Source organism: Leisingera sp. S232 (assembly GCF_049800895.1).
GTDB lineage: Bacteria > Pseudomonadota > Alphaproteobacteria > Rhodobacterales > Rhodobacteraceae > Leisingera.
In genome coordinates this window covers 1-46474 of record NZ_JBNAFX010000019.1, presented here as the reverse complement: position 1 = coordinate 46474, position 46474 = coordinate 1, and the positions used below count along the sequence as shown (strand labels likewise).

The following is a 46474-nucleotide window of genomic DNA, read 5'->3' as shown; positions in this document are numbered from 1 at the left end:
CCGCCGGGGCCTGTCCGCCACCGCGTTGGGGGTGGCCCCCCCCCCCGCCCCCCCGGCGCGCCGCGGGTCGCTTCGGGCAAAGCCCGAAGCGAAACACCTTAACTAGGCGGCTGTGGAAAATTCCTTGAAGACCAGCGGAACCGCCGGAGCTCCGGGCAGCCCTTCGTAAGTCACGCAGCCCCCGCCCTTGCCTGCCCGCGACTGGAACAGAAGACCAAAGTCCCTGACCAAGATCAGGGCGCCCGGTTTAAACTCCAAACCTTTGGAACGAAACCACAGGACCGCATTGACCGGGTTGCCCAGCACATTGGGATCCGGGCCTGAACCAGCTCTCCGTCCGCCGCATGCCGATATCCATTGCAGCGATGGTCTCTGCGCTGCAGGGCTGGCCCTTGGCAAGTGTCAGATCCGGGGGCAAAGATTGGGCGGTTGGCTGAGATATGAACCACGCCTTCTTTGGCGTGGCGGCGGTGGTGATGCTTTCAGCCGCGACCATCAGCACCCAATCGGTCTCCACCATCTGGAGTGTGCCCCAAGCCATATCCAGCAAGGCGCCATCTTCGAGCATCTTACTCCGGAACGGCAGACCTTGCACCGGCTCCACGGCGCCAAAGCGTTTATGCGCAGTGGCACGTTTGGCCTGAGAACAGTGCGTGTCCTCTGTGCTGCTGCCGGGTAACAGCGTTTGCGCCGGGATCAATCTATCCGCAGGTTCACCCGGTCAGAGCGTCCCATGCCATCGACAACCACCAGCGAGGAGAAGCCAGGGCCAGGGCTGGGCAGCGAGAACTCACGCCGCCGCTGGTCGATGAGAACCGGCAGGCCATTGGCCATCACCAGGAAGGGCGCAGTGCCTCCGCGCAGTTTCAGCGTCAGGGCGGCGCCTGCCAGCGCCAACCGGGCGCCGTCGGGCGGAAAGATCAGCTCTGGCGCGCCCGCAGTATCCGAGAAGGCCGCGTCGCGGGGGCGGAAGCGCTGCAAGGGCGGAGGCAATTCGGCGGAGCTAACGATGAGCGTGGCGGGCGGCGGCGGCGGCAACGGGTCCAGGGCGGGTTTCAGGCGGCCGAAGGCCTCAAACAGCACCGGTGCGGCCAGATCGCCGCCAAAGATGCCGGGCACCGGCGTGCCGTCGGCGCGGCCCATCCAGACCCCGATCACATGGCGCCCGTCCCAGCCGATAGCCCAGGCATCGCGGTGGCCGTAGGACGTGCCGGTTTTATAGGCAATGGTCCCCGCCCGCGCGCCAGAAGGCACCGGCAGTCCGCGCAGAACATCTGCGACCTGCCACGCGGCCTCGGCTGAGGTAAGGCGGCCGGCAGGCGCAGGCGCCTCCGCTTGTATCATGCGCAGTTCCGGCCCCTGCCCGCCCGCCGCCAGCCCAGCATAAAGCTGCACCATGTCCTGCAGATTGATACCAAGACCGCCGAGCGACAGCGCCAACCCCGGCGCGCCACCGGGCAGGTCCGGGCTGGCTCCGCTGGCACGCAGGGAGGCCATCACACGCGCCGGGCCAAGCTCCTGCGTCAGCTTCACCACCGGGATGTTGAGCGAAAGCTGCAGCGCCTCGCGCATTGTTATGTCGCCGCGGAATTCACCGTCGAAATTCTGCGGTGCGTAGCCTGCGAAGTTGACCGGACCGTCGTGGATCAGGGTTTCCGGATGTGCCAGCCCCTGATCAAAGGCAAGGCCATAAATCAGTGGCTTCAGGGTGGAACCAGGCGACCGGATGGCCTGGGTCATGTCGACAAAGCCGCGCCGTTCTGCATTGGAATACCCGGGGGAGCCGACCATTGCCAGCACCTCACCGGACTGGTGATCGGCGGCGATGAGCGCGGCGGAAAGATGCGGGCCGGTACGACGGGCGGCCCCGGCCAGAAGCTGCTGCATCCGGGATTGCACAGCGCCGTCAAGTGTCAGCTGCAGCTGGCGTTTGCCGGGGTGCTGTGCCGTGACCCGGTCCGCCAGATGTGGTGCAAGCCGCGGGAAGGCGGCCATGCGGTGCGGCAGCGGAGTGCGGCGGGCTGCCTCTGCCTGTTCTTCGCTCAGAAGGCCCTGACGTAGCATCCGGGCCAGCACACGGTTGCGGCTCTCATTGGCCGCCTGCGGGAAACGGTCGGGACGGCGGCGTTCGGGGGATTGCGGCAGGGCAACCAGCAAAGCGGCCTCTGCCGGGGTCAAGCGTCTCGGTTCCTTGCCGAACCAGCTGTAAGCGGCCGCGCGAATGCCCTCAGCCGCGCCACCATAGGGGGCGTGGGTCAGGTAGAGGGTGAGGATTTCCTCCTTGCTGAGGCGGCGTTCCAGCGCCAGTGCCACCCGCATCTGGCGCAGCTTGCCGGCCCAGCGGCCAGTGGTGCCGTCCTCCAACAGGCGCGCCACCTGCATGGTGAGAGTGGAGCCGCCGGACACCGCCCGACCATGCCACAGCGCCTGACCCACAGCGCGCAGGAGGGCGATGGGATCGACGCCGGCATGGGAGCGGAAACGTTTGTCCTCGTAGCGCAAGAGCATCTGCAGGAAGCGCGGATCGACGTCGGCGGGCTGGACGGCGAGGCGCCAGAGGCCGTTGCCCACAGGGTAGGCACGCAAGAGCTTACCATTGCGATCAAGGACTTCGGTGGAGGTTTCCGTGAGGGTGAGCGGGAGATCTGTGCGGTCGATCCAAACGTCGAAGGCGCGATAAATTGCGAATGTCACCGCAATCAGGACCGCTAGGGCCAAAGCGCTTCGTTTCCACTTCCTGCCTGGCCGATAGGCCGCGCAGCGCCCGACCCTCCCCATGGGAGGGCGCTTTGCACCCACCCAGGTTCGGGCGCTGCCCTTAGCTTTGGTCAGCCAGCGTTTCACCTGACTGCCACGCGCCCCGTGCTGGTGCGGGCGCGGTAGGCCGGACGGTACATGTCCTCAACCGAGGCTGCCGGATGGTGGAACACGCCGGGCGTCACCGCGCGGACCACATAGGCCAGCGTCACCTGCGAGGCATCGCGCATATTCACTGCTGCCAGAAAGCGGTCGCTGCGGAATTCCGCGTGTTCGGCCTCAGCCGGGTTCAGCCAGTCGAGATCGCGCAGGTCGCCCGACCGCAGGAGGTTGGGGTTGTCGATCTCAAACCCTGCAGGCAGCGGGTCGTTGACCATCAGCCGGGCGCCGGTCTTTTCATGTGGTTTCACCCGCAGGACCGCGACAAAACGTGCGCCCGCCTGCACAGACTGGACCTCCAGTGGCTGGCCTTCCAGCGTGAAGTAGCTGCGTTCAATGGTGTAACCAAAGCCGCCCGCGGCCGGCGGAACCTCGGGCACGCCAAGCGTGGTGAGGGTGATCTCAGCAGTCCGGCCATTGGCAGCGGTCAGGGCGATTTCCGGCATGTCCCGACCGTCAGCCGCCTGGACAAACGGCCCCTGGACGGGCTGGCCATTGACAAGCAGACCTGAGTCTTCCGGGTTCTGCGCCAGCGCATGAGCGGCCATCAGGGTCCAGGCGGACTCTTGGGTGGAGCGGGAGCCGGACACTTGCGAGAGCCGCGCCGACAGGCTGGTACGGTCCACGGCCTCGGACCCCGCTTCCGCTGCCAGCGCCAGAACGCCTGCGGTGTCACGCAGGCGGGTGCCAAAATCCGCGCGCCAGAGGCGGGCCTCGCCCTGCGTCTCAGAGGTGATCATCTGCGCGGCGCGGGCAAACATCCGGTCAGCGCGGCGCTGGTCGCCATAGGCCGCAAGGGCAGCGCCCAGCTGGGCAGCGGCAAGGGGGGTGGCAAAACCTTCGCCCTTGACGTCGGCATAATAGCGCAGGTCGCCCATCTGGGCGGCGCCTTCGCGCGCCAGCACCAGCAGGGCATAGGCGATCTCCTCGCCGCCGATGTCGAAATCAGGGGCATAGTTGATGCGGTTGCGCAGGTTGTCCATCGCCTGGGCAAAGGCCTGCTGCGGCACCTGATAGCCTTGCGCGCGGGCGCGGCTGAGGAAATCGCTGGCATAGGCATCCAGCCAGAACTCGCCGCTGTCCGCCCGCCAGAGACCGAAGGCACCCGAGGGGGCCTGCCGGGTCAACACCTTGCGGATTGCAGCATTGATACGGGCATCCACTGCCGGGCCGTTGCCCAGCCCTGCAGCTTGGGCGACACTGCTGAGATACAGGAGCGGCAGCGCCTTGGAGGTCACCTGTTCGGTGCAGCCGTAGGGGTATTGGTCCAGCTCTGCCAAGAGGCCCGGCACGTCGAATTTCGCCAGCGGGCCAGAGGAGATGGTGGCACGGGCAGTGCCGGGGAGCAGGCCGGTAAAGACGTCCTTGCTGAACAGGAAGGTGTCGCCGGCCGCCAAGGTGAAGCGGCGCGTCTGGGACGTCACCGGATCATTGGCGCGCACCGGCATCCGCAAGTTTTGCCGCAGCTCCTGCCCGTCGGGCGTGGTGAGGGTGAGGGTCAGCTCATGGTCGCCGACAGTTTGAGCTGTAAGAGGCAATTCCAGCACTGCCTTGCCCTGCTCCGCCAATGTGACGGAAGCAGGCAAGCTGCCCAGTGTCAGACCGCCTGCGGTGGCGGCCGTCAGCTGCATGTCTCCGGCAGAGCCGTCGGCATGCACGATTTCGATGCGGGCACGGCTTTGATCACCCGGCGCCAGGAAGCGTGGCAGGGTGGCAGTGACCACCACCGGGTCGCGCACCAGCATGTCGGCTTCGGCCTGGCCTACGGCCTGGCCCGACCAGGCAACGGCCATCAGCCGCACAGTGCCGTTGAAAGCGGGGAGCGTCATCGGGAATGCGGCCTCTCCGTTTGCGTCAACCTGCAAAGGGCCGGAAAACAGCGCCACAAGATCCTGAGTGGGCGGCGGCGATTGCATTTTCATGCCGCTGTCCGCATCACCGCCAGAGCGGATACGGCCCATGGCGCCATTGCCCGGATCGATCAGACGGCCGTAAACGTCGCGCAGCTCCATGCCCAGACGGCGCTGGCCATAGTAATGCGCGCTGGGGTCGGGGCTGGTGAAACCGGTGAGGTTGAGGATGCCGAGATCGACAGCAGCGACGGTGAGCCAGATTTCCTCACCCTGTGCGGCGCCATCCACGCGGATTTTGGCGGTTTGGGTGCCGCGCGGGCGGACCACTTCGGGAACATCAATCGCAACCTCAAGCTGCTGGCCGGACTGAGTGACGCTGGCATGGGCCAGCCCCAGTGCGCGCAGCGGGGTGCGGCCCCGGTCGCCTGCCACCGGCTGGATCACGGTTGCGGTCACATAGGCGCCGCTGCCCCAGCCCTGTGTCACGTCCAGTGGGATAACGGTTTCGCCGGCAGGAACCTCGACCGCCATGCGGTGGATCAGCTGGTTGGAGACCACAGAGACCAGCGCGGTGCCTGCGGCCTGCGGCACGATGCGCAGGCGGGCGGTTTCGCCGGGGCTGTATTTTTCGCGGTCCAGTGACAGCTCCAGCTTTGCCGGGGTTTCAGAGCTGCCTTCAGGCGCGTACCAGCCGGCGTAGAAGTCATAAGCCGCAGAGACATATGTGCCGTCAAGACGTTCCACCACCAGTTCATAGCGTCCCCAGTCGACAGGCTGCGACAGCGGCAAGGGATCGCTGCCCAACTGCGCCTCGCCGGTGGCGATGCGGGTGCGGCGGGTCACCGGCTCCCAGTTCCAGTTGCCGTAAAGCTGATACCACTGATAGCGGGTCTGGACGCGGTTCAGGGTCCATTTGACCCGCATCGGCATGGCTGCCAGATCCGGTGACAGGGCGATGAGTTCAAAGCCTGCTTCGGAGCCTTCTGCCGCGACCTCGTCAAACATGGGTTTGATGCCAAGGACCGGGCTTGCCGGGCGGACCGGCAGCTCCAGCGCGCGCTCAACCGGGCGGGCAGAGCCATCGGTGACGCGGGTGGTGAGGGTGGCCAGCAGCGGCTTGCCTTCTGCCGGAGCAGCGGCAGGCAGGCTGGCCGTAATGACAGCGCTGCCGTCTGCGCCGGTTTCCTGGCTGCCGAAATACTCGGTCTGGGCCGAAGACAGCTCATCATAACGGCCAAAGCGGAAGCCTGGCCACTGATCCAATATGCTGGCGGCAGTGAGGCGGATGCTGCCTTCCACCTTCAGGCCCGCGCCGGGCGCCCCGAACAGATAGTCGGCCTGCAGGCCGATCTGGGCGGCGGTGCCGGGCCGGAGACTGTCTGCATTGGCGACCTGCTGGGTAAAGTCGATGCGCTCGGGCAGAAAATCCTCCACAAGGATTTGGCGGCTGGCCAGCGCCGGGGCGCTAAGGTCGCTTTTGATCTCGATCCGCCAGGTCCCGCGCGGGGCGGCGGGGCCGGTGGGCAGCGCAAAGACATGACCGCCCTGGTGATCTGCAGCAGAGGTCTGGCGGGTGTATTCCACCCCGTCGGGGCGCAAAAGAATCGCCGTGAGCGGCAGGCCCTTGACCGCCTGCGCCTTGCTGTCCCGTGCCAGCGCAGTCACATGCATGGTTTCGCCAGCACGGAAAGCGCCACGGGTGGTGGCCAGGAACACATCCACCGGTCCCGGCGCAGGGCGGCCGGCAACGCCGCGGTCCGACAAGTCAAACGCGGCATCGTTCAGGGGCAGGAAGGTAAAGTCGCCCTCCCCCGCCTGCGCAGTGATCAGCGCCGGCGCCGCACCGCCGGAACCGCGGATGAGGCCGGAGGCAAAATGCACATACCCGCTGGCGTCGCTGGCTGCGGTTGCCAGCACCTCATTGGCAGAAGAGATCAGGCGGACCTCGGCACCTTCCTGCGGCTTGGCATCTGCCAGAGCCTGCACCTGCACATGCAGCCCGTCGCTGCCGGACATGGTGCTGAGACCAAGACCGGTCACGACGAACCACTGGGTGCTTCCGGCATTCTCATAAGGATCGGCGCCCGGCACCCGCGCAGTGAGGGCATAAAGACCCGGTTTCTGCCCCTTCAAAGCCTCATCCAGCGGTAGACGACTGGTCATTTCCTGATTGATTGCGGTGTCGACTTCGGCATTGCCAGTCCAGATTTCCTCGGCAATGTCAGCGGCGAAATGCTCATCCTCCCATTGGGAGAGCGGCTTGGCGAAGTAGCCCTCCTGCAGGGTGCGCAGCACGTTGCGGCTGCTGACCCGACGCAGGCGCAGATCCAGTTCGCGAAGGTTCACTGTCTCGACCGGCAATGCCGCCGCACCGCCTGCAGGCAGCACATAGGCGCGGCCCGGAAAGCGGACCTTGGGCGCGCGGTCACGCACATAGTGGGTCAGCTCCACATCCTTGATCAGCTGCTCGCCGCTGGCAGCAGGCAACCCCCGGCGCAGTGTCAGGCGGTAGCGCTTGCCGTGCTGCGCCCCGTCCAGACACAGCTGACGGCCCTGTGCCGTGACGGCCAGACCGGCCTCGGGCAGGCGCACATAGTTTTCGTAATCCGTACCGGCCTGTTCCAGATCCTCCGAGAACTCCGCGCAGATGCGCGGCGCGGCGCTGTTGCTCTCGACTGTGCTGGACGTGACGCGGAAGCCATGTTTTGCCACTGCATCCTCCAGCTGCGCGGCACGGGCGGCGTCAGGCGCGATGTCCTGCGCCAGTCGCAGCAATGGCAGCATCGCGCGGCCGCGGCCCAATGCCTGTTGCGCCTGTGCCGCTGCAGCCAGTGCCTCTGCCTGCTGCATCGGCGCCGCAGCCCGCAAGTAACCGTTGAGCGCCGCATGATGTGCCTGCGTGCGGTACCGGCGCTGCTGACTGCGGCTGCTGCTGTCCTTGGCGGCACGCCGCAAAAATCCAGAGAGTTCTGTCCAGTCCGCAGCCTCATCGGTCAGGACTGCTGCCTGGGCCATCCAACGCAGGGCACCAAAGGAATCGCCGCTCCGCTGCAGAGACCGGGCAGCGGCGCGGGCTTCGCCTGGGTCATTGGCAGTCAGGGGGTAGTCCAGCCCCAGGCTGCGGGCAAAGCCGGCAGCGCGGTCCAGGTCCTGCTCCGGCAGGAAATCCAGTTGCGCGGCACGGGCCACCGCCGCCGTTGCCAGCGCGGGGGCCACAGGCTGTTTCAATACGGACAAGGCGCCGGCATATGCGCTTGACTGTCCCAGCCCGGATTTAGGGAAACACGCATTGGCCCGCTGATTGAATACAAAGCCTGCGCACTCTGCCTGCGCTGAACAGGCCCGGGCGCAAGACTGAACATCGGTATCAAACAGCGGCTGCAGATCGGAGCCGTAGAAATCCGTGTCCGCATAAGAAAGATAGCGGAACTCAGGAACCGCGTGCTGCGCCCAGGCAGCTGGCAGAAACAACGAAAAAGCAAACAATTGCAGAAGAACAAAAGCGAATAGACGCGGCATGGCACCCTCCAATACTGAGGGCAGGCTGGCACGGGCTTAACGTCATAGCAAGATTCCTCCGCGTAACAACAAAGGGGAGCGGCGCAGCTGCCCCGCGCGCAGAAACTGCTGCGCGCCTATTTGTGTTTTGGTTTTGCGGAGTTTTGCAGGGATGAGCCTTGCTGACAAACTGGCGGAGGAACGGCGGGCACGGCTCGCCGCGGAACGGCTGCTTGAGCTGAAGCAGGCCGAATTGTCCGCTGCCAACCGCAAGCTGGGCCGCCACGCGCTGGCGCTGACCAAGCAGATCGGTCAGACACAGGCCGAGGTCGCCACTGTGCGCGACGAAAACGAAAAGGTGAAATCCGACCTTCACACCGCCAATGAGAAGATCGAAACCGCCGAACGGCGGCTGTGGCATTCGATCCAGGCGTTTCAGGACGGATTTGCCTTCTTTGACGCCGCAGGCCATCTGATCGGCGCCAACACCGCCTATCTGAACATTTTCGACGGGCTGGAGGAAGTGACCCCCGGCATCACATACGAACGCATTCTGGAGCTGCTGGCCGATGAGGGGCTGATCAACACCGGAGAGATGGGGCCGGACGCCTGGCGCGCAGTGATGAGTGAGCGCTGGATGTCGCCCGCCCCCTACCCGCTTGTGGTCCAGCTGTGGGACGAACGATATCTGCGGCTGATCGACCAGCGCGGCCACGGCGGCGATATGGTCTCGCTGGCGCTCGATATCACCTCAACCGTGCGCTATGAGCAGGAACTGCAGGACGCCCGTGCCCGGGCCGAGGCTGCGAACCGCGCCAAATCTGCCTTTCTGGCCAACATGAGCCACGAGATCCGCACGCCGATGAACGGAGTGGTGGGCATGGCCGAACTGCTGAATGACTCCGAATTGGATGATGAGCAGCGGCTTTATGCCAGCACCATCAAGAACTCTGGCGAGGCGCTCCTGGTCATCATTAATGATGTTCTGGACTACTCCAAAATCGAGGCCGACAAGCTGGAGCTGCATCCGCAGGAGTTTGACCTGGAACGCAGCCTGCATGAGGTGGTCATGCTGCTGCAACCCACCGCACGCGACAAAAACCTGGCGCTGCTGGTGGATTACGACCTGTTCCTGCCGACGGGCTTTGTTGGCGATCCCGGCCGGATCCGGCAGGTGCTGACCAACCTGACCGGCAATGCGGTGAAATTCACCAAAGAAGGCCATGTGACCCTGCGGGTGACCGGAATCACCTCCCAGGAAGACGGCCAATGCGCCGTGCATGTCACCATTGAGGACACCGGCATCGGCATTCCCGCCGAGAAGCTGGAGCATGTGTTCGGCGAATTCAATCAGGTTGAGGACGAGCGCAACCGCAAATTCGAGGGCACCGGCCTGGGGCTGGCGATCTCCAAGCGGCTGATCGAGATGATGGGCGGCGAAATCTGGGTCGACAGCGAAGAGGGCAAGGGGTCCTGTTTCGGGTTCCGCCTGCCGCTGCCGGTTGCAGGCGCCGCGGAACAGCCGCTGCAGAAGCTGCCCGAGGGCCTGCGCCATGTTCTGCTGGTCGACGATGTGCCGCTGAACTGCGAGATCCTGCAAAAGCATTTGACGATGCTGGGGCTTCAAGTCACCGCAGCCAGCACCGCAAGCGCTGCACTGGCCGCGATGCAAGAAGACATCAGCCTTGTGCTGAGCGGCCACAGCCTGCCGGGCCTGGACGGCTTGCAGCTGGCCCGCGATCTAAAGTCCGGCGGCTGGGGCAACGTGCCGGTGCTGCTCCTGAATTCCAACCCTCAGACGGTGATCGGCTCCGATGTCCGGCAGCTGGTCAGCGGCGTACTGCAAAGCCCGGCGCCGCGTGATGAACTGTTCAGACAGCTGGCCCGCCTTGGCAGTGAGGCGCCCACTTCCGTACCCGCACCGCCCGCGGCTCCCGACGAACCGCTCGCGGCAGTTCCTGCTGACCCTCCAGCGCCCGGCCCTGCAACGCCGGTGCTGCCCCCCGCCCCGGCAGCTTCGGGTCTGCGCCGGATGCGGGTTCTGGCCGCCGAAGACAACAAAACCAACCAGCTGGTGTTCAGCAAGATCGTGAAGACGCTGAATATCGAGCTGAAGTTCGCCGGCAACGGGCTGGAGGCCGTGGAAGCCTTCAAGAGTTTTCAGCCTGACCTGATCTTCATGGACATCTCAATGCCAATGATGGACGGCAAGGAAGCCACCGGAGAGATCCGTAGACTGGAGGAAGAAGCCGGTGGCCATGTGCAGATCGTAGCACTGACAGCCCACGCCATGGCCGGTGATGCCGACGGTATCCTGGCCGCAGGATTGGACCATTACCTGACCAAACCGCTGCGCAAGGCGCTGATCCACGAGCAGATCCGCACCTACGCGCCTGCCGACACTCAGCCAGTGGAACCAGACAGCCCGCCCGCTCAGGCCGCCGCCGGGGGCGGACCTTGAACCTTTTTTGCTCGCTATCGGGCATATGGCGGCGGCCTAAACTCAGGACCCGTTCATTCCGCACCGCCCCAGAGTTTTCTGCCCTGCCGCGCCCGGTCTGAAGTCTGCCCGCTTGCTGAAAGCACCTCTGCGGCGCAAGCGCAGCCACCCCCCCCCAAAGCAGTTGCGGCATACAGGCCGCCAGTCGGCCAAATCCGCTCCAGGCTCTCCCGCGCCCGCAGACCCCCCGGGGGCGCCGGCGCATCTTCGGGGCGGCCTGGGGCCGGGCAGCGCGAAACGCGCGCTGCCGGGCCCAACTGTGACGGTGCATTCCTTGGAATGCGGCGGAGCTGGCGGGAGCTCTCTGCCTTAGGCGTGGCGCAGAAAGACAGGTTTGTCCGGTTCCGACATTTGCGGCTGATAAGCATAGCCGCCGGTGTCAAAGTCCAAAAGACTTTGAGCGTCACTCAACCGGTTCTGGATGACAAACCGGGCCATCGCGCCGCGGGCGCGTTTGGCATAGAAACTCACCACTTTGGGGGTGCCGTTCTTGTCTTCCATAAAGACCGGGGTAATCACCTGCGGCTTCAGCGCCGCCAGATCGACCGCGCCGAAATATTCCTGACTGGCACAATTCACCAGAACCTCCGCCCCCACGGCCGCAGCCTGGGCATTCAGTGCTTCGGAAATCCGGCTGCCCCAGAACGCATAAAGGTTCTTGCCGCGTGCATTTTGCAGGCGTGACCCCATCTCCAACCGGTAGGGCTGCATTGCATCCAGCGGGCGCAGCACACCATAGAGGCCAGACAGGATGCGAAAGTGATCCTGCGCCCAGGCCATCTCCTCGGCGTCCAGCGAAGACGCTTCCAGCCCCTGATAGGTATCACCGGCAAAGGCGAGTGCGGCCGGGCGGGTGGCGTCAGTTTGGGGGTCGGCGGCAAAATCCTGAAAGCGGGCGTGGTTCAGCTTGGCCAAATCCTCGCTGATATGCATCAGCTTCATCAGATCCGCTACCGATTGGGTGCGGGCCACTTCTGCCAGCTCCACCGCGTCGTCGTGCAATTGCGGCCAGGTCATTTCCTGATCTCGCTCTGCCCAGTCCAGCTTCTTGGCCGGAGAGGTCACTACCAGCATGTTCTGCCCCCTTCTATTCTTGGCGCGACCCTAGCCCGCGCCGCGCAGGACGTCCAGAAACGCCTGGGCGAAACGTTTGGCGCGGCGCTCTCCTAACAGTCTTGTGATGCCCGCCGCGTCGCCTTCGCGCAGCTGCGCCACTTTGGCCAGTAGCGAGGCCGAGCAGGTGAGCGGCTTCAGGGTGCCGCAGTCCCCGCGCGCCAGCTGCGCCTGCACTTCCAACAGCGCGTCATAGACCGAGCCAGCCTCCCGGCCCGCCAGTTTGCGGCGCATGGGGTGGATTTGTTCCGACGCCCCGGTGATCACGCTCAGGAAATCGTCGCCATAGCGTTCCAGCTTCTTCGCCCCGACACCGTTGATACGGGCCATCTGGTCGAGGGTTTCCGGGCGCACCTCCGCCATCTCGATCAGGGTGCGGTCGGGGAAGATCACATAAGCCGGCACTTTCTGCGCCTCTGCCAGCGCCCGGCGCTTGGCCTTCAAGGCCGACAAAAGCGGCGCGTCCTCTTCCGAGACCAGCGCTTTTACCGCCGGGCGGCGTTCCGCCTTGCGGATGGTGTCCTTGCGCAAGCTGATCTGCTGTTCGCCGCGCAAGACAGGCTGCGCCGCTTCGGTAAAGCGCAGCGCGCCGTGGCGTTCCGGATCCGGGCGCAAGAGGTCGTGCCCCATCATCTGCCGGAACACCGCCTGCCATTCGCGCTTGCTGTATTCTTTGCCGCAGCCGAAAACCGACAATTGATCATGGCGGCGCGCCTGCACCCGGTCTGTCTCATTCCCCAGCAGAATATCGATCAGATGACCCGAGCCGAACCACTCCTCGGTCCGCAGCACTGCCGACAGCGCCTTCCTGACCGCGGTGGTGCCGTCAAACACATCCGCAGGCGTGTCACACAGATCGCAATTGCCGCAAGGTTCCGCCGCTTCGCCGAAATAGCCCAGCAGTTTCTGGCGGCGGCAATGCAGCGCCTCGGCCAGACCCAGCAGGGAATTCAAGCGTGCATGATCTGCCGAGCGGCGTTCCGGCGGCGCGAGGCCCTCGTCGATCTGGCTGCGGCGCAGGCGGATGTCGTCGGGGCCGAACAGGGTGAGGGTTTCCGCAGGTGCTCCGTCGCGGCCGGCGCGGCCGATTTCCTGATAATAGGCCTCAATCGACTTGGGCAGGTCCGCATGGGCGACCCAGCGGATGTCTGGCTTGTCTATCCCCATGCCAAAGGCGACCGTGGCCACCACGATCAGCCCGTCCTCGCGCGCGAAACGCGTCTCGACGATGCGGCGGTCCTCGGGGTCCATGCCGCCGTGATAGAAACAGGCGGCATGACCGTCCTCGCGCAGGGCGCCAGACAGGGCCTCCGTCTTGGCGCGGGTGCCGCAATAGACGATGCCGGATTGACCTTTGCGGGCCGCGGCGAACTCCAGGATCTGACGTCGCGGGCTGTCCTTGGCGCCAAAGGCGAGGTGAATGTTGGGCCGGTCAAAGCCGCGCAGGAAGCTGCGGGGGGCTTCGCCGTCGAACAATTTCTGGACGATTTCTTCCTGCGTTTCCTGATCCGCTGTGGCTGTGAAGGCCGCGAGCGGCACGTCCAAGGCGCGGCGCAGCTCTCCGATGCGCAGGTAGTCGGGGCGAAAATCGTGGCCCCATTGGCTGACGCAATGGGCCTCATCCACGGCAATCAGGCTGACGCCGATGCGGCGCAGCATGCCCATGGCGGCACCAGAGGCAAGCCGCTCAGGCGCCATATAGAGGAGTTTCAGGCGGCCTGCCTCGATCGCTTCCCAGACCGCTTCGGTTTCTTCATCGGTATTGCCGGAAGTCAGAGCCCCTGCGTTAACGCCGGCCTCCTGCAAAGCGCGGACCTGATCGCGCATCAGCGCAATGAGGGGAGAGATTACCACGGTGATGCCATCGCGCAGCAGCGCAGGAAGCTGGAAGCACAGCGACTTGCCGCCGCCGGTGGGCATGATCGCCAGCACGTTCTCCCCGGCGGTCACGGCGTCGACGATTTCCTCCTGCCCGGGGCGGAAGGCGTCAAAACCGAAGATCTCGCGTAGAATAGGGGTCGCGCCGCTGAGGGCGGTCATATCCGTCATGGGAGCGGAGGGCCTCGTGGTCAGTGCTGCTCTTCTTTGGCAGGCACAATCCCACAGGAGGCATGGGGCGGCAAGGGGGAGCGCGACGCTTCTGGCTGGCTGTCCGCGTGCCAGAGAGGGCAGCATCCGCCGACAGACAGAAGCCGAGCGCCCGCCCATAAGGGCGGACGGGGGCTGCCCGGCATGACGCCGGGCGAACGATCAGTAGAACGCCGAGATGTTGTTCACCAGGATGATGCGCAGCGCATAGACGGCGATCAGCACCGCCAGTGGCGCCAGGTCGATACCGCCCAAATTCGGCATGATGCGGCGCACCGGGGCATAGATCGGTTCAAGAATCCGGTTCAACATGTACCAGATCTGCGCCACCAGCTGCTGGTGCAGGTTCAGCACCTGAAAATTGATCAGCCAGCTCATGATCACATGGGCAATGATGAAGAACCAGACAATGTCCAGGATCAGCATCAGGATTTGGAACAGCGAGACCATCTGTTATCTTTCCTCTTTCGAACAGCCACACAGGTAAGCAGACGCGGCGAAATGCGCAAGGCTTCCGCAAGGTTGCGGTTGACGTGCTGTAAACGGGTGGCATCACGGGCACATGCGAACAAGGAGCGCGCGCCGATGTACCCGATTGTCCGACTGATCAAGGATACTGTTCTGGCCAGCCGGATGCAGCGGCTGGAGATCACCGGCATGCATGTGTCCAGCCATATCTGCTGGCCCTGGGATCTGGACATGTGGATGGAGCTGAACAACGGCCGCACCATGACCCTGTATGATCTGGGGCGCACAATGCTGGCGCAGCGGGTGGGGCTGATCAAGGCGCTGCGACAGCAGCGCTGGGGGCTGACGGTGGCGGGATCCTCTGTGCGCTACCGCCGCCGTATCCGGGGATTTGAGAAATTCGAGATGCGCAGCCGCACGGCGGGCTGGGACGATAAATTCATCTATGTCGAGCAATCCATGTGGAAGAAGAACGGCGACTGCGCCAGCCATGTGATGCTGCGCACTGCGGTGACGGACAGAAACGGCATCGTGCCGCCTGCACAGGTGCTGGAGGCGCTGGGGTACAGCGGGGATATCTCGCCCGAGCTGCCTGGCTGGATTCAGGACTGGTGCCAAGCGGACAGCGGCCGGCCCTGGCCGCCGATGCAGGACGGGCTTGCCTAGGCCCCTGCCCGCCTGCCATACCTGAAGGCAACTATAACAAGAGGCCGGGTATGCAGCAGATATCCACGCGCAAGCGGATCTGGGGATGGTGGTTCTTTGACTGGGCCAGCCAGCCCTATCACACGCTGCTGGTCACCTTTGTCTTCAGCCCCTTCTTTGCGGCTGTTGCGGCGGATTACTTTCTGGGCCAGGGAATGGAGGGCGAGGCCGCCAAGGCCCAAGCCCAGACCATCTGGTCGCTGTGCCTGACGGTCACAGGCCTGATTATCGGCTTTGGCGCACCGTTCATGGGGGCGCTGGCTGATATCTCCGGACGGCGGCGCCCATGGATCATCCTGTTCTCCCTGATGTACGTGCTGGGCGCAGGCGGGCTATGGTTCATGGATCCTGCAGGCAGCAACCTGTGGTGGATGCTGATCAGCTTTGGCCTGGGTTTCATCGGCGCGGAATACGCGCTGATCTTCGTCAACGCGCAGCTTCCGTCGCTGACGGGGAAGGATGACGCAGGCGAGATCTCCGGCTCGGGCTTTGCCTTCGGTTACCTTGGCGGTGTGATAGCCTTGTTCATCATGCTTCTGCTGTTTGTGGAGCAGGCCAGCGGCAAAACGCTCGTCGGCCTCAGCCCGCTGTTCGGCCTGGATGCAGAGGCACGTGAAGGCACCCGCGCCGTCGGCCCCTTCACCGCGCTGTGGTTCGCTGTTTTCATGATCCCCTATTTCTTATGGGTGCGCGAAGGGCGGTCCACCGGCCAGCGCGGCACCGTGGCGCAAGCGGTGGCTCTGGTCGTTCAATCGGTGAAAAACCTGCGCAACCGGGTAAGCCTGGCAAGTTACCTGGGATCGTCCATGCTGTACCGGGACGCGCTGAATGGGCTTTACGGATTTGGCGGCGTCTATGCCAAGCTGGTTCTAGGCTGGGAGATCACCCTGATCGGCATCTTCGGCATTGTGGCCGCCCTGGCAGCCACCCTGTTCTGCTGGCTTGGAGGCAAGGCAGACCGCAGGCATGGGCCGAAACCAGTGATCATCATCTCTATCTTGGTGCTGAGCTTTGTCTGCCTGACCATTGTCAGCATGACCCGCGAACAAATCTACGGCATTCCTCTTTCAGCAGGCTCGACACTGCCGGACGCCGTGTTCTTTGGCTGCGGCGTGCTGATCGGCGGCTTCGGCGGCATCCTGCAATCCACAAGCCGTACACTGATGGTGCGCCACACCGACCCTGCCAAAGCAACCGAGAGCTTTGGGCTGTATGGGCTTTCGGGCCGCGCCACCGCGTTTCTGGCGCCGATGCTGATCGGCGTTGCAACAACTGTCACCGGCAGCGCCCGGCTGGGGATCACCCCGGTCATCGGCCTGTTTCTGATCGGATTGGTACTGTTATTCTGGGTTCAAGGAGAAGGAGATCAGGGTTGAGACTGTTACTTGCCATCTGTCTGGCGGTTGCGGGACTGGCTGTCCCGGCAAGCGCGCAAACCCCCGCCAAGGCGCTGTTCGGAGCCAAACCCAGCGCCTCGCAGCAGAAACCGGCACCGTTCGGCTCCTATGCCAAGGGCTGCGTGGCCGGCGCAGAACAGTTGCCGGAGACCGGCCCCACCTGGCAGGCGATGCGGCTCAGCCGCAACCGCAACTGGGGCCATCCTGCGGCAATCGATTTCGTCAAGGACCTAAGCCGCGTGGCCGCGAAACAGCGCGGCTGGAAAGGGCTTTACATCGGGGATATCAGCCAGCCACGCGGCGGGCCGATGCTGTCGGGCCACCGCAGCCATCAGATCGGCCTGGACATCGACATCTGGATGCGCCCGCCCGACCGGCTGAACCTCAGCCGCAGCGCACGCGAAAACATCTCTTCGATCTCCATGCGCCGGGCCAAAGGCGCCTATGTGAACAGCAGCTGGACCAAGGCGCACCACGAAATCCTGAAAGCCGCGGCGCAGGACAAGCGGGTGGCACGGATCTTCGTCTTTCCCGGCGCCAAGGTGCAGATGTGCAACGACGAGAAGGGCAGCCGTAAGTGGCTGCGCAAGATCCGGCCCTGGTGGGGCCATCACTATCATTTCCATGTGCGGCTCAGCTGCCCGCGCGGCGCCCGCGGCTGTGTTGATCAGGACCCGCCGCCGCGCGGTGACGGCTGCGCCGATGCCCAGCGCTGGGTCAACGACATTCTGAACCCGCCGCCGCCAAAACCGGTTGACCCGAACGCGCCAAAGCCTAAACCACGGCGGGACTACACCCTTTCGGACCTGCCCAAGCAATGCGCCGCTGTTCTGCAATCAAACTGATCCTGGCAGCCGCCGCAGCCGCCGGCCTGGCGGCAGCGGGCTATGCGGCCAGCCGTCCGCAGCCGGCGCAAGACAAGGCGCAGTATCTGGGCAGTTACACCTGGACCGTGAAACAGCCCTGGTTCGGCGGCTTTTCGGCGCTGAAGATCACCGATGGCGGCCGCGCCATGGTGGTGCTCAGCGACAGGGCCACTTTGGTCACCACCAGCATCCAGCGCAATCAAGGCCGGATTTCCGGGGTGACTGCGCATACTGCGCATGGGTTGCGCGCCTCAACCGGCAAGACATTGACCGGGTTTGCAAGCGACAGCGAGGGCCTGGCCATCGCCCCGGATGGCAGCCGCTACATCTCCTTTGAAGGCTCTGCGCGGGTGGCCCGTTACCACCGACCTGACGGCCGCGCCAAAGTGCTGCCGCGGCCCAAGGCGTTCCGCAAGCTGCCCCGCAACAAGTCGCTGGAGACCCTGGCGATCGACGCCCGCAGCCGGCTCTACACACTGCCCGAGCGTGCCTATGACAAAGACGGGCAAATCCCGGTCTGGCGCTGGAATGGACGGCGCTGGTCCCGCCCCTTCAGCCTGCCGCCACGCGGTGGCTTTCTGCCGGTGGACGCGGATTTCGGCCCCTCCGGGCGGTTCTACCTGCTGGAACGCGACCTGACCCTGCTCGGCTTTCGCACCCGGCTGCGCCGCTGGGACATCACCCCTGACGGTCCCGCAAATGAAACCATCTTGCTGCAAACCGGGCCAGGCACCCATGACAATCTGGAAGGGTTGTCGGTCTGGACCGACGATAGCGGCGGCCTGCGCGCCACCATGGTGTCGGATGACAATTTCCTGTCGCTGCAACGCACGGAACTGGTCGAATACGCCCTGCCCCGCTGACATCCGCACCCGCGCCGCGCAGCGGCGCCATGCCCAACCGCAAGGGCGCCTTCTGCGAAGGCACCCGGCGCGGGCGGGAGCCTCCCGCCCTCAGGGCCAGCCCCGGATCCTTGCCAGGTGGCCAATGCCGGGATAAAGAGGCCGATCAATCCTGCTGCGGGCCTGCCCCTCGCAGCCCCGCAAAAACGGATCCCGCGCATGACCCGCACGAATATTCCCGGCATTCTTGCCATGGCCGCCGTCGTTGTTGCCTCCAACGTCCTGGTTCAGTTCCTGTTCGGAAACTGGCTGACCTGGGGCGCCTTCACCTATCCGGTGGCCTTCCTCGTCACCGATGTGATGAACCGCGTCTACGGCGCAGGTGCCGCACGCAAGGTGGTGGCAGCCGGTTTCACAACCGGCGTGGTCTGCTCGCTCATCGGCACCCAAATCATGCTCGAGGGCGATGGCTTCACCTATCCTGCAGTGACGCTGCGCATCGCACTCGGCTCTGGCCTGGCGTTCCTGACCGCACAGATGCTGGATGTCGCCATTTTCTCAGCCCTGCGCGACGGTGCGTGGTGGCGGGCGCCGCTGGCTTCGACCCTGATCGGCTCCTCGGTGGATACCGCGATCTTCTTTACCGTCGCCTTTTCCCTCTCACTGACCTGGATCGAACCGGCAAATGATGTGTCTTGGGCAGGGGATATGCTGCCGCTGATCGGACAGGGCCCTGTGATGCCTTACTGGGTCTCGCTGGCATTTGCCGATTGGCTGGTGAAACTGGCGCTTGCATTGCTTGCGCTTGTGCCCTTCCGCATCATCGTGCGTAAGCTCTCCGTAAAGACCACATGATTTTGTTTTGACATTAACCGAATCTGTGGCAGGCTGAGTTCACACGAAACATTCAGAAAGGAGGTGCCCATTGTCTAGAGAAGCTATGGAGAGCAGTGCCGGAACAGTTCAGAAGATGTGCGGCCGAGGCAGCCCTTGGCGCGTATAGATCACTGAATTGGTGCTGACCTAACCGGTGCACCTCCTATCATCTCGAAGGGCTGTTCCCCGCGTGTGGAACAGCCCTTTCGATTTTAAGACGGCCTTCCTTAATCCGCTGCATCCATGATCCGCATCAACGAACAAATTACCCTGCAGGACTGGGAAATAACCGAAAGCTTCATCCGCGCTTCGGGTCCAGGCGGGCAGAATGTGAACAAGGTGGCGACCGCCGTTGAACTGCGGTTCGAGGCCGCCCGCTCGCCAGCCTTGACGCCTGCGGTCAAATCGCGGCTGAAACGGCTGGCAGGACGGCGCTGGACCAAAGAAGGCGCCATCATCCTGCAATGCGACGAAACCCGCTCGCAGCAAAGAAACCGCGAGATTGTGCACGAACGGCTGGCGGAGCTTGTGCGCAAGGCGCTGGTGGCCCCCAAACGGCGCATTGCCACCAAACCCACCCGAGGCTCGGTCAGGCGGCGGCTCGACGCCAAGAAACAGCGCGGCGACCTGAAAGCGACGCGCGGTAAGATCGACCCTGATTGAACTGGGATTGCGCAGTGCTTCTGCCCGGCCCATGCTGACACCAAACAGGACGGGAGGGAAATCATGCGGCTGGACGGAAAGACCGCCATTGTGACCGGCGGCGCCTCAGGCTTTGGCGCAGGCATCACGCGCAAGTTCCTGGCAGAAGGCGCCCGAGTGATGATTGCCGATATCAACGGCGCCGTGGCAGAGGCGATGGCAGCAGAGCTGGGCAGCAAGGCGATTGCGCAGACCGTCGATGTATCGGATGGCACTTCGGTCAACGCAATGGCAGAGGCGGCGCTGGCCGCATTCGGCCAGCTGGATATCCTTGTGAACAACGCAGGCGTCACCCATCTGCCCAGTCCTCTGGAGGAGATCAGCGAGGCGGATTTCGATCGCGTGCTGGGGGTGAACGTCAAATCCGTCTACCTGACCGCCCGCGCCCTGGTGCCCCACATGAAAGCAAACAGGGCGGGCGCGATCCTCAATGTCGCCTCCACCGCAGGCGTCTCGCCACGCCCCAACCTCAACTGGTACAATGCCTCCAAGGGCTGGATGATCACCGCCACCAAGACCATGGCGGTGGAACTGGCGCCACACGGCGTGCGGGTCAATGCGATCAACCCGGTCGCCGGGGAAACGCCGCTGCTGAAAACCTTTATGGGCGAGGACACCCCGGAAGTGCGCGCCAAGTTCCTGTCGACCATCCCGATCGGCCGGTTTTCCACGCCAGAGGACATGGGCAATGTTGCCTGTTTCCTGTGTTCGGACGAGGCCAGCATGGTCACTGGCGTTGCCATGGAAGTGGACGGAGGCCGCTGCATATGAGACCCGTGAACCTGGCAGAGAAACTGGCGATGTTTGACAGCCATTGGGATCCGCATGTGGTGGCGGAATACAATGGAAACGACGTGATGGTGGTGAAGTTTCAGGGAGAATTTCCCTTTCACAGCCACCCGGACACCGATGATTTCTTTCTGGTGCTCGAAGGGGAGATGGTGATGGATATCGCAGGAGAGCCGCCCCGGCTCGTGCGTGCCGGTGAATTATTCGTGGTCCCCAAAGGCGTCAGCCACCGCCCCCGCGCCGAACAGGAATGCAAGGTACTGCTGATTGAACCGAAGGGTGAGCCGAACACAGGAGACGCAGCAACCGCCGCACCAAAGCCGCGGATCTGACCCCGCCTTTTCATCTTTCTTCAAATACTCCCGCCGGAGGCCGCGCGCGCCAGCGCGCATCAAACAGGAAAAGGATTGCTTCCCATGCATCCCGGCCCCAGAAACCTGATCACCGATGTGCCGGGCATTCTTGTCGGCAATGCGCAGGATGCAGTGCTGAAATCCGGCACCACGGTGCTGACCGCGAACAAACCCTTTACCGCTTCGGTGCATGTGATGGGCGGCGCGCCCGGCACCCGGGAGACCGATCTGCTGGCGCCGGACAAATCGGCGGCAAAGATTGATGCCCTTGTCCTGTCCGGCGGCTCTGCTTTCGGGCTGGATGCCTGCTCCGGGGTGATGGACGGGCTGCATGACGCGGGCCGCGGCTTTCCGGTCGGCCCGGTGCGGGTGCCGCTGGTGCCCGGCGCAATCCTGTTTGACCTGCTGAACGGCGGAGACAAGGGCTGGGCAAAGAACCCATACCGCGCCCTTGGCCGCGTGGCGTTCGAGGCGGCAGGCCCGGATTTTGCGTTGGGCACTGAAGGCGCCGGCACCGGCGCCACTACCGCCATGCTGAAAGGCGGGTTGGGATCTGCCTCGCTGGTGCTGGAAAATGGCGCCACCGTGGGTGCCCTGGTTGCGGCCAATCCGCTGGGCGCCGTTACCACCCCGGGTGAGCGGCATTTCTGGGCCGCGCCGTTTGAAATTGGCGATGAGTTCGGCGCGATCGGACCGGATGGGGCTGCCGGGCTGGGCCGCAACCTGCAAAGCCGCAAGATCGCCGCGATTCAAAAACTGGGCGGCGCATCGCTGCCACCGGAACGGGCCAACACCACCATTGCCATCGTGGCCACCGATGCGGCACTCAGCAAGGCACAATGCCAACGGATAGCAATTGCCGGACATGATGGCATCGGCCGCGCCATTGTTCCGGCCCATACCCCCGGAGACGGAGATCTGGTTTTTGCCGCCAGCAGCGGCAGCCGCCAGCTGGACACCCCTGAACAGGAATTGGCGCAGATCGGACATGCAGCGTCGCTGTGCCTGACCCGCGCCATTGCCCGCGCCATCTATCACGCCCGGCCGGAACCCGGCGATCTGTTGCCCTGTTGGCGCCCCCGCTGACGCGCTGCGGCTTCCTGCCAGAACTTTGACGCGCGTCAAACTGCCGGTTGACACCAGATGCTATTGAACCATGAGTTACACCTGCCAACTCAATACTGGAGCAAGCAATATGAAACGTCTTGTGACCGCCGCCTTTGTCGGCCTCCTCGCAGCCCCCGCCTTTGCCGAAGGCGATCCGGCCAAGGGCGAGAAAGGGTTCAACAAGTGCAAATCCTGCCACACCGTCACCTCGGATACCGGCGATGTTATCGTCAAGGGCGGCAGGACCGGCCCGAACCTGTGGGGCCTTGCCGGCCGTGCAGCAGGCGCAGTCGACGGCTTCAAATACAGCGCTGATCTGCTTGCCGCCGGCGAAGCGGGGCTGGTTTGGAACGAAGAGAGTTTCATCGCCTTTGCCGCCGACCCCAAGAAGTTCCTGCAGGCGGAAACCGGAAACTCCAAGGCGAAGTCGAAAATGTCTTTCCGCCTGAAAAAAGGCGGCGAGGATATCTATGCCTTCCTGGCCAGCCACGGTCCAGCCCCGGCTGAAGAACCGGCAGCCGAGGAAGCAGCGGCGGAAGCAACTGAAGCCGCATCTGAGTAACAGCGCGCCATTTGCAGGACCCACAGCAAGACCGCGGCATTTTCGCCGCGGCTTTTCGCGTAATTGCTTTCCCGCACATCAGAGGCTAGCGGTGGTTGCCAAAGGTTTCCAATTGCGGCATGCCGCAGCATTCACGACCGTCACGGATACAGTATGAGCCATCTGATTCCCGCCTGGGTGAACGGCAATTTGACACCGGTTGACAAGCTTGCCGCACATGAACGCGGATTGAAGCACAAGGCGGTCTCCGTCTTTGTGGTGAAAGGCGTGGAAATCCTGATGCAGCGGCGCGCGATGGGAAAATACCACACCCCGGGCCTCTGGGCGAACACCTGCTGCACCCATCCGATGTGGGATGAGCAGCCTTCGGCCTGCGCGGTGCGGCGGATGAACGAAGAGCTGGGCCTGACTGGCCTCTACCCCGAATTCCGGCATCACCTGGAATACCGTGCCGACGTCGGCAACGGGCTGATTGAGCATGAGGCGGTGGATGTGTTTCTGGCCCATGCGCATCGCGCACCCAATATAACTCCGAACCCGGACGAGGTGATGGAGACCCGCTGGGTCGACTACCATGACCTGCTGGCCGAAGTGCAGCGCCATCCAGAACGGTTCACCCCCTGGCTCAAGATCTATCTGCACAATTACGCCGATGTCATTTTTGGCCCTGACCTGATCATCGCCGGCAGAAGCTGAGCCCGGCAACCGTCCGGCTTTGCGGTTGTTCCGGCAAGGCCGCTGTGGTTTTCTGTCCGGGAAAATAAGAGGCGTACTTACCATGACGATCCTCATTGCAGGCGGCGGCATTGCCGGCCTGACGCTGGGCCTGACCCTGCAGCAGATCGGCCTGCGCTTTCAGATCTATGAAGCGGCTCGGGATCTGAAACCGATGGGTGTGGGCATCAACCTGCAGCCAAATGCGGTGCGGGAGCTGTTCGACCTGGGACTGGAGACGGAGCTGAATGCCCTTGGTGTACGCACAGGCCAGCTTGGGTTTTACAGCAAGCTGGGCAAGACGATCTGGGAAGAACCCCGCGGCATGGATGCGGGCTATGCCTGGCCACAGTACTCGATCCACCGCGGTGAACTGCAGATGATGCTGTACCGTGTATTGGCAAAGCGGGCAGGCGCGGATTGCATCGTGACCGGCGCACGTGCTGCCGGATATGAAAACACGAAGTGCGGTGCTGCGCTGCTGCTTGCGGACGGGCGGCGGATCGAAGGGTCACTGGCGGTGGCAGCAGATGGCATTCACTCTGCTTTGCGTGCACAGATGGTGCCGACAGAAGGTGCACCGATCTGGAACGGTCGCATTCTGTGGCGGGCCACTACGCGTGCGCCCGCCTTCAAAGGCGGCGCAGCAATGGCGATGATCGGCCATGATCACCTGCGGCTGGTGGCCTACCCGATCTCAATGCCGGATGCCGATGGCCGCGTCATCATGAACTGGATTGCAGAAAAGAGCTTTGACCCTTCCGCGCCCTGGCGCAAGGAAGACTGGAACCGGCCTGCGGACATCCGTGAATTCCTGCCAGATTTCCAGGGCTGGCGGTTTGACTGGATCGACGTGCCCGCTCTGATCCACGGGGCCGAGTCGGTCTTTGAATACCCGATGGTGGACCGCGACCCGCTGGCGCGCTGGACTGATGGCAACGTCACGCTGATGGGCGACGCTGCGCATCCGACCTATCCCGTGGGTTCCAACGGTGCCAGCCAGGCCATCGTGGATGCGCGGGTGATCGGTGCGCAACTGCTGCAGCACGGTATCAACGCCGCCGCGCTCAAAGCATACGAGGCAGAAGTGCGCCCGATCGCAACGGCTGTAGGTCTTGCCAACCGTGCAGGCGGCGGGCCGGACGGGGTGCTGCAACAGGTCGAAGACCTTTGCGGCGGCGACTTTCAGAACATCCATGAGGTGATCCCGCAGGCAAAGCTGGCTGCGCATGCCGCAAGGTACAAATCACTTGCAGGTTTCTCCATCAAGGACCTGAATGCCCGCCCCGCAACCATCCCGGCAGGCGCAACCATAGCCTAGGGCGCGCGCGGCCAGCTGCGGGTCAAGGGCGGCGCAGCCGCCGTGCCGCAGGCACGGTTCACCCTTGAGGCGCGGATGTCCGCCCCCACACTGGAATAGGCGCGTTTAAGGGCAAACCTGCACTTAAACCGCCTCTCAGCAAAGACAAACGCCGCGCAAAGCGCGGCGCTACGCCCAACTGTGATGCCCATTCCATGAATGGGCAGGAGCAGGCGGGAGTACCACCTTGCCCCTCAGACCGCCAGATCAGACTCCGATCACTGCCTGCACCGCCCGCTGCCAGCGCCCATAGGCTGCGTCTCGCGCCTCTGGCTGCATCAGCGGGGTGAACTGACGGTCCAGCTTCCAGGTTGCTGCAAACCCCGCCTGATCAGGATAGATCCCGGCCCGCATTCCCGCCAGCCAGGCAGCGCCCAGCGCGGTGGTCTCCTGCATCACAGGACGGTCGACGGCGGCGCCCAGAAGGTCCGACAGGCTCTGCATGGTCCAGTCACTGGCGCTCATGCCGCCATCCACGCGCAAGGTCACATGGGTGTCTCCGCCCCAATCGGCACGCATCGCCTCCCACAGATCGCGGGTCTGATAGGCGACGCTTTGCAGCGCGGCACGGGCGAACTCGGCAGGACCTGAGTTGCGGGTCAGACCAAACACTGCACCCTGGCATTCCGGCTTCCAGTAAGGCGCACCAAGCCCGGTAAAGGCGGGCACCAGGATGACATCCTGACCGGGATCGGCGCCAAGGGCCAGTTCACCTGTTTGCGATGCCTGTTCGATGATCCCCAGCCCGTCGCGCAGCCATTGCACCGCAGCGCCTGCGATGAAAATCGAGCCTTCAAGCGCGTAGGTCGGCCGACCATCGAGCTGATAGGCGATGGTGGTCAGCATCCGGTTTTTCGAAACGACGGGCGCATCGCCGGTGTTCAACAGCGCAAAGCACCCGGTCCCATAGGTGGATTTCATCATTCCCGGCTGGAAACAGGCCTGGCCGATGGTCGCCGCCTGCTGGTCGCCTGCAACGCCCAGGATCGCAATCGCACCACCCAAGATCGCCGGATCGGTGGTGCCGAAATCAGCCGCACTGTCCTTCACCTCTGGCAGCATCTGTTGCGGCACATCCAGCAGATCGCTGATGGTGCGGCTCCAGCGGCCCTTGCGGATGTCAAACATCAGCGTGCGCGCGGCATTGGTGGCGTCGGTCGCATGCGAGGCACCGCCGGTCAGGCGCCAGATCAGGAAGGTATCAACCGTGCCGAAAAGCAGCTCGCCCGCCTCCGCCTTATGGCGTGCGCCCTCTACGGTATCGAGAATCCATTTCACCTTGGTGCCCGAAAAATACGGATCAAGCAGCAGGCCGGTACGGTCCGTTACCTTCTCCTCATGGCCCGCTTTGCGCAAATCCTCGCAAATCGCGGCGGTGCGCCGGTCCTGCCAGACAATGGCGTTATGGACAGCTTTGCCCGTGGATTTGTCCCAAACCACTGTGGTTTCGCGCTGATTGGTAATGCCAATGCCTGCAATGTCCGAAGCAGCAATGCCCAGGCCGGCCATCACCGCGCGGCAAACAGCGACTGTGGTCTCCCAGATCTCCTCCGGGTCATGCTCCACCCAGCCTGCCTGCGGGTAATGCTGGGTGAACTCCTGCTGTGCAGTGCCCGCGACCTGCATACCTGCATCAAACAGGATTGCCCGGGTCGACGTGGTGCCCTGATCAATTGCCAGAATATAGGTCATCGGCTGCCCTCCAGTCTCCTCTGACCAGGGACAATAGACGTAAAACTGTTACCGCTGCCAGACCCTACTAATATTTTAGTTCCATAACTTCGATATTGTCGATCAGCCGGACGCCGTCCATCCAGGCCGCCGCCAGTAGCCGGGCCGGGCGGGAGAGCGTCGCCAGGGCCTCCAGTGTTTCTGCGCAACGCAGGTCGAAATACTCGACATCGGTGAAGCCTGCCTCTGCCAGCGCCTGCCGTGCAGCCGCTTCCAGCGGCGCCCAAGGCTCACCTGCTGTTGCCTTGGCTGCGGCGTCACGCATCGCAGCGTTCAGCGCCGCCGCTTTGGTCAGAGCCTCTTTTGGCAGCAGCAGATTGCGCGAGGACATCGCCAATCCCGAAGCTTCCCGCACAGTCTCACAGCCGACCACTTCAATCGGGATATCCAGATCGCGCGCCATGCGGGTCACCACCATCAGCTGCTGATAATCCTTCTGGCCAAAGAACGCCTTATCCGCGCTGGTCTGCAGGAACAGCTTGGCGACCACTGTCGCCACACCATCGAAATGGCCGGGGCGGAAAGGGCCCTCCATTACCGCGGTGATGCTGCCGCCGACCGAGACATTGGTGGCATAGCCGTCCGGGTAAATCTGATCGGGGTCCGGGCAATAGATCAGATCGACACCAAGAGGGGCGAGCTTTGCAGCATCCTCGTGTTCGGTGCGCGGGTAGTTTTCCAGATCTTCCGGTTTGTTGAACTGCTTGGGGTTCACAAAGATCGTCACGATTACCCGGTCGCAGGTTTCGCGGGCCGTCTTGGCCAGCGACAGATGGCCCGCGTGCAGCGCGCCCATGGTCGGAACCAATCCGATGGTCTCGCCATTGCGGCGCCATTCGGCTGTCTTGGCACGCAGGTCAGACAGGCGGCGCAGGATCGGGGCAGTCATGTCAGAAGTCATCCTTTGGAGGGCGCCTGATCGGCAAAAACATGTTCTGCCGCGGGGAAGCTGCGCGCCCGCACCTCAGCGGCGTATTCGGCGATGCCGGCCTCTGCCAACGGGCCAAGGTCGGCATAGCGTTTGACGAATTTCGGTTTGAAGGCGGTGAAGAAGCCCAGCATGTCATCGACCACCAGGATTTGCCCGTCGCAGCCCGCGCTGGCGCCGATGCCGATGGTCGGGATTGCCACCTCGGCAGTGATCCGGTCAGCCAATTTCTGCGGCACTTTTTCCAGCACCACCGAGAACGCCCCGGCATCGGCCACGGCGCGGGCATCGGCCATCACGGCATCAGCCTGCGTATCGCGACCCTGCACCTTGTAGCCGCCCAATGTGTTGATCGACTGCGGTGTCAGGCCGATATGCGCCATCACCGGAATACCGCGCTTGACCAGGAAGCGGATGGTCTCGGCCATTTCAACCCCGCCTTCCAGCTTGACTGCGGCGCAGCCAGTCTCGGCCATCAGGCGGGCGGCATTACGAAACGCCTGCTGCGGGCTTTCCTCGTAGCTGCCGAACGGCATGTCGATGACCAGCATTGCCTTTTCCAGCCCGCGCGCAACTGCCTGGCCGTGCAGGATCATCATCTCCATCGTCACGCCCAGAGTGGAGGTCAGCCCGTGCAGAACCATGCCGACGCTGTCGCCGACCAGCACGAAGTCGCAATGTTCGTCCATCAGCCGCGCCATCGGCGTGGTATAGGCTGTCAGGCTCACCAAAGGGGTGCCGCCTTTGCGGGCCCGGATGTCTTCGGCGTTGGGCGCCTGTTTCTTGGCTGTTGCGCTCATGGCTTCCTGTCCGCAGTTCGAATGGCGCACGGATTACCAATTAACGCCGCGTGCTTCCAGTGCGCGAAATGTCCACGCCCCTTGATTACGCTGGGAAATGCTGGAAACTCGTTTCCAATAGGCGCCAGCAGAGGCTCTGGCGGCAATAATCAGGGAGATTTTCAATGGTTCTGAGATCACTTGTACTGGCAACGGCATCCGCAATGGCCCTAATGGCAGGCGGTGCCTCGGCCAAGGACAATGTCACCATCGGCCTGCAGCTGGAGCCGCCACATCTGGATCCGACCAGCGCCGCCGCGCAGGCCATCGACTCGGTGGTTTACAGCAATATCTTCGAAGGGCTGACCCGCTTCATGGGCGATGGCTCGGTGGTGCCGGGGCTGGCGGAAAGCTGGGAAATCTCCGGGGACGGCACCGTCTACACCTTCAAACTGCGCAAGGGCGTCACCTTTCATGATGGCAGCGCGATGGATGCAGAGGATGTGAAATTCTCTCTTGACCGGGCCCGCGCCGAGGACAGCACCAATGCGCAGAAGGCGCTGTTTGCAGGCATCACATCGGTTGAGGCCATGGACCCGCAGACGGTGAAGATTACGTTGGACGGGCCGAACGGCAGTCTGCTGTTCAATCTGGCCTGGGGCGATGCGGTGATTGTGGCGCCAGAAAGCATCGAACAGATCAAGACCAATCCCATCGGCACCGGTGCCTATAGCTTTCAGGAATGGGTGCAGGGCGACCGCATCACGCTCACCCGCAACCCTGACTACTGGGGCGATCAGCCCACGCTGGCCTCGGCCACGTTCAAATTCATCTCTGACCCGACTGCCGCCTTTGCCGCAATGATGGCAGAGGACATCGATGCCTTTGACAACTTCCCGGCGCCGGAGAACCTGCCGCAGTTCGACGCCGATCCCCGGTTCCAGGTACTGGTAGGGTCGACCGAAGGCGAAACGATCCTGTCCACCAACAACAAACAGGCACCGTTTGATGATGTGCGCGTACGCGAGGCCGTGGCCCATGCGATCGACCGCCAGGCGATCATTGACGGCGCCATGTTCGGCTATGGCACCCCGATCGGTACCCATTTCGCGCCGCACAGCCCGGCTTACAAGGATCTGACAGGTGGCTCCGCTTACGATCCAGAGAAAGCCAAGGCGCTGCTGGCTGAGGCAGGCTTGGCCGACGGTTTCGAGACCACGCTGCACCTGCCGCCTCCCTCATATGCGCGGCGCGGTGGCGAAATCATCGCAGCGCAGCTGGCCGAGGTCGGGATAAAGGCCGAGATCATCAATGTGGAATGGGCACAGTGGCTGGAGAGCGTGTTCCGGGGCAAAAGCTTTGGCCTGACCATCGTCAGCCATACCGAGCCGATGGACATCGGCATCTATGCCCGGCCCGACTATTACTTCCAGTATGACAGCAAGGCTTTCCAAGACCTGATGGCCAAGCTGAACACCACCACCGATCCGGACGGGCGCACCGCGATCCTGCAAGACGCGCAAGAGATGATCGCCGCGGACTATGTGAACGGCTACCTGTTCCAGCTGGCCAAACTGGGAGTCGCCAAGGCCGGGCTGCAGGGGCTGTGGGAAAACGCGCCAACGGCTGCCATAGACCTGAGCGCGCTTAGCTGGGCGGAGTAAGCCGCGGCACACTCCCGTTGGGCCAGGAGGTTCAGAAATGATCGGGCGCCTTCTGACCGGTTTCATCTGCCTTCTGGGCGTTGCCACACCGGGCAACGCCCAATTGGAAACCCGGATGGCCCAGGCGGCAGAGCTTTGGCAGCAGGCGGGCAACGCGCATAGCCGATCACCAGCCTGCGTTCGGCCCGTGGCGGACCTGTGGCGCTGGCCTGCGCCGTCGCCTTTATGGCCCTGTCGGGCGGCAGCTATGTAACCCTCCGCTTTGTCGGCCCCTCGCCCTCGAAAAACCGGGGAAGAGCGGCGCTAGCACCGTTCGCCGCTGGACCCAGCCCCTGCAGTTACTTAACGTGATTACAATGTTGCACTATGCCCTGAAACGTCTGTTGTCGCTGATCCTCAGCCTGGCTGCGGCCTCGCTGATGATTTTCCTTGTGGTGGAGGTGGCGCCGGGTGATCCGGCCTCCTTCATGCTGGGCGTCAATGCGCAGGCCGACACTGTCGCTGCCCTGAAGGCGGAGCTGGGCCTGGATCAAAGCAAACCTGCACGCTATCTGGCCTGGGTGGCCGGCATGCTGGGCGGCGATTTCGGCACGTCCTATACCTACCGCACGCCTGTGGCAGGAATGATCGCAGACCGGCTGTGGGTCTCGCTGCCATTGGCCTTGTATGCGCTGACGCTCTCGACCCTGATCGCCTTTCCGGCAGGCCTCTACGCCGCCGCCCGCCGCGGCAAGCCGGGCGACATGGCGGTAATCGGCGCCACCCAGCTGGGTGTTGCGGTGCCGAATTTCTGGTTTGCGATGATGCTGGTGGTGATTTTTGCCATCAATCTGCGCTGGTTCAGCGCCGGCGGCTTTCCCGGCTGGGACGCCGGGCTTTGGGCCGGCTTTCATGCGCTCACCCTGCCCGCCATTGCGCTGGCGCTGCCGCAGGCGGCGATTCTGACCCGTGTCATGCGCTCTGCCCTCCTGGACATTCTGGGCGAGGATTTCATCCGCACCGCGCGGGCCAAGGGCCTCAGCCGCCGACAGGCGCTGTGGCGCCACGGGGTCAGGAACGCGCTGATCCCGGTGCTGACCATCATCGGGCTGCAGTTCTCGTTTCTGCTGGCGGGCGCCATCATCATCGAGCAGGTCTTCTATCTGCCCGGCCTGGGGCGGCTGGTGTTCCAGGCGATTTCCTCGCGTGATCTGATCGTGGTGGAGTCGGTGGTGATGCTACTGGTGTTTGCGGTGATCTCGGTGAATTTCCTGGTTGATCTGACCTATGCGCTGGTCGACCCGCGCCTCAGGAGCCGGACATGACCCGCAATTTGATCCTAGGCGGCACGTTGTCTGTACTGGTGCTGCTGGCAGCGGTCGCATCCTACCTGTGGACCCCCTTTGACCACACGGCGATGAACATCCCGGCCAAGCTGCAGACGCCCAATGCACAGCATTGGCTGGGTACAGATCACTTTGGCCGCGACCTGATGTCGATGATCATGGTGGGGGCGCGCACCTCTATCGCCGTGGCGCTGGTGGCCGTCGGCATCGGCATGGGCGCAGGCGTTCCGCTGGGGCTGGCGGCGGCAGCGCGCAAGGGGTCGTGGCCGGATGAAATGATCATGCGCGGCAACGATTTGATCTTTGCCTTCCCGTCGCTGGTGATCGCCATCCTGATCACCGCGGTTCTGGGCGCTGGAGCCGTGAATGCCATCATCGCCATCGGCATCTTCAACATCCCCGTCTTTGCCCGTGTCACCCGTGGCGCGGCGCTGTCCCTTTGGGAGCGGGAGTTCATTCTGGCAGCACGGGTCGCAGGCAAGGGTGCGGCGCGGATCTCAGCCGAACATATCCTGCCCAACGTCATGAATCTGCTGATCGTGCAGGGGACGATCCAATTCTCTCTGGGCATTCTGGCTGAGGCGGGGCTCAGCTATGTTGGCCTTGGTGCGCAGCCGCCCACGCCCAGCTGGGGGCGGATGCTGGCGGATGCGCAGACCATGGTCAGCTTTGCCCCGCATCTGGCACTGGTGCCAGGCATGGCCATCATCCTGACGGTTCTGGGCCTGAACCTTCTGGGCGACGGATTGCGCGACCACTTTGATCCGAAACTAAGGGTGGCCCGCGCATGACGCTGCTGGATGTCACCAATCTGTCACTGAAGATCGGCGCGTTTCAGGTGCTGAAGGACGTCTCCTTGCACATCGATCCCGGCGAGATTGTCGCCGTCACAGGCGAGAGCGGATCGGGCAAATCGATGACCGCACTGGCTGTGATGCAGCTGCTGCCGGCGCAGGCAGGGGCCACAGGCAATATCGCCTTGAACGGCTCCCAACTGCTGCGGCAGTCCGAAGCGCAGATGTGCGCGATCCGGGGCCAGTCAATTGGCATGGTGTTCCAAGAGCCGATGACCGCACTGAATCCCGTACAGACGATCGGCGAACAGGTGATGGAAACCATCCTGATCCACAAAGCGATGTCGCGCCCGCAAGCCGAAGCCCGCGCGCGCCAGGTGCTGGAGCGCGTGGGCCTGCCGCAGGACCGCTTTCCCCTGACACGCTATCCACATGAGCTGTCGGGCGGTCAGCGCCAGCGGGTGGTGATTGCCATGGCCATCGCGCTGCGGCCGAAGCTGCTGATTGCAGATGAGCCAACCACCGCGCTGGACGTAACCACCCAGGCGCAGATTCTGGAGCTGCTGAAAGACCTGGTGCGGGACTATGGCATGGGGTTGTTGATCATCACTCACGATCTGGCGGTGGTGGCGGATCTGGCAGACCGGATCGTCGTCATGCGCCAGGGCGCGGTGGTTGAAACCGGCCACACGGGCTGTCTGCTGCGCAACATGCGCCATCCCTACACACGGATGCTGTTTGAAGCGTCAAACCATCAGGTCGCACTGCCGCCCTCCCCTGCCCCGGCGCCGCTGCTGGAGGTCAGGAACGCGGTGCGCGACTACCGGACGCCGCGCAAGTCGCTGTTTGCCAAACCCGGAACATACCGCGCGGTGAATGACATCTCCTTCACCCTCAATCGCGGCGAACGGCTGGGGCTGGTGGGCGAGTCGGGCTGCGGGAAATCGACCCTGACACGGGCTGTTCTGGGGCTGGAACCACTGCAGGGCGGAGAGATCCTACTGGACGGCCAGCCCGTGACAACCCGGCTTGCCCCCGGTCTCAGGCGCAAGATGCAGGTGGTGTTCCAGGATCCCTATGGCAGCTTCAACCCGCGCCATCGGGTGGAACGGCTGATTACCGAACCCTTCCACATGCTGCCCAATCCGCCCACCGGCGCCGAGCGCAGGGATCTGATTGCCGAGACCCTTTGTGCCGTCGGATTGCAACCGGAGGATGGCAGTAAATACATCCACCAGTTCTCCGGCGGGCAGCGTCAGCGTATCGCCATTGCGCGCGCATTGATCACACGGCCAGAGCTGATCATCTTTGACGAGGCGGTTTCGGCGCTGGATGTATCAGTCCGCGCCCGCATTCTCGACCTGCTGGCAGAGCTGTGCGCAGCCTATTCGCTCACCTATCTGTTCATCAGCCACGACCTGAGCGTGGTGCGCACGATCACCGACCGCTGCCTGGTGATGCAACAGGGTAAGATCGTCGAACAGGGGGAGACCGAAACCATGTTCAGCAACCCGCAGCACCCCTATACAAAACGGCTGATCGCCGCGGCGCCGGTGCTGCCAGACATCGATACGGGGGCCGCATGACCCTGACGCTGGCGCTGATCATGCCACGGGAGCAGGCGCTGCTGGCAGCCGCACTGGCGCCCTATCTTGCCGAAGTCGCACCGCAGGCCCGGATCGACCCGACAGATCGTGCAGGCCAGATGCTGAACCGCAAAGATGTGACAGCCTTCTGGATATTGAACACCCCCCAGCGCATCGGTTTTGCTATAGTGCTGAACCTGCCCGAAGACCGCCGCGAACTGTCCGAGTTCTGCATCCTGCCGCAGCACCGCCGCCAGGGCTGGGGGCAAGAGGCCGCCTGTCTGATCCTGCAGGAGTTTCCGGGCCGCTGGCGCATGGGGCTGTCCAAGTCCTCAAAGGAAGCAGTGGCGTTCTGGGGCACCTGTCTCAGCATCCTGCCCAGCATCCGGGACTTGCGCGAGGGTGCGCCCTTCACCGAGCATCAGACCAAAAGCTACACATTCGACGTTGCAGGAGCCCATGATGACTGACGCCTCTCCCCTCTGGTTCGATCCCGCGGCCTGCCTGATCGGCGGCAAATGGCAACCTTCAATGAGCGGCGACACCCTGCCGCTGGTGAACCCTTCGGATGGCAGCAGCATCTGCGCGATAGCCCGGGGAGGTGCCGCAGACATTGATGCTGCCGTGAACGCCGCAACCGCAGCGCTGGATGGTGCTTGGGGCCGTATGACCGCGCTGGAGCGGGGCCGCATCCTGACCCGCACCGGTCAGCTGGTGCTTGAACGGGTTGAAGCGCTGGCGGTGCTGGAGGCAATGGACGTCGGCAAACCGCTGGCTCAGGCGCGGGCTGATGCCCTGGCGCTGGCCCGCTATTGCGAGTTTTACGGCGGCGCAGCGGACAAGGTGACGGGGCAAACCATTCCTTATCTGGATGGCTACACCGTCTACACCCTACGGGAGCCGCATGGGGTCACCGGCCATATCGTGCCCTGGAACTATCCGATGCAAATCATCGGGCGTTCGGTGGGGGCAGCACTGGCAATGGGCAATGCCTGCGTCTTGAAACCCGCCGAAGAGGCCTGTCTCACCGCGCTGGCATTTGCCCATATCGCCATCGAGGCCGGACTGCCCGCAGGCGCCCTGAACGTTGTGCCGGGATTGGGCGCGGAAGCCGGGGCGGCGCTGGCCGGTCATCCCGGCCTGCATCATATCTCTTTCACCGGGTCGGTCAGGACCGGCGCGCTGGTGCAGCAGGCCGCGGGGGCCAATGTGGTGCCGGTGACGCTGGAACTGGGCGGCAAATCCCCGCAGCTGGTGTTCGAGGATGCCGATCTGGACGCCGCGCTACCATTTCTGGTGAACGCGGGCATTCAGAACGCAGGCCAGACCTGTTCCGCCTCCTCGCGCATTCTGGTGCAGCGCGCCATCTATGAGACAGTGAAGGCTCGGATGGCAGCAGCTTACGACACGCTGACTGTGGGACCGGCGGCAGAGAACCTGCGGGTCGGGCCGCTGATCTCGGCCCGGCAAAAACAGATAGTGGAAAGCTTTCTGAAACAGGGGGCCAACTTGCCAGTGGCTGCAGAGGGAACCATCGTGCCCCACGCGCCTGCCAGCGGCACCTATGTACGACCCACCCTGTTCTCGGACGTGCCCGAAGATCACGTGCTTGCGCGCGAAGAGATCTTTGGCCCGGTGCAGGTGCTGGTCCCCTTTGAGACCGAAGAGGACGCGCTGCGGATCGCAAATGCCACCGAATACGGGCTGGTTGCCAGCGTCTGGACCCGCGACGGGGCTCGGCAGATGCGGCTGGCCAAACGCCTGCGGGCCGGTCAGGTATTCCTCAACAACTACGGCGCCGGGGGCGGGGTGGAACTGCCGTTTGGCGGGGTCGGGAAATCCGGCCACGGGCGGGAAAAAGGCTTTGAAGCGCTCTACGGGTTCTCGCAGCTGAAGACTGTAGCGGCGCACCACGGCTGACCCTTGCGCCTTTCATCTTTCTACAAATACTCCGGGGGTGAGGCCGCCAGGCCGAGGGGGCAGCGCCCCCTCTTTCACGCTCAGACTATGACAGCCTGACGCTCCTGCTGGCCGACACCGAAAACACGCTTGTAGCGCCTGATTTCTTCTGCCGGGCCCATCGCCTTTTCCGGGTTGTCAGACAATTTCACCGTGGGCCGCCCGTTGGCAGAAACCGCCTTGCACACCAGCGAAAACGGCGCCAATGCGTCATCCGGCACGAGCTTGCGGAAATCATTGGTCAGCAATGTGCCCCAGCCAAAGGAGACCTTGGTGCGCCCCGCAAACTGGGTGTGTAGTTCCTGGATCTGCTGCACATCAAGCCCGTCGGAGAAAATCACCCGTTTCTCCGCCGGATCCTCGCCGCGTTCTTTCCACCAGTTGATCGCCACCTCGGCGCCTTTGGCCGGGTCGCCGCTGTCGATGCGGATACCGGTCCAGCCGGCCAGCCAGTCCGGCGCGTGGTCAAGGAAACCCTTGGTGCCATAGGTGTCCGGCAGGATGATCCGCAGGTTGCCTTCATGCTCGTCATGCCAGTCGGACAACACATCATAGGGCGCCTGCGCCAGTGCCGCGTCATCTCCGGCCAGCGCGGAATAGACCATCGGCAGCTCATGGGCGTTGGTGCCAATCGCCTCCACTTCGCGGCGCATCGCGATCAGGCAGTTCGAGGTGCCGGTGAATTTGCCCCCCAGCCCTTCCATCATCGCCTGCACACACCAGTCCTGCCACAGGAAGGAATGGCGGCGGCGGGTGCCGAAATCGGCGATGCTGAGGCCATCCACCTCGCGCAAGCGTTCGATTTTTTCCCAGACCCGGGTCATGGCCCGGGCATAAAGCACCTGCAGTTCGAAACGGCCCATGCTGTTTATGACGGCACGGCTGCGCAGTTCCATCAGCACCGCCAGCGCGGGGATCTCCCACAGCATCACTTCGGGCCATTTGCCCTCAAACGTCAGCTCATACTGGTCGCCTTTGCGCTCCAGATAGTAGGGCGGCAGCCGCAACCCTTCGAACCATTCCATGAAATCGGGCCGGAACATCTGGCGCTTGCCATAGAAAGTATTGCCGCGCAGCCAGGTGCTTTCGCCACGGGACAGTGACAGCGAGCGGATATGGTCCAGCTGTTCGCGCAGCTCGCCCTCATCGATCAGTTTTGCCAGCGGCACCTGCGCCGAACGGTTGATCAGCGAAAAGGTGACGGTTGTGTCCGGCTTGTTGCGGAACACCGACTGGCACATCAGAAGTTTGTAGAAATCTGTATCGATCAGCGACCGGACGATCGGATCGATCTTCCATTTGTGATTGTAGACGCGGGTTGCGATGTCCACCGGCGGCCTCATGCGTAAGGGTCACTGATTGATAAGACAGCCTGGCAGCCGGGGCAAGGCGATCAGCCTACACGGCGGCTGTGTGCCTGCGGGGCGAAGCGTGCCAGAAGCGCCAGAAGCTCTGCTTTGCTGATGGGTTTGCTCATGAAATCGTCCATCCCAACGGCCAGGCAGGCCTGGCGGTCAGACTCAAAGGCATTTGCGGTCAGGGCAACAATCGCAGGCTGTGGGCCGGGCAAGGCCCGGATTGCCTGCGTCGCCTCCAGCCCGTCCATTTCCGGCATCGACATATCCATCAGGATGACGTCGGGCGAAAAGGCTTGGAATTGCGCCACTGCTTCGTGCCCGTCGCGGGCATAGGCCAAGTCCACCGATGCAGGCTGCAGGAACTTCTCGACCAGCAGCCGGTTCACTGCATTGTCTTCGGCGACCAGAACCCTCAGCCCGTCCAAAGCCGCCGGACCATCGGTACTGACCGGATCAGCCGCAGGTGCTGCGGCCTCTGCCTGCGCCGTCTGCACCTGCAGCCGCACGGCAAAACAAGAGCCTGCCCCCAGCTCGGAAGACACCATGATGCTGCCTCCCATTGCCTCTGCCAAACGGCGCGAGATTGCCAGGCCCAGGCCGGTGCCGCCATACCGGCGGCTGGTTGCGGCCTCCGCCTGACAAAAACGCTCAAACACATCCGACAGCTTGTCGCGAGAGATGCCGATACCGGTGTCTGTCACTGTGAAGGAGAGATCGTACCCCTTCTCTGTCGGAGTTCCGCCCAGCACCACCTCTACCCTGCCCTGTTTGGTGAATTTTATCGCATTGCCAGTGAGGTTCATCAGAATCTGACGGATCCGCCTGTCGTCGCCGCAAAGCTGCACCGGCAGGCTATCGTCAATCTCCAGCGCCAGTTCCAACCCTTTGGCACCGGCAGGGGCCTGCAGCAGGCGGACGGTATTTTCAAAACAGGTTCTGGGATTGAAGTTGACCGGATTGAGAGTGAGCTCTTCGGCTTCCATCTTGGAAAAATCCAGAACATCGTTGATCAGCGCCAGCAACATGTCCGCAGAGTTGAGGATGGTGTCGGCATACAGCGCCTGTTCCTTGTTGAGGCCGCTGTCGCGCAAGAGCTGCGCCATGCCGATCACCCCATTCATCGGGGTGCGGATTTCATGGCTCATGGTGGCAAGGAAATCCGCTTTGGCGCGGGCGGCCTCCTCTGCGGCGGTACGGGCGTTTTCCAGCTGCGTAGCGTGTTCCTTGGCGGCGGTGACGTCCCGCTCCACCGCGATCATGGTTTCCAGATTGCCCCGGCTGTCCAGCATCGGCATCTGGCTGGTTTCGGTCCAGATCAAGCGTCCGTCCTTGCATCGGTTCAGGACTTCAGCCCGCACTGAACGGCCAAGACGAAGGCTTTTGTTCAGCAGATCAATGGTTTCCTGATCTGTCTGGCCGCTGTTCAAAAAATCGCCAGGCCGCTGCCCCACAGCCTCTTCGAAAGAATACCCCGTGAGGCGGGTAAAGCTGTCATTGATCCAGGTGATCCGCCCTGTCCGGTCCATCAGAACTACGCTGTCACTGGCATTTTCCGCCACCAGCGCCAGACGGCGGGCCTCCATCTGCTGCTCCTTCAGGCGGGTGTTGGCCGCTTCCAGCTGCTGCTGCTGGACCGCAGTTGCCCGGTTGTACCGGCGTGTATTTTCAAAGGTCCGCCGCCCGTAAGCCGCCAACCAGAACATGAAACCGGTCAGGGTGACAATGCCAGCAGCATGCAGCTGCCAATCGGTTGTAAAGCCGCCCCCCATCGTCAGGTCGATGGCAAGCATGGTGGCCGGAACCAAGCAGAAGAAGACCATCCAGACCAGCGATGCCTGGCGGTGGTATGGCAGGGTGATCGCGGCATTCATCGCAACGCCGGCAAGGAAGGCCACGGGGAACAGAATGTCCAGATGATGATCGGTATCCACGCCGGCCTCCACCCAGGGCCAGTAGGGCAAGGTGGCGCAGATGCTCATCCCCGCGCCATAAACTACGGCCGACACCGTGGACATCAGCCGCAGCTTGCGTTCAGAAACGCCCCTCTTGGCCAGTACAGGAAGCCGCCAAAGACAATAGCTGTCGGCGGCATCTCCAACCAGCGCCGCAAGGAACCCCCAGGCGGCAATGGCCATGTCAGTGGCCAATCCCAGCAGCAGGCAGGTCCCGAAAACAAAAGCCTGGCGTGCCCGAAAGGTTTTGTACCGACCTTTGGCATAGCGCAGCATCAGCTCCAGAGAGCTGTACTGTTTTTCATAGCTGGCCAAAGGGCCGACATCCGGCCCGGTTCCTTCCTTCATTCGTCAGCCTTGCAGTTCAGTGCTCCCGCGACATTAAAGAACATTGGTTAATATTTGGAAACATCTAGTCAGGACCGAAACGCCACCCCCGCCGCTTCCATTTGCGACAGCGCCGCCTGCAGCGACCCGTTCAGGTCGATGGCCCGGCAGGCGGACAGTTCTACCTTGACCTCAAAACCCAGCCGCGCCGCATCGAGCGCCGTAAAAGCGACACAGAAATCTGTCGCCAGTCCGACCAGTGTCAGCCGGGTGATGCCGCGGCTGCGCAAATAGCCCTCCAGCCCGGTGGGTGTGATCTGATCGTTCTCGAAAAACCCTGAGTAACTGTCGATCGCGGCACGAAACCCCTTGCGGATGATCAGATCGCCATCTGTGCGCAAATCCGGGTGGAAGGCTGCTCCATTGGTGCCCTGCACACAGTGGTCGGGCCAAAGAACCTGGGGGCCGTATGGCATCCCGGTGGTTTCGAACGGCGCCTTTCCCGCATGCGAGGACGCAAAGGAGGAATGGCCCGCCGGATGCCAGTCCTGTGTCAGGATCACCGCGTCATAGTCATCCATCATCGCATTGATAGGCGCTGCGATCTCATCCCCGCCGGGGACAGCCAGCGCCCCGCCAGGACAGAAATCATTCTGTACATCGACAACGATCAGGGCCTGGGTCATCGGCAACTCCTATGCTGTACACACTATATGTAGCGGTACACGCCACTCTTGGGAACTGCCGTTGGCGGCCAATGGCCTGAGCAGACATAAAGATGCATCCAAACCCCTTGTTTTATTGGTGCAGCGCGGCAGGTTGTTTCTCTTGAAAACCGCGCCACTTGGTTCTAAGGGCGGGGCATGTACACGATTGCTGCCCTCTATCACTTCACCCGTTTCCCCGATCCTGCCGCCATTAAACCGGCGCTGCTGGAGCTGTGCCAGACACAGGATGTCAAAGGCTCGCTGCTGCTGGCAAGAGAAGGGATCAATGGCACCATTGCAGGCCCGCGCGCAGGCATCGACGCGGTGCTGGCCCATATCAAGTCCCTGCCCGGCTGTGCCGCGCTGGAATGGAAAGAGGCCACCGCCGCTGAGCCGCCGTTTGGCAAGATGAAGGTTCGACTGAAGAAAGAGATCGTGACCATGGGGCAGCCGGATGTGGATCCGCTGGCTTCTGTCGGCCATTACGTCGAGCCGGAAGAGTGGAACGATCTGATCCGGCAAGACGATGTTGTGCTGATCGACACCCGCAACGATTATGAAGTTGCGATCGGCACCTTTGAGGGCGCGATCGACCCAGAAACCGACAGTTTCCGCGATTTCCCGGCCTGGTGGGAAAAGAACAAGGACCGCTTTCACAACAAACGGGTTGCGATGTTCTGCACTGGCGGCATCCGCTGCGAGAAATCAACCAACTACCTGCTGGGCCAGGGGGTAGAAGATGTCTATCACCTGAAAGGCGGCATCCTGCGGTATCTGGAAGAAATGCCCGCCGAGAACAGCACCTGGGAAGGCGAATGCTTTGTCTTTGACAACCGGGTGTCGGTGGGCCACGGGCTGGTGGAAGGCCCGCATGAGCTGTGCCACGGCTGCCGCCGCCCGATCCTGCCGCAGGATAAGGATCGGCCTGAGTTCGAACAGGGTGTCAGCTGCCATCAGTGCATTGATCAAACTTCGGCAGAAGACAAGGCGCGGTTCCGCGAACGGCAAAAGCAGATGATGCTGGCCCGCAAACGCGGCGCAGATCGTCTGGGCAGCATCCCTCTGTAGTACGCAGAACAACAGACACTAACAAAAGGCCGCCGCCCATCGAGACAGCGGCCTTTTTCGTGGGTGGCCGGAATGGCAGCGTCAGTCGCTGCTCAGGCCCAGATAGCTGCGGGTGCTTTCCAGCAGCCCCGCACCATGCGCCGGCGCCAGCAGACCGGCATGATCTTCGCCTTCAGCTGCGGCCATGTCAGGCAGTTGGTGGGCGATGCCCTTGTGGCAGTTGATGCAGGTCTTCTCGCCGGTGAACAGGAAGCGCTCATGTGCATCTGCTGCCCGCTTGGACTGGCGAGTGATATCCATCGACTCGTCCGAGTGGCAGTTGCGGCACTCAAGACTGTCATTGGCCTCAAGCCGCGCCCATTCATGCTGCGCCAGTTCCAGCCGGTGCTCCAGAAACTTTTCCCGCGTGTTGATGGTGCCAAAAATCTTGCCCCAGACCTCCTTGGAGGCCTGCATTTTGCGGGCGATCTTGTTGGACCACTGGTGCGGCACATGGCAGTCCGGGCAGGACGCCCGTACGCCGGAGCGGTTGGAATAGTGGATCGTCGGCTTCAGCTCCTCGAACACGTTGTCGCGCATCTCGTGGCAGCTGGTGCAGAAGGCTTCGGTGTTGGTGACCTCCAGCGCCGTGTTGAAGCCGCCCCAGAAGATGATCCCCATCACAAAGCCGCCCATGGTCAGAAAACCGAGCGAGAAATAGGCGCTGGGTCGCCGGATGATCCACCAGAGCCGTTTGAGGAAACCAATCATCAGTCCGCCCCACTCTGCTGCGTGTTCACATAATCGATCACGCGGTCGATATCGACGAACTCATTCTCGACCAGCGGCCGGGCATTGGTCTGCACCACGTGACACTGAGTGCAGAAATAGCGCCGTGGACTGATCGCGCCGAGTGTCTGGCCTTCGCGGTTCATGAAATGGGTGACCGAGATCATCGGCGCCTGACTGACTTCCACGGCGGTACGGCTGTGGCAGGTCAGGCATTTGTTAGAGTTCAGATCAACCTGGTAGTTGTCGGTCTTGTGCGGGATCAGCGGCGGCTGATCCGGGTAGTTGCGCACCTGACGGATGTCGGTGTTGACGATGCCGGGGATCTGGGTGGCTTCGCCCTCTTGGTCCAGCGGCGCGGTGTTGCGCAGCGTGGCGACCTGGTTCTGGGCAACGGCTGCCGTGGCCATAAAAACCGGAACAGCCAGGACGGCGAGACGGAGAAGTTTCATGACGGGCCTCACACTGCTTCGATACGGACTGCACATTTTTTGAAGTCCGTCTGTTTCGAGATCGGATCGGTGGCGTCCAGCGTGACCTTGTTGATCAGCCGGCGCGCATCGAACCAGGGTACAAACACCAACCCTTTGGGCGGCTTGTTGCGGCCGCGGGTTTCAATCCGGGTGCGGATTTCGCCGCGCCGCGAAATGATCCGCACTTCGGTGCCACGCCGAAATCCCTGCGCCTTGGCATCGTCCGGGTGCATGTAACAGAGCGCATCGGGAACGGCCTGATACAGCTCCGGCACCCGCTGAGTCATCGAGCCTGAATGCCAGTGCTCCAGCACGCGGCCAGTGGACAGCCACATCGGGTATTCCGCATCCGGGCTTTCCGCCGGTGGCTCATAAGGCAGCGCAAAAATCACCGCCTTGCCGTCGGGCTTGCCGTAAAACTCGTAATCCGAGCCGGGTTTGACGTAGGGATCTGAACCTTCCTTGAACCGCCATCGGGTTTCCTTGCCGTCCACCACGGGCCAGCGCAGGCCGCGCACCTCGTGATAGGTGTCGAACGGCGCCAGATCGTGGGCCTTGCCGCGACCGAATTCGGCGTATTCCTCAAACAGGCCCTTCTGGATGTAGAAACCAAAGTCCTCGGATTCGTGGTTGCCGTATTCCTTTGCCTTCTCGGACAGCTCGAACTGGTCGACCTTGCCATTGGCGAACAGCACCTCGAACAGGGTCTTGCCCTTGTACTCGGGGTTGGCGTCCAGAATTTCCGCAGGCCAGACCTCATCCGTGGTGAAGCGCTTGGAGAACTCTGCCAGCTGCCACAGGTCGGATTTGGAGTCGCCCGGCGCGTTGACCAGCTGATACCAGAACTGGGTGCGGCGCTCGGCGTTGCCAAAGGCACCTTCCTTCTCGACCCACATGGCGGCGGGCAGGATCAGGTCGGCGGCCTCTGCCGTCACCGTCGGATAGGCATCCGACACCACGATGAAGTTGTCAGGGTTGCGGTAGCCCGGCAGCCCTTCCTCCATCATGTTCGGCGCGGCCTGCATGTTGTTGTTCACTTGCACCCAGTAGCAGTTGATCTTGCCGTCCTTCAGATCGCGGTTCTGCTTTACCGCGTGGGAACCGACCCAGCCGGGGACAGTGCCTTCGGGCAGCTTCCAGATCTTTTCGGCATAGGCGCGGTGCTTGGGGTTCTTGACCACCATGTCGGCAGGCAGACGGTGCGAGAAAGTACCCACTTCGCGCGCGGTGCCGCAGGCCGAGGGCTGGCCAGTCAGCGAGAACGGCGAATTGCCGGGGGTGGAGATTTTGCCGGTCAGCAGGTGGATGTTGTAGAGCAGGTTATTGGTCCAGACACCGCGGGTGTGCTGGTTCGCGCCCATGGTCCACAACGACATGACCTTGGTGTCGGGATCGGCGTAAAGCTTGGCGATCTTCTCCAGGGTTTCTGCTGGAACGCCGGACATTTCCTCTGCTTTTTCGAGGGTGTATTCGGAAACAAATTCCGCGAACTCCTCGAACGACATCGGCTCGGAACCGCCCGCCTTGTCCGCGTTCTCCGCCGCCTGCTGCAGCGGGTGCTCAGGCCGCAGGCCATAACCGATATCCGTATTGCCGCGGCGAAAGTTGATGTGCTTGCCGACAAAATCCTTATGCACCGCATCATTCTGGATGATGTAGTTGGCGATATAGTTCAGGATCACCATGTCGGTTTGCGGCGTGAACACCGCCGGGATATCCGCCAGATCAAAGCTGCGGTGGGTGAAAGTCGACAGAACCGCCACCTTCACATGCGGATGACTGAAGCGGCGGTCGGTGATGCGGGTCCACAGGATCGGGTGCATCTCCGCCATATTCGAGCCCCACAGCACGAAGGCATCGGCGTTCTCAAAGTCGTCATAGCAACCCATCGGCTCGTCGATGCCGAAGGTCCGCATAAAGCCGCCCACAGCCGAGGCCATGCAATGGCGCGCATTCGGATCGATGTTGTTGGAGCGGAAGCCCGCCTTCATCAGTTTCGACGCCGCATAGCCTTCCCAGACGGTCCACTGGCCGGAACCGAACATGCCGATGCCCTCAGGGCCTTTTTCAGCCAGAGTCTTCTTCCATTTCTCGGCCATGATATCAAAGGCTTCGTCCCAGCTGACCGGGGTGAACTCGCCGTTCTTGTCATATTCGCCGCCCGTCTTGCGCAGCAGAGGCGTGGTCAGCCGGTCAGCGCCATACATGATCTTGGACAGGAAATAGCCCTTCACGCAGTTCAGGCCGCGGTTGACCTCTGCCTGAGTATCGCCATGGGTTGCAACCACCCGGCCGGCCTTGGTGGCAACCATGATCGAACAGCCGGTGCCGCAAAATCGGCAGGCTGCCTTGGACCATTTCAGCTCGGTTACATTGGCGTCGGTAACAAGATTCTGCGCCGCTGCCGGAATGGGCAGCCCGGCGGCAAGCGCTGCAGCTGCGGCGGCCTGCGCCTTGATGGCGTCGCGGCGGGTCAGGCCAGTCTTGGGGCCGATCATTGGGGGACTCCTTCTTCAAAGGCGAGGTCCTGCGCATTGCAGGTCTGATGAAAGACAAGCGCCGCACTGGCGACACCGTCGAGAAGCTGAATCCTGGCCAGGGCATCGCCAATGGCACGGTCCGTTTCCGCTTCAAACAAAACAACGATCTTGCCCGAGGGATCACTTTGCGAAATCTCAGCGTTGGGCATGGATTGGATCGTCTTCAGCACCGCCCCCATACGGGCCGGGTTGCTGCGCACCAGCAGGCTGGAGATATGGATTTCTTCTGTCACGCAGGGATCCTTTGCTGGCGTGGGTCGCACAGGGCGATTGCATTGCTGGGGCAATTGGACAGGCAGGCGCCGCAGCCGGTGCAGGCGCTGGCATCCACCTGAATGGCGCCGACCGGACGAACCGACAGGTCCATCCTCAGGGCACGCGGGTCACAGATGTCGGTACACAGCTGACAGGCAATCCCGGCAATGTTCAGGCAGCTGCCGGTGATCTCTACCGTCACTGGCCAGGGCGCAGGCTGCTCCAGATCAAAAACCGGTTCCGGGCAAACCTCTGCACAGGCCGCGCAGAACGTACATTCACCGCCCTGCAACCTGATCCTTGGCCGCCCCTTGCTGTCAAACTCGATGATGTTCTCGGGACAGCTTTCCACGCAGGCATTGCAGCTGGTGCAATTCGCCTGCACCCGGTCCTCATCCGTCCAGGGCGGACGGAATTCCGGCTCCGGGCGGGCAATTCTGCCGGTCAGGAAAGCACGCCGGGAGGGCGCTGCAGAGGGAACGGTGCTGGCATGTGCTGGCATGTGCTGGCCCTCTATCCCGCAGGCGGCCCCAGGAAGATCTGGGACACCCAGATGATCAGGCCGTAACCGCCAACGATTCCCACGGCCAGAACCGGCGCCAGAATCACTGCGAGGAACAGAAAGGTGTTCCGCTCTTCGGCTTTGCTTGGCTGTTCGGACATGAGCGTCCTCCTTGGCTGTATTGAATTGCACCGTTGTTTGCGGGTCGTCCGCGATCTGATCGTGCAGGCAGAGGCCCGTTTGCCCGGCAACGCCGGATCTTAGTCCTAGGGTGTTTCAAGATCCGGCCCGTCCGCGCGGCCTGGGTCCGCCCTGCCAGCGCCACAATGAAAAACGGCACCGGCCGCCGCTTTGATCTGAATCATTTGCAGGCGGCTGATTTTCAAAAGAAACACATTCAATAAATGGAAACCGTCTCATCACGGCGCTGCTGTCTGCCTATGCTGACCTTAGACCGGAAGCGGCGGCTGACTCGGCACGCCCTGGTGGCTTCCAGACCTGATTCCCGCAGCGACACAGCTGACGCAGAACATGATTTCTGCTGGCCGCGACTGCCAAGTCGCCACAGACAGCCATTCAGCCGATTCGCAAAGCAAATGCCGACCGGTTTCCAAAGCTGGCCGCTGAGTGCGCCTAAAGACACCCAAAACGTAAAACCGGCTGCAAAACAGACATTGTCAGCCGTGTCAGTTGCGGAAAATTTATTCAGCGTTATCAGTGATTAATGGTGCTGCTGGAGGGCGTTGTTGCACAAAGGCCGTAGAGGATTCACTTTGCGAATCCCGTAGGTTAGATCGGCGGCATGCCGAAGCCTGCCTCTTCCCGCTATCGAACAACGAACTGGTCCAACTATAACGCATCACTTCGAAAGCGCGGCTCTCTGCTGGTCTGGTTTGACCGCGACATGACCTGGTTCGCCGAGCGATGCGGCAAACGCGGACGACCGGAGACCTTCTCCGATGCGGCCATCCAGTTCTGCCTTAGTGTGAAGGTGTTGTTCGGCCTGCCATTGCGGCAAACGTCCGGTATGGTTGCGAGCCTGCTGAAGA

At 62.8% G+C, this 46474-nt stretch carries 38 protein-coding genes; 21 read left to right on the top strand and 17 right to left on the bottom strand.

Translation table 11 applies throughout. The features are described 5' to 3' along the window. Nucleotides 1–696 precede the first annotated feature (696 nt). Both pbpC and ACP151_RS12680 read right to left on the bottom strand, forming a co-directional pair. Nucleotides 697–2778: a penicillin-binding protein 1C gene (gene pbpC / locus ACP151_RS12685; RefSeq protein WP_424979270.1), complete on the bottom strand. Its 2082-nt coding sequence runs from the start codon at nucleotides 2776–2778 to the stop codon at nucleotides 697–699. Between the two features lie 62 nt (nucleotides 2779–2840). Next, nucleotides 2841–8288, bottom strand: a complete 5448-nt coding sequence (locus ACP151_RS12680) for an alpha-2-macroglobulin family protein (RefSeq protein WP_424979269.1) — start codon at nucleotides 8286–8288, stop codon at nucleotides 2841–2843. Between the two features lie 151 nt (nucleotides 8289–8439). Here ACP151_RS12680 and ACP151_RS12675 point away from each other — a divergent pair, with 151 nt between their 5' ends. Then, nucleotides 8440–10728 (top strand): ATP-binding protein, encoded by a 2289-nt coding sequence (locus ACP151_RS12675; RefSeq protein WP_424979268.1) that lies wholly within the window; start codon nucleotides 8440–8442, stop codon nucleotides 10726–10728. Nucleotides 10729–11076: 348 nt separating this feature from the next. Here ACP151_RS12675 and yaaA read toward each other — a convergent pair whose 3' ends face one another. From yaaA to ACP151_RS12660, 3 genes are all read right to left on the bottom strand, one after another. Next, entirely contained in the window at nucleotides 11077–11841 is a 765-nt protein-coding gene (yaaA, locus tag ACP151_RS12670; RefSeq protein WP_424979267.1) for a peroxide stress protein YaaA, read from the bottom strand. A 30-nt stretch (nucleotides 11842–11871) separates the two neighbouring features. Next, nucleotides 11872–13929 (bottom strand): DNA helicase RecQ, encoded by a 2058-nt coding sequence (gene recQ / locus ACP151_RS12665; protein ID WP_424979266.1) that lies wholly within the window; start codon nucleotides 13927–13929, stop codon nucleotides 11872–11874. Nucleotides 13930–14130: 201 nt separating this feature from the next. Continuing rightward, nucleotides 14131–14418: a YggT family protein gene (locus tag ACP151_RS12660; RefSeq protein ID WP_424979265.1), complete on the bottom strand. Its 288-nt coding sequence runs from the start codon at nucleotides 14416–14418 to the stop codon at nucleotides 14131–14133. Between the two features lie 135 nt (nucleotides 14419–14553). On the opposite strand from ACP151_RS12660, the gene ACP151_RS12655 reads away from it, so the two are divergent. The 12 genes from ACP151_RS12655 to ACP151_RS12600 all read left to right on the top strand — a co-directional run bounded on the left by ACP151_RS12655 (nucleotide 14554) and on the right by ACP151_RS12600 (nucleotide 24670). After that, nucleotides 14554–15102 (top strand): acyl-CoA thioesterase, encoded by a 549-nt coding sequence (locus tag ACP151_RS12655; RefSeq protein ID WP_424979264.1) that lies wholly within the window; start codon nucleotides 14554–14556, stop codon nucleotides 15100–15102. 50 nt (nucleotides 15103–15152) lie between these two features. Further along, entirely contained in the window at nucleotides 15153–16517 is a 1365-nt protein-coding gene (locus tag ACP151_RS12650; RefSeq protein WP_424979263.1) for an MFS transporter, read from the top strand. Further along, nucleotides 16514–17383: a penicillin-insensitive murein endopeptidase gene (gene mepA / locus ACP151_RS12645; RefSeq protein WP_424979262.1), complete on the top strand. Its 870-nt coding sequence runs from the start codon at nucleotides 16514–16516 to the stop codon at nucleotides 17381–17383. The genes ACP151_RS12650 and mepA overlap by 4 nt, the downstream gene beginning before the upstream one ends. Further along, complete coding sequence (locus tag ACP151_RS12640; protein WP_424979261.1) at nucleotides 17356–18267, top strand: esterase-like activity of phytase family protein; 912 nt, start codon at nucleotides 17356–17358, stop codon at nucleotides 18265–18267. Before mepA ends, ACP151_RS12640 begins: the two co-directional genes overlap by 28 nt. 198 nt (nucleotides 18268–18465) lie before the next feature. Next, nucleotides 18466–19101 carry a queuosine precursor transporter gene (locus tag ACP151_RS12635; protein ID WP_424979260.1) on the top strand — a complete coding sequence of 212 codons (636 nt, stop codon included), beginning with the start codon at nucleotides 18466–18468 and terminating at the stop codon, nucleotides 19099–19101. 264 nt (nucleotides 19102–19365) lie between these two features. Beyond that, on the top strand, nucleotides 19366–19785 hold the full coding sequence (arfB, locus tag ACP151_RS12630) for an alternative ribosome rescue aminoacyl-tRNA hydrolase ArfB (protein WP_424979259.1): 420 nt from the start codon (nucleotides 19366–19368) through the stop codon (nucleotides 19783–19785). A 63-nt stretch (nucleotides 19786–19848) separates the two neighbouring features. Then, nucleotides 19849–20595 carry an SDR family oxidoreductase gene (locus tag ACP151_RS12625; RefSeq protein WP_424979258.1) on the top strand — a complete coding sequence of 249 codons (747 nt, stop codon included), beginning with the start codon at nucleotides 19849–19851 and terminating at the stop codon, nucleotides 20593–20595. Continuing rightward, nucleotides 20592–20945: a cupin domain-containing protein gene (locus ACP151_RS12620; protein WP_424979257.1), complete on the top strand. Its 354-nt coding sequence runs from the start codon at nucleotides 20592–20594 to the stop codon at nucleotides 20943–20945. The genes ACP151_RS12625 and ACP151_RS12620 overlap by 4 nt, the downstream gene beginning before the upstream one ends. 84 nt (nucleotides 20946–21029) lie before the next feature. Beyond that, nucleotides 21030–22052, top strand: a complete 1023-nt coding sequence (locus ACP151_RS12615) for a P1 family peptidase (RefSeq protein WP_424979256.1) — start codon at nucleotides 21030–21032, stop codon at nucleotides 22050–22052. A 109-nt stretch (nucleotides 22053–22161) separates the two neighbouring features. Beyond that, nucleotides 22162–22635, top strand: coding sequence for a c-type cytochrome (locus tag ACP151_RS12610; RefSeq protein WP_424979255.1), 474 nt, complete (start codon nucleotides 22162–22164; stop codon nucleotides 22633–22635). Between the two features lie 153 nt (nucleotides 22636–22788). Then, entirely contained in the window at nucleotides 22789–23331 is a 543-nt protein-coding gene (idi, locus tag ACP151_RS12605; RefSeq protein WP_424979254.1) for an isopentenyl-diphosphate Delta-isomerase, read from the top strand. Nucleotides 23332–23413: 82 nt separating this feature from the next. Next, the gene (locus ACP151_RS12600; RefSeq protein ID WP_424979253.1) at nucleotides 23414–24670 is read left to right on the top strand and encodes a flavin-dependent oxidoreductase; all 1257 of its coding nucleotides are present in this window, start codon (nucleotides 23414–23416) and stop codon (nucleotides 24668–24670) included. A 246-nt stretch (nucleotides 24671–24916) separates the two neighbouring features. Here the strand turns inward: ACP151_RS12600 and glpK are convergent, their stop codons facing one another. From glpK to panB, 3 genes are all read right to left on the bottom strand, one after another. Beyond that, nucleotides 24917–26401, bottom strand: a complete 1485-nt coding sequence (gene glpK, locus ACP151_RS12595) for a glycerol kinase GlpK (RefSeq protein ID WP_424979252.1) — start codon at nucleotides 26399–26401, stop codon at nucleotides 24917–24919. A 67-nt stretch (nucleotides 26402–26468) separates the two neighbouring features. After that, nucleotides 26469–27329, bottom strand: a complete 861-nt coding sequence (gene panC / locus ACP151_RS12590; RefSeq protein ID WP_424979251.1) for a pantoate--beta-alanine ligase — start codon at nucleotides 27327–27329, stop codon at nucleotides 26469–26471. An 8-nt stretch (nucleotides 27330–27337) separates the two neighbouring features. Beyond that, nucleotides 27338–28168, bottom strand: a complete 831-nt coding sequence (gene panB / locus ACP151_RS12585; protein WP_424979250.1) for a 3-methyl-2-oxobutanoate hydroxymethyltransferase — start codon at nucleotides 28166–28168, stop codon at nucleotides 27338–27340. A gap of 164 nt (nucleotides 28169–28332) precedes the next feature. On the opposite strand from panB, the gene ACP151_RS12580 reads away from it, so the two are divergent. From ACP151_RS12580 to ACP151_RS12555, 6 genes are all read left to right on the top strand, one after another. Next, a complete protein-coding gene (locus ACP151_RS12580) occupies nucleotides 28333–29811 on the top strand; it encodes an ABC transporter substrate-binding protein (RefSeq protein ID WP_424979249.1) in 1479 nt (492 codons plus the stop codon). Nucleotides 29812–30167: 356 nt separating this feature from the next. Next, nucleotides 30168–31115, top strand: coding sequence for an ABC transporter permease (locus ACP151_RS12575; RefSeq protein ID WP_424979248.1), 948 nt, complete (start codon nucleotides 30168–30170; stop codon nucleotides 31113–31115). After that, the gene (locus tag ACP151_RS12570; RefSeq protein ID WP_424979247.1) at nucleotides 31112–31927 is read left to right on the top strand and encodes an ABC transporter permease; all 816 of its coding nucleotides are present in this window, start codon (nucleotides 31112–31114) and stop codon (nucleotides 31925–31927) included. The genes ACP151_RS12575 and ACP151_RS12570 overlap by 4 nt, the downstream gene beginning before the upstream one ends. Next, on the top strand, nucleotides 31924–33516 hold the full coding sequence (locus ACP151_RS12565) for an ABC transporter ATP-binding protein (protein ID WP_424979246.1): 1593 nt from the start codon (nucleotides 31924–31926) through the stop codon (nucleotides 33514–33516). Before ACP151_RS12570 ends, ACP151_RS12565 begins: the two co-directional genes overlap by 4 nt. Further along, nucleotides 33513–33986 (top strand): GNAT family N-acetyltransferase, encoded by a 474-nt coding sequence (locus tag ACP151_RS12560; protein ID WP_424979245.1) that lies wholly within the window; start codon nucleotides 33513–33515, stop codon nucleotides 33984–33986. Before ACP151_RS12565 ends, ACP151_RS12560 begins: the two co-directional genes overlap by 4 nt. Beyond that, nucleotides 33979–35436 (top strand): aldehyde dehydrogenase family protein, encoded by a 1458-nt coding sequence (locus tag ACP151_RS12555; RefSeq protein WP_424979244.1) that lies wholly within the window; start codon nucleotides 33979–33981, stop codon nucleotides 35434–35436. The genes ACP151_RS12560 and ACP151_RS12555 overlap by 8 nt, the downstream gene beginning before the upstream one ends. An 80-nt stretch (nucleotides 35437–35516) precedes the next feature. Here the strand turns inward: ACP151_RS12555 and pncB are convergent, their stop codons facing one another. The 3 genes from pncB to pncA form a co-directional block, all read right to left on the bottom strand. Continuing rightward, entirely contained in the window at nucleotides 35517–36806 is a 1290-nt protein-coding gene (gene pncB, locus ACP151_RS12550; protein WP_424979243.1) for a nicotinate phosphoribosyltransferase, read from the bottom strand. Nucleotides 36807–36868: 62 nt separating this feature from the next. After that, on the bottom strand, nucleotides 36869–39133 hold the full coding sequence (locus ACP151_RS12545; protein WP_424979242.1) for an ATP-binding protein: 2265 nt from the start codon (nucleotides 39131–39133) through the stop codon (nucleotides 36869–36871). A 68-nt stretch (nucleotides 39134–39201) separates the two neighbouring features. After that, nucleotides 39202–39798: a bifunctional nicotinamidase/pyrazinamidase gene (pncA, locus tag ACP151_RS12540; protein WP_424979241.1), complete on the bottom strand. Its 597-nt coding sequence runs from the start codon at nucleotides 39796–39798 to the stop codon at nucleotides 39202–39204. Between the two features lie 177 nt (nucleotides 39799–39975). Between pncA and ACP151_RS12535 the strand changes: the two genes are divergently transcribed. Continuing rightward, nucleotides 39976–40887 (top strand): rhodanese-related sulfurtransferase, encoded by a 912-nt coding sequence (locus ACP151_RS12535; RefSeq protein ID WP_424979240.1) that lies wholly within the window; start codon nucleotides 39976–39978, stop codon nucleotides 40885–40887. An 81-nt stretch (nucleotides 40888–40968) separates the two neighbouring features. Here the strand turns inward: ACP151_RS12535 and ACP151_RS12530 are convergent, their stop codons facing one another. Genes ACP151_RS12530 through napE form a run of 6 tightly spaced genes read right to left on the bottom strand, consistent with a single transcriptional unit; the run spans nucleotide 40969 to nucleotide 45586 of the window. Next, nucleotides 40969–41637: a NapC/NirT family cytochrome c gene (locus tag ACP151_RS12530; RefSeq protein ID WP_424979239.1), complete on the bottom strand. Its 669-nt coding sequence runs from the start codon at nucleotides 41635–41637 to the stop codon at nucleotides 40969–40971. After that, a complete protein-coding gene (locus ACP151_RS12525; RefSeq protein WP_424979238.1) occupies nucleotides 41637–42107 on the bottom strand; it encodes a nitrate reductase cytochrome c-type subunit in 471 nt (156 codons plus the stop codon). The genes ACP151_RS12530 and ACP151_RS12525 overlap by 1 nt, the downstream gene beginning before the upstream one ends. 8 nt (nucleotides 42108–42115) lie before the next feature. After that, nucleotides 42116–44626 carry a nitrate reductase catalytic subunit NapA gene (gene napA, locus ACP151_RS12520; RefSeq protein WP_424979237.1) on the bottom strand — a complete coding sequence of 837 codons (2511 nt, stop codon included), beginning with the start codon at nucleotides 44624–44626 and terminating at the stop codon, nucleotides 42116–42118. Next, nucleotides 44623–44901 (bottom strand): chaperone NapD, encoded by a 279-nt coding sequence (locus ACP151_RS12515; protein ID WP_424979236.1) that lies wholly within the window; start codon nucleotides 44899–44901, stop codon nucleotides 44623–44625. Before ACP151_RS12515 ends, napA begins: the two co-directional genes overlap by 4 nt. Beyond that, nucleotides 44898–45425, bottom strand: a complete 528-nt coding sequence (napF, locus tag ACP151_RS12510; RefSeq protein ID WP_424979235.1) for a ferredoxin-type protein NapF — start codon at nucleotides 45423–45425, stop codon at nucleotides 44898–44900. The genes ACP151_RS12515 and napF overlap by 4 nt, the downstream gene beginning before the upstream one ends. Before the next feature lie 11 nt (nucleotides 45426–45436). After that, nucleotides 45437–45586, bottom strand: coding sequence for a periplasmic nitrate reductase, NapE protein (gene napE, locus ACP151_RS12505; protein WP_424979234.1), 150 nt, complete (start codon nucleotides 45584–45586; stop codon nucleotides 45437–45439). 641 nt (nucleotides 45587–46227) lie between these two features. On the opposite strand from napE, the gene ACP151_RS12500 reads away from it, so the two are divergent. After that, nucleotides 46228–46474 (top strand): transposase (locus ACP151_RS12500; RefSeq protein ID WP_424979233.1); only part of this gene is annotated, 247 nt, incomplete at its 3' end.

Excerpts from the sequence above, each read along its gene's own strand:
- ACP151_RS12545 (WP_424979242.1), bottom strand. The coding sequence starts at position 39,133 with ATGAAGGAAGGAACCGGGCCGGATGTCGGCCCTTTGGCCAGCTATGAA.
- ACP151_RS12580 (WP_424979249.1), top strand. The coding sequence starts at position 28,333 with ATGGTTCTGAGATCACTTGTACTGGCAACGGCATCCGCAATGGCCCTA.
- panC (WP_424979251.1), bottom strand. The coding sequence starts at position 27,329 with ATGACTGCCCCGATCCTGCGCCGCCTGTCTGACCTGCGTGCCAAGACA.
- pncA (WP_424979241.1), bottom strand. The coding sequence starts at position 39,798 with ATGACCCAGGCCCTGATCGTTGTCGATGTACAGAATGATTTCTGTCCT.
- ACP151_RS12565 (WP_424979246.1), top strand. The coding sequence starts at position 31,924 with ATGACGCTGCTGGATGTCACCAATCTGTCACTGAAGATCGGCGCGTTT.
- ACP151_RS12680 (WP_424979269.1), bottom strand. The coding sequence starts at position 8,288 with ATGCCGCGTCTATTCGCTTTTGTTCTTCTGCAATTGTTTGCTTTTTCG.
- ACP151_RS12620 (WP_424979257.1), top strand. The coding sequence starts at position 20,592 with ATGAGACCCGTGAACCTGGCAGAGAAACTGGCGATGTTTGACAGCCAT.
- panB (WP_424979250.1), bottom strand. The coding sequence starts at position 28,168 with ATGAGCGCAACAGCCAAGAAACAGGCGCCCAACGCCGAAGACATCCGG.
- ACP151_RS12530 (WP_424979239.1), bottom strand. The coding sequence starts at position 41,637 with ATGATTGGTTTCCTCAAACGGCTCTGGTGGATCATCCGGCGACCCAGC.
- ACP151_RS12635 (WP_424979260.1), top strand. The coding sequence starts at position 18,466 with ATGACCCGCACGAATATTCCCGGCATTCTTGCCATGGCCGCCGTCGTT.
- ACP151_RS12640 (WP_424979261.1), top strand. The coding sequence starts at position 17,356 with ATGCGCCGCTGTTCTGCAATCAAACTGATCCTGGCAGCCGCCGCAGCC.
- ACP151_RS12650 (WP_424979263.1), top strand. The coding sequence starts at position 15,153 with ATGCAGCAGATATCCACGCGCAAGCGGATCTGGGGATGGTGGTTCTTT.
- glpK (WP_424979252.1), bottom strand. The coding sequence starts at position 26,401 with ATGACCTATATTCTGGCAATTGATCAGGGCACCACGTCGACCCGGGCA.
- ACP151_RS12615 (WP_424979256.1), top strand. The coding sequence starts at position 21,030 with ATGCATCCCGGCCCCAGAAACCTGATCACCGATGTGCCGGGCATTCTT.
- ACP151_RS12575 (WP_424979248.1), top strand. The coding sequence starts at position 30,168 with ATGTTGCACTATGCCCTGAAACGTCTGTTGTCGCTGATCCTCAGCCTG.
- recQ (WP_424979266.1), bottom strand. The coding sequence starts at position 13,929 with ATGACGGATATGACCGCCCTCAGCGGCGCGACCCCTATTCTACGCGAG.
- napF (WP_424979235.1), bottom strand. The coding sequence starts at position 45,425 with ATGCCAGCACATGCCAGCACCGTTCCCTCTGCAGCGCCCTCCCGGCGT.
- napE (WP_424979234.1), bottom strand. The coding sequence starts at position 45,586 with ATGTCCGAACAGCCAAGCAAAGCCGAAGAGCGGAACACCTTTCTGTTC.
- ACP151_RS12655 (WP_424979264.1), top strand. The coding sequence starts at position 14,554 with ATGTACCCGATTGTCCGACTGATCAAGGATACTGTTCTGGCCAGCCGG.
- ACP151_RS12600 (WP_424979253.1), top strand. The coding sequence starts at position 23,414 with ATGACGATCCTCATTGCAGGCGGCGGCATTGCCGGCCTGACGCTGGGC.
- pbpC (WP_424979270.1), bottom strand. The coding sequence starts at position 2,778 with ATGGGGAGGGTCGGGCGCTGCGCGGCCTATCGGCCAGGCAGGAAGTGG.
- ACP151_RS12560 (WP_424979245.1), top strand. The coding sequence starts at position 33,513 with ATGACCCTGACGCTGGCGCTGATCATGCCACGGGAGCAGGCGCTGCTG.
- napA (WP_424979237.1), bottom strand. The coding sequence starts at position 44,626 with ATGATCGGCCCCAAGACTGGCCTGACCCGCCGCGACGCCATCAAGGCG.
- arfB (WP_424979259.1), top strand. The coding sequence starts at position 19,366 with ATGATCCGCATCAACGAACAAATTACCCTGCAGGACTGGGAAATAACC.
- yaaA (WP_424979267.1), bottom strand. The coding sequence starts at position 11,841 with ATGCTGGTAGTGACCTCTCCGGCCAAGAAGCTGGACTGGGCAGAGCGA.
- ACP151_RS12535 (WP_424979240.1), top strand. The coding sequence starts at position 39,976 with ATGTACACGATTGCTGCCCTCTATCACTTCACCCGTTTCCCCGATCCT.
- ACP151_RS12625 (WP_424979258.1), top strand. The coding sequence starts at position 19,849 with ATGCGGCTGGACGGAAAGACCGCCATTGTGACCGGCGGCGCCTCAGGC.
- ACP151_RS12675 (WP_424979268.1), top strand. The coding sequence starts at position 8,440 with ATGAGCCTTGCTGACAAACTGGCGGAGGAACGGCGGGCACGGCTCGCC.
- ACP151_RS12610 (WP_424979255.1), top strand. The coding sequence starts at position 22,162 with ATGAAACGTCTTGTGACCGCCGCCTTTGTCGGCCTCCTCGCAGCCCCC.
- idi (WP_424979254.1), top strand. The coding sequence starts at position 22,789 with ATGAGCCATCTGATTCCCGCCTGGGTGAACGGCAATTTGACACCGGTT.
- ACP151_RS12660 (WP_424979265.1), bottom strand. The coding sequence starts at position 14,418 with ATGGTCTCGCTGTTCCAAATCCTGATGCTGATCCTGGACATTGTCTGG.
- ACP151_RS12525 (WP_424979238.1), bottom strand. The coding sequence starts at position 42,107 with ATGAAACTTCTCCGTCTCGCCGTCCTGGCTGTTCCGGTTTTTATGGCC.
- ACP151_RS12555 (WP_424979244.1), top strand. The coding sequence starts at position 33,979 with ATGACTGACGCCTCTCCCCTCTGGTTCGATCCCGCGGCCTGCCTGATC.
- ACP151_RS12570 (WP_424979247.1), top strand. The coding sequence starts at position 31,112 with ATGACCCGCAATTTGATCCTAGGCGGCACGTTGTCTGTACTGGTGCTG.